Origin of the sequence: Shewanella sp. 5_MG-2023, assembly GCF_030547465.1 — a bacterium.
Lineage (GTDB): Bacteria > Pseudomonadota > Gammaproteobacteria > Enterobacterales > Shewanellaceae > Shewanella.
Genome location: NZ_JAUORC010000018.1, coordinates 1 through 57,671, shown reverse-complemented (window position 1 = coordinate 57,671; position 57,671 = coordinate 1). Strand labels below are relative to the sequence as shown.

Below are 57,671 nucleotides of genomic sequence, written 5' to 3'. Positions count from 1 at the left end.
ATACCTATCCCTAACAGATCTATATTTAATAAAGCAGTTTGATCCTCCAACATGGATAAGGTTATCAGATGGATACACATGCAGCTTTATATCAACGATGTAAAACACGAATTGCGCAATTGCAGCAGTTACAACCACGTCACAGCGTTAGCCTAAAAGATAAATTAATAAAAAATGGCATTAGCCGACGTGAGTTTATGACTTGGAGTGCATCTGTTACCGCACTACTCGCATTGCCCCTGCCTTTCACCAATCTAGTTGCCGAAGCCGCTGAGCTTGCTGATCGAGTACCACTGATTTGGCTGCATATGGCCGAATGTACCGGTTGTTCAGAATCCCTTATCAGAACCGACAGCCCTAATTTAGACAGCCTCATCTTTGATCATATTTCTTTGGAATATCATGAAACATTGATGGCTGCAGCCGGTTGGCAAGCGGAAGAAAACCTTGAGCATGCTATGGAGGCATATAAAGGTAATTACTTATTAGCGGTAGAGGGTGCTGTACCAACGGCTAATAATGGCACTTATTTAACGGTCGGCTGTAAAGGCCATACCGGAATGCAGATAGTAAAAGAAGCAGCTGCTGGGGCGGCTGCAATTATTTCTGTTGGAACTTGCGCCGCATTTGGCGGCGTACAAGCTGCAGCCCCAAACCCTACTGGTGCTAAAGGTGTGCAAGAGGTTATTGATAAACCGGTGATTAATTTAGGCGGTTGTCCTCCTAGTGAAAAGAACATTGTCGGTACCTTGATGTATTTCATCATGTTCGGAAAACTGCCCGCGTTAGATATGTTTAATCGCCCTAAATGGGCATACGGCGCTAGAGTGCATGATAACTGTGAACGTCGTGGTCGTTTTGACGCTGGCGAATTTGTAGAAACCTTTGGCGATCAAGGTGCTAAAGATGGCTACTGCCTATACAAAATGGGCTGTAAAGGCCCTTATACCTACAACAACTGCCCCACTGAACGCTTTAATCATCATACCAGTTGGCCAGTACTTGCAGGTCATGGCTGTATTGGCTGCGCTGAACCTAATTTTTGGGATGATATGGCGGATTTCGAAAAGCCATTAGGCAGACAGTTGCTCCACGGTATTGATGCCACTGCCGATACCATTGGTACCGTCATTCTTGGTGCGACCGTTGTGGGCATAGGTGCTCACGCAGTAACTAGTCTTTTTGCTAAGCCGCTAGAGGAATAAACCATGAGTAAACGAGTCGTTATCGATCCTATCACCCGTATCGAAGGCCATTTACGTGTTGAAGTTGAAGTTGATGAAAATAATGTTATTCAAAAGGCCTGGTCATCTTCTACCCTTTGGCGTGGTATTGAAGTCATTTTAAAAGGCCGTACTCCTATGGATGTCGGCCTAATTGTGCAACGTATTTGTGGGGTATGTACCTATTCTCATTATCGCTGCGGTACTGAAGCGGTTGAAAATGCCTTAGGGGTTAAAATCCCGCTCAACGCAAAGTACTTACGCTCGTTAATGCAAACCTCTTTGTATATGCATGATCACATTGTGCACTTCTATCATTTACATGGTTTAGATTGGGTTGATGTGGTGTCAGCCTTAAGTGCCGATCCGGCATTAGCCGCCCAAGAAGCCAATAAATACACCGAAAACCCTATCGCCACTGGCGAAGGTGAATTACGCGCCGTACAGCAAAGAGTCAAAGGCTTGGTTGATACCGGAAAGCTTGGGCCTTTTGCTAATGCCTATTGGGGCAATAAAACCTACAAGTTCACGCCAGAGCAAAACCTCATTGCCCTATCCCATTACCTTAAAGCGTTAGAAGTTCAGCGTGTAGCAGCTGAAATGCTAGCAATATTTGGCGGCAAGTCGCCGCATCCGCAATCCCTTGTAGTTGGCGGTGTTACCTCTGTTAGAGACATGCTAAGTCCTGCACGTTTACAAGAGTGGAAACAAAAACACGCTATCGTCCATGACTTTATTATCCGCGCTTATAAAGCCGACATCGTTATGGCAGCTGCCGCCTTTGGTGGCGAGCCAAGTGTGTTAGGCGGCGTCAATGTTAAAAACTTTTTAGCCACCGATGACTTTATCTTAGCTGATGGTCAATATCTGTTTGAGCAAGGCGTGATAATGAATGGAGATTTAGCCGGGGTGAGCGATTTAGATCCCGATGCCATAAAAGAAGATGTCACCCACTCATGGTATGACGCAAAAACCGCCCAGCACCCCTATGACGGCACAACGATTCCAAATTACACCGGATTTGTTGAGCGCGATACCGTGTATGGCAAATTACCGACTGTCGATGGTGATGGAAAATACTCTTGGGTTAAATCCCCACGATATCAGGGCGAACCCGTAGAAGTTGGGCCGTTAGCCTGTTTACTGGTGAACTATGCCCGTGGCAACAAGATTGTTGTTGATAGTGTTAATGGGTTGCTCGCCGCAACAGGCCTGCCTATAGAAGCATTATTCACCACCTTAGGCCGCACCGCGGCGCGCATGCTGCAAACCGTGATTGTGGCAGAAGAAGGCTTAAAAACCTTTGATGCCATGTTAACCAATATGCAATCGGATGAATCTACCTATGTGACACCAGAAATAGACTCAGATCGCGATTACATCGGCCATGCGATGATTGAAGCGCCGCGTGGAATGCTCAGTCACTGGATCAGAATTAAGGGCGGTAAGATAGAAAATTACCAAGCTATTGTTCCGACCACGTGGAATTCTGGCCCTGTAGATGCTGACGGTAAAGTTGGCCCTTATGAAGCATCACTGATTGGCCTTGAACTTGAAGATCCAACCAAACCACTGGAAGTCATTCGAATTATTCACTCCTTTGATCCATGTATGGCCTGCGCGGTACACGTAATGGATTATAAAGGTAATGATTTAGGTGAATTCCGCATCGATCCTAACGGGTTTTAGCAAGTTTGCGGATCTAAGAGGAAAGGATTATGACTCAAATTGCAACCCATCGCAGAGAACTCATCTTCTCACCTGCCATACGGATATTCCATTGGCTTAGAGCACTGTCTATTTTGATGTTAGTGGTAACTGGTTTTTACATTTCATGGCCATTTTTGGTGGCGCCCGCATCTTCTGATGTCTTGGTTCAAGGCGGGATCCGCTTTGTACATCTCGTGTTTGGCTTTGTACTTACCAGTATCACCATAGTACGTTTTTACTTGTTCTTTTTTGCTAAAAGCGCCATTGAACGACGTTCAATCAGAGATGTTTTAAGCCTGAAGAGCTGGATAGCACAAATTAAATCCTATATCTGGATGGGACACTTAGATAAAGCTGGCGTATACGGACCTTTGCAGTTTGTGACATACGTTGCCATATCATTTGCGGCTTTATTCATGTGTATCACTGGCTTGGTGCTTTATGCCAATGTTTATCATCAAGGGTTAGGTGGCGCTATATGGGAAGTTTCAGCTTGGTTTACGGCCTTAATGGGCGGGTTAGCACAAGTACGAATTTGGCATCACATAGTCACCTGGGCTTTCATTATATTTGTGGTTATTCATATCTATATGGCGGTTTGGTCAGGCATACGCTTTAAGCATAACTCTGTTGACTCTATCGTCTCCGGATATGACTACCATAAGGATCACTAGCCTTTGTCTACTAGCTTACTAATAGGTATAGGAAACGTTTTGTACGCTGATGAAGGCATCGGCGTACATTTTGTTAATTATATCGATGAAAAATACACTTTCCATCAGCCAAACCATCAACTCGATATTTTAGATGGTGGCACCCTTGCTCAAGGACTTATCCCTATTCTTTGTCAATATGACAACTTAATTGTGGTGGATACCGTAAACAGTCCAGGGGTAAAGCCCGGAGAGGTGTATTCATTTAATTTTGATCAAGCGCCACCCGAAATTGATTGGCAAGGCAGTGCCCATGAGGTTGAGATGCTGCAAACCCTGATCATGATGGACATGGTCGGTGATAGACCCAATACTCACGTGATTGGAGTTACGCCGACAGTCATCGAGCCGATGACATTAGGCTTAACTGAGTCAATACAAGCTGCGGTGCCGACGATGGAAAAAGCCTTACTGGCACACCTTGAAAAAGCAGGTTTTAGCTATACAAAAAAACACAGTGTTAATATTAACGACTTAATCCCTGATTCCTATAAACGTGGATGTCAGCCCTATGCATAAAGTCAGTTTTAATTTTACCTGCCAGCGCCCAGTGGCCTTTTATGCGCAGCTTTGTAATCAATATATAGCCGATACCCGCTTTGACTTTAGCGCGGGTTTTAACAACAATCGCTATTTTTTAGAAGTTGAGGCCACAGAGCCACAACTCGCCGCCCTTGCCGATGAAATTGCCGCCAAATTTTTATATTCAATCTGGTTATGCTCTGCTGATGTCGGTGTCATCAAAACCCGTAAAGGCAGCCAAAAGCCGCTAGCCCATGCTGAGCTCAACATCAGTTACTGTAGTGAATGCCAGCCGCAGATGGTTAATGCCGCAGATGCTAACTTTTTAAAGCTTGATCTAGTTTGTCCCCATTGTCACGGACATGAGCGTATAAGCACCTTAGAGCAATCTATGGCGCCGCAAGATCTTATTGCAATTGCAGCGCGGTTAAAAAATGACACCAAGATTAGTTTAAGCAGCAGTGGCAGCACTTATTTAAGTTCTGAATTAAGTTCTGTATCAAGTTCGGATCCAAGTTCAAATTTCAGTTTGAGCTTACAACCTTTTGCCAAAAACGCTGGCCAACAACATATTTTAATCTGTAACCCCCAGCATTTAAGTAAGTATTTTGCAGTGCAGCAGTACCATACCCTCGCCTTATCCAGTTTAGAAAAACCGCGACTCAAACTGAGGTCAGCTGATGCAGCAGTCTTTTCAGGTGTTACTACTGCTAAACATCAAGCTAAGTGTAAAGTCCAGCCAACACTTACTGATCCATACTATCAAGTGAGCTTTGCTGACAGTCGTTTACTTATGGCACTGGCTGATCAGCTAAACACTATTGGTATTGATTGGGTCTATATTGATACAAACGATTCAGTTAGCGCTGATACTCATAACGACTTACACAAGCCTTTAACTAAGTCCATAGCTAAGCCAAGCGTAACTCGCATCAATAATGCTTGGGTAGAAATCGCCAGCAATCACCAATTCTCCATTAATGGCGCCAGCCCATTACATGATGTTGCTCAATACAAACACTATGAAGCCAGCTGGAATAACAAACAGATCCATTGCCGTGTGTCAGCAGCTGATAACACCGCTGTGACTGAATTAACAGTGACTGGAATAGACGCGGCTTGCTGCGCCATGCACGCAGGTTTGCTGAATTTGTCTGAAGCTGTGATCAGTCAAATTTCCAATCGAATGCTGTCGACTCAAACGCTAGCAGCAACAGACAAACAATCCATCACCAGTGCCACACTCTATTTTAGCCATGACAACCCCAGTGTAGTTATTACCCAAAATAAACAACAAAAAATTGCCCAGTTTTTACGATTACCGACTTTTGAGCAACATGGCGCTGATATTATTGCGCAATTACAGCACGAAGAATCAAAAGTACTCGCTAAGTTTACCCTAGCATTTCCACAACAAATCCATCAATTAGCACTAACCACACTGGATAAAGCTAGTGATAATATTCAACATTTTATTGGCCTAGCTGTCATGTTGATTTTAGATGATGAGGCCTTAAATCAATTAACCAGTATTGACGCGAAAGCAGATGCGTTTCATGCACTGGCGCAGCAGTATCATGGTAATAATGCCCCTAGAATTGATTTTCCACTTTGTTCAGAAAACGGCTATAGGAGCATTAATTGGCGCCGTACCTTTGCCAGCTTAATGAGTTTTAAATTAGCTGGCGCCAATCCCGCCATTTTAGCTTTTGGCTTTTTTGATTCACTGGCTGATTATCTTAGTAACTGGCTTGATCATCTGGAGCAGCAACAAGGAATTGATGCCGTGGTGTTAGCAGGCAACGATTTAGTCTATAGCGTACTTGCTGAGCGCCTATGTATGCGGCTACAAAAGAATTACCCTCTAGTGGTAAACCATCAATTAGATCTCGATGGCGCCAACATTGCCATTGGTGGTTTGTATCTCGCCAAAAGACGTGGGTTAAGGTAAGCCTATGGGACTGCATCAAGCCTATCTTCAACAGGTAAAACTCAATATAAACGGCATAGTCCAAGGGGTTGGTTTTCGCCCTTACGTTTATCAATTAGCCACTCAGTCTAATTTGCTCGGCAGTGTGCTAAATAATGAGCAAGGTGTATGCATTCATCTACAAGGATTAAATACTGATATCAATCATGTGATCCATCAGTTAAGAGTTAATCCACCGCCATTAGCCAGAATCGATAAACTGAATGTGGTAGAAGAACGAATCGATACAAGACTAGCCGACTTTACAATCAGCCAAAGTCAGTCTAATCAACAAGCCATAGTGTCAATTTCAGCCGATAAAAGTAGCTGCACAGATTGCTTAGCTGACATCGCAGATCCAAATAATTGTCATTACCAATACCCTTTTACAAATTGCACCAATTGCGGGCCAAGATACAGCATTGTTAAGCAACTTCCCTATGATCGCCATCTTACCTCAATGGCTAATTTTGCTATGTGTGATGACTGCCGAAAAGCCTATGAAGATCCCTTAAATCGACGCTACCATGCTCAGCCAGTGAGCTGCCCTAAATGCGGCCCCAAGTTACGTTTTGACATGCTTACCCATGGGCAGATAAATGAGGTTATTACTGATCAACAGCAAGTGTTTTCAGCCATCATCAGCGCGTTAAATAATGGCAAAATTTTAGCAGTTAAAGGTCTAGGGGGCTTTCATATTATTTGTGATGCCACTAATGATGAGGCCATTAAAAAGCTAAGATCACGTAAAAAGCGCCCAGCAAAGCCCTTTGCCGTTATGGCAGCGAATATCGAGCAAGCCAAACAACTCGTTACTGGCACAAAAACAGAGTGGCAACTCTTAAGTAGTGCTGAAAAACCTATCACCTTAATGGCTAAACACGCCAATATTGATAATTTTATCAGCAAGTTAATTGCACCCGACATAGATAAATTAGGACTGTTTCTGCCCTACACTCCCATGCATCATCTGTTGCTTAATGCCTTTAACAAACCTATTGTTGCCACCAGCGCAAATCTTTCAGGCTTACCCATTATTACCGACGCCAACGAGATTATGTCGCAACTAGGCCATGTGATTGATGGCCTCGTTGACCACAACAGAGCCATTGTAAACCCTTGTGATGATAGCGTTGTTCAAGTAATTAACGAGCAAATTCAGGTTATTCGATTAGCAAGAGGCTATGCGCCATTAAGTATTGCCTTACCCAGCGCCATTAAATATCCAATTCTTGGGGTCGGGGCGCAGCAAAAAAATACTCAATGCTTTGCTTTTAAACAACATGCCTTTATTAGCCCGCATATTGGTGACTTGTATAACCTCGAAACTAACCAGTTATTTGAACACACCTTAAACACATTTAAGCGACTGTATCGTTTTAACCCTAAGAAAATAATAAGTGATAAGCACCCTGATTATTCATCTAGCCAATGGGCTAATAATCAACACAATGTCCCGATTTCACAGGTTCAACATCACCATGCGCATATCCTTAGTGTGCTGGCGATCAATAACTACCAAAAACCAGTATTAGGATTTAGTTTTGATGGCACAGGCTTAGGTGATGATGACAGCCTTTGGGGCAGTGAGTGCATGTTGCTTGATGGCATTAATTATCGCAGTGTCGCACACTTGAAGTCATTTAAGTTAATTGGTGGCGAGCAAGCGATTAAACATCCCGTAAGGATTTTATTAGCCTTGTTATTCGAGCACTTCAGCCTTGCTCAAATAAAAAAACTGCCCATCGAGGCAATTCAAACAATGCCTGCTCATACCTTAGATAATTTACATCGTATGTGGCTTAACAATAGTGCTTGCATTGAATCACGCTCAATAGGACGGCTGTTTGATGCCATTGCTGTTGCGCTTAATCTTATTGAAACGAATCAGTTTGAAGCCCAAGCAGGCATGTTAATTGAAACTTGTGCTAATAACTGGCTCAAGCAATCAATAGCATCTAATACAACAAATACTGCCAACACTGAGCAGCAATTGCTGGCATTGTCTCCAGAGCCAACAGCAGCTGCTTCAGCAGTTAAAGTTTGGGATAGCAGCGGATTAATCAAACAAGTTATCGGGCTTATCACGGCTAAACAGCCGCCATCGACCGAACAATTATGTTTTGCATTCACTGCGAGTTTAAGCCGAGCTGTCGCTGATGTTGCTAATCAGTACCCTGAATATGCTTTAGTGTTTAGCGGCGGTGTGTTTCAAAATAAATTACTACTAACACAATGTCAGCAAGCGTTAAAGCAGCGGCAAATACTACCCAGTAAACTTATCCCTATAAACGATGCCGGCATCTCTTTAGGGCAATTATGGTTTGCCTATTTACAACAACAAACAACACAAATAGCCAATTAATATTTAAATAACGATTAATTGCTGATGTTAATCAAAGAATAATTTTTAACCGCCATTGATACTGAGATATAGCAAGAGGCGTTTCGAATAAGGAATATTGATATGTGCCAAGATTGCGGATGTTCAATTACAGATCATCAACATAGCCTACACTCTAACCCGCAGCTTAATGATACTAAGACCTTATCTGTTATTCATAAAATATTAGATAAGAATGATCATGAAGCCCAGCATAACCGTGCGCATTTTGAAGCCAATAACGTCATGGCTTTTAACTTAATGAGTAGCCCAGGTAGCGGTAAAACCACTTTACTGGAATATTTACCCACTCATTTAATGGCTAAATTCGCGGTCATTGAAGGCGACTTAGAAACCTCTCGTGATGCTGACCGCTTAATCGCTAAAGGCATTAGTGCTTATCAAATTCAAACCGGCTCAGCCTGTCACTTAGATGCCTTTATGGTGCATCAAGCGCTGCACCATATTGACCTTAAACCTATTGATGTCTGCTTCGTAGAAAACGTTGGCAATCTTGTTTGCCCCGCTAGTTACGATGTCGGCACCCACAAAAATATCGTGCTGTTATCTGTGCCTGAAGGTGACGATAAAATTGAAAAGTACCCGGTGATGTTTCGCCGTGCAGATTTGGTACTCATAACCAAAATGGATTTAGCCGAGTATTTTGACTTTTCCTTAACCGAATGCGAGCAGCAACTTAAAAAACTCAATCCTGATGTGACCTTATTACCCATTTCAGTCAAAGACCCACAATCTCTTAACCAAGTGGCTGATTGGATAAACAGCGCAATTGGAGCGCAATAATATGTGCTTATCAGTGCCTTCTCAAATTACCGCTGTTCACGATGATACTAGTGTCACCGTCGATACCTTAGGGGTTAAACGCCGGGTCAGTAGTCACCTAATGACAGAGCCATTAAAGGTGGGCGAATTTGTGCTGATCCATATCGGATTTGTGATGAATAAAATCGATACAGAAGATGCCAAATTAAGTTTGGAACTCTATAAAGAGATTGTTGATAAACTTAATGATGAAGGAAATGATTTATGATCCTCACTGATCTATATCAACAGTTTCGCAATCCTGACACCATCAAAGCGTTAGCAGAAGAGATAAACTCACATGCTAGTCAGATAGATACTGATATTAACATAATGGAAGTATGCGGCGGTCATACCCACACCATAATGAAATATGGTTTAAAGCAATTGCTGCCAGCTAACATCAATTTTATTCATGGACCCGGCTGCCCTGTGTGTATTATGCCAAAAGAGCGCATCGACCATGCTGCTGCATTAGCACAGCTTGATGACGTTATATTATTGACCCTAGGCGATATGATCCGAGTGCCTGGTTCAAAAGGTAGCCTTGCTCAATTTCGTGCTAAAGGTTGTGATATTCGGCCTTTATACGACCCTATGGATGCGCTTAGTATCGCAAAAGACAATCCCGATAAAACCATTATCTTTTTTGCCATCGGCTTTGAAACATCAACCCCAATGACTGCCGTGTTAATTGACCAAGCTGAAAAACAGCAAATAAATAATCTGTTATTTCATATCAACCACGTATTAGTGCCACCAGCGATTGATGCCGTGATGACCAACCCACAAGCTAAAGTAAATGCCTTTATAGGACCTGCCCATGTGAGCGTGATTAGCGGCGCTAAAATTTACCAAGCGGCTGTAGATAACTACAACACACCAGTGGTAGTAGCGGGATTTGAACCTGTGGATGTGATGGAATCGATTCTTAGAATTGTAAAACAAAAACAGCAAAATATTGCCAAGCTTGATAATCAATACAGCCGCGCGGTCAGTTACGAGGGTAATCAAGCAGCGCAGGCATTAATCGACCAATACTTAACCCTAAGAGCATCATTTAGGTGGCGTGGTTTAGGGCCGATTGCAAAATCAGCATTGACCTTAAAACCCCAGTACGCCCATCGCGACGCCGAAATTATATTCAAACAACAGCTACCCACTGTAGAAATTGATGACCACAAAGCCTGTCAATGCGGTGATATTTTGCGCGGTCTCGCCAATCCACAAGATTGCAAAGTCTTTGGCAGAGGCTGCTCTCCAGACAATCCATTGGGCAGTTGTATGGTCAGCTCAGAAGGTGCCTGCAATGCATATTATCGTTATACAGGAGTAACGAATGCCAGCGAATAAATATCAACACGTGCAGTTAAGCCATGGCGGCGGTGGTAAAGAAATGAACAGTTTAATTACTGATATGTTCTTTAAAGCTTTTTCAAATCCAATTTTGGAGTCTCAAGAAGATGCTGCGGATTTAAATTTAACTGGCCATTGTGCATTTACTACCGACTCTTTTACCGTTGAGCCTTTATTTTTTGCTGGTGGTGATATCGGCAAACTGGCCGTTGCTGGCACAGTCAACGATCTAGCCATGATGGCAGCGCAGCCAGAATATTTAAGCTGCAGCTTTATAATTGAAGAAGGCTTTGCCATTAAAGATCTGAATACCATAGTGCAAAGCATGGCCGCTGAATTACATAAATCTGGTGCACGTATTGTCTGTGGTGATACTAAAGTAGTGCCTAAAGGTTGCGCTGACGGCATATTTATCAATACCTCAGGTGTGGGCCGAATTTTAAAACCCGGTATTTCAGTTAAAAACCTGCAACAAGGTGACGCTATTATCGTATCCCGCGACATTGGAAGGCACGGAGCAGCCATTTTAATGGCACGTGATAGCTTATGTTTAGAGTCTGAACTCACCAGTGATTGCGCCACACTCTGGCCCATAGTCGAGCAACTCATTGCAGCGAATATCGAAATCCATGCCATGAGAGATGCCACTCGCGGCGGCCTGTCTGCGGTATTAAATGAATGGGCCAATGCATCTGCTGTTGGCATTGAAGTCGATGAAAAATTAATTCCAATATCGCCACAAGTCCAAGGCCTGTGTGAACTTTATGGTTTTGAATCCTTTGATTTAGCAAATGAAGGCACCTTTATTATGGCCCTGCCACAGGAGAGAGCTGAGCAGGCTTTAACTATCATGAAACAATATTGCCACTGCGATCAAGCCTGCATTATCGGCAATGTGACTAATCAACACCTTGGCAAAGTAGTATTAACCACACCATGGGGCAGTAGCCGCTATTTAGATGTTCCCCAAGGTGAGCTATTACCAAGGATTTGCTAATGCACGAGTATTCAATTGTGATGTCATTATTGGAGCAAATTGAGCAATTAGCGGCCCAAAATCAAGCTAATGAAATCATCAGAGTACAGATTAAAGTTGGGGTGTTAAGTGGCGTCGAGCCACGTTTATTGGCCACGGCGTTTGAAACTTTCAAACTTGAAGGGATTTGCCACAACGCCATGCTGGATATGAATATACAGGCGCTAATCATTCACTGCCGCCAATGTGACACGCAATCAGAATTAACCGAACGTAATATTGTTTGCCCAAGATGTTTAAGTACCAATACTCAGGTAATAGATGGCGAGCAGATGATGTTAATGCAACTTGAAATGAATACCGATTAAAGCTCAATTTGTAATAACTTTCATTAACCAATTAAAAAGAATTATTGAGGAACTAACAATGAAAACGAAACTAACCGCAATGCTAATGGCTGCATCCCCTACTCTTGCGTTTGCCCACGAAGGTCATGGCGCAGTCAGTCTATTTCATCATCTGTATGAACTCGCACCTGCTATTGCATTAGTAGCCATTGTCGCCTTAGTTATTTACAACAAAACGCGATAACTTGCTTAGACAGCACTTATTTAAAACAGCACTTATTTTAACAAAAGTCGCTTAGTCAATATTAGTTAGCCAGATACAGCCGGCTTACTTTTAATGCTATCCCTTTGAGCCAGAGCTCCCCACTGCGCTCAATGGGTAGTTTTTTTGTATTTATCAGCCAGCCCCGCAAACATAACTAATTTGTCTGGCAATAATGCTAAGCTGCCTCACCTTCTATCTTGAAACAGTCGTGGTTAAAATAAATCCTCAGCAGTGCAAGCGTCTATCAAGCCAAAAATGATATTACCCTCTATTTTGTGTAGTTTATGTCATTCTTAAGGCTAATTTGTTCATAAAACCATCTAAAAAATCTAGTTCACGCTTATAAATCGGCTTTGTTTAGCTTAAGGTAATATTTCACCAAGACCACAAGTTAACTGATCCAAGGATGTACTATGTCAGCAGCTGCGATAATTGCCACTAACCGATTTGGACTTGGCGCGAGGCCAAACGAACTATCCCTAGCGACTAACGATCCAAAAGCCTACTTAGTTAAACAATTGGTGATCCCAGAGTTTGAAGCAACTGAATTCAACTCTGACGAAATAATCCGTCAAGTAAGCGAATTTTTAAGACAAGAGCAGCTAGCAAAAAAAAACCGTCAAACTGAAAATATGATGTCCATGCAAGGTCAATCTAATGCAAATAAAGCCAACAATAAAAAGAAATTTAACGGGCCAAAGCCACTGCCGCCACACAAACAAGCCTATTACCAGCTAACAGCCAGTGCATTTAATAGCGCAATCAATTCTCCAAACTCATTAAGCTGGCGTTTATTACATTTTTTTTCAAATCATTTTAGTGTCACAGTCAGTGGACGAGTGATGACAGCACTTGCCGCCACATTAGAGCGTGAAGCCATAGCGCCAAATTTATTAGGATCATTTGCAGACATGCTACTGGCAGTGACCAGTCATCCTGCCATGATACGTTATCTCAATAATGAAAAGTCGTTCGGTGCAAATTCCCCTCTTGGCAAGCGAGGCAAAGGGTTAAATGAAAATCTAGCTCGAGAAATCCTCGAACTACACACCCTTGGGGTTAATGGTGGTTACACTCAAGCTGATGTCATTGAGCTAGCAAACGGAATTAGCGGGTGGAGCATTGCCAACCCCAGAAAAGATAATGCCACAGGTTTTATCTATCGAGTCAATGGCCATGAGCCAGGACCTAGAACCCTACTTGGTAAACAATATCCTGCCGCACAAGACAATGCCTCTGGCGTTAAACAGGGTCAAGCTATGCTGGCTGATATTGCCAAACAGTCACAAACTGCAACCCACCTGTGCTATAAAATAGTTAAATATTTTATAAGTGATAATCCTTCTGAAACACTGCAAACCAAGCTTGTTGAAACATGGAACAGCACCAATGGCAACATCAAACAAGTTATGCTGACCTTAATTAATGCAGACGAGTCATGGCAGCCTGAACAGCTGAAGTTTAAAACCCCCGTTGAACATGTCATCTCTAGTTACCGCGCAGTTAATAAGCCTGTCACTAACATGCAAAAATTACTTAAGCAGTTAGGTGAAATGGGTCAACAGCCTTTTAAAGCGGGCTCCCCTGAGGGATTTGGCGATCTAGAACCAGACTGGAACAGTGCTAATGCATTAATGACCAAAATCAACTGGACCACACAATTTGCTACCTCCCAACGAGATTCTGATACCGCTCAGGCAATTAATACCGTATATGGCAACTCATTATCTGAATTATCATTTAATACCATTACCCGTGCAGAAAGTCGTGAACAAGCTTTAGCGTTATTATTACTTAGCCCTGAGTTCTTAAGGAGATAGCATGCAACGTCGTGAATTTATTAAAGGGATCAGTGCCAGTTTAGTGATGTTAAGCAGCGGCCTAGCGCCTAGCTCTGTGGCGAATGCAACATCCGCGTCCTCAGCTAAAACTAAAAAGAATATCGTCTGGGTCATACTTCGCGGCGCACTTGACCCATTGCATACCATAGTGCCACTAAAGGAGCCTAACTTTTCTCAATTAAGACCCACGCTAGCCGATAATGTCGCCAATTCAAAACTCGTGTTAAACCCACAATTTAGTTTAAATCCAGTATTAACCAATATGCATCAGTGGTATCTCGACAAGCAACTGTTACCTATTGTGGCAGTATCGTCTGGTTACCCTGAGCGGTCACATTTTGCTGGACAAGACTTTTTAGAAAGCGGTGGAGAACTTAAAGAGCTTGAGTCTGGCTGGTTAGGACGAGCCATAAGTGCTTCACTAGATCATAAAAACAATAGCGCTATTGCCATTTCAAACGCTATCCCTATCAGTTTACGCGGGAGTGATAGTGTCAATACTTGGTATCCCACTAAAGGAGAGCCCGCTGATGAAGATATTTATCAGCAGTTAGCCGTGCTTTATCAACAAGACAAAAAATTATCTCAAAACCTAATGGATGGGATCTCATTGAAAGAAATGGCCATGCGAGGTGGTGGCAATAAGAGTCGTAAATTTGTCGCCTTAGCTAAAGCCTGTGGTAATTTTTTAACCCAAAGTGATGAAATAGATTGCGCCATGTTAGAAATGGGCGGCTGGGATACCCATAGCAACCAACATAGTCGCCTTAACCGTCAATTGAGCCAATTAGATAAAGGCCTAGAAGCACTTAAAAGCGCTTTAGTTAATCAATGGCAAAATACTGTGATAATTGTTGCTACCGAGTTTGGCCGCACTGTAAAAGAAAATGGCACCTATGGTACGGATCATGGCACTGGTAGTGCTATGTTTATCGCAGGTGGCGCAGTAAAAGGCGGTAAAGTCTTAGGGCAATGGCCGGGACTTAAACCTGAGCAGTTATTTCAAAATCGAGACTTACAACCTACCAGTAATAGTTTTAGCTGGATATCGACTGTGATGCAGCAACATTGGCAATTAACAACTGAAGAGATAAATCACATACTGCCAAACAACACACCCTATGATGTACCTATCATTAGCTAAACCCGTAGCAATACAATCCCTAAAAAAATGCCTGACTTATTGCTAAGTCAGGCATTTATCATCTAAGGCTATTAACCCTTTGGTTTAAACTTTAGGCTTTTAACGCACTATCAATCATGACTTGTGCCTGACTGATAATTTCAGCTAAATGCGCCTCACTGACAAAGCTTTCAGCGTAAATTTTAAATAATGCTTCAGTGCCAGATGGACGCGCGGCAAACCAGCCATTTTCGGTGGTGACTTTAATGCCGCCAATTGCCGCATTGTTACCTGGCGCATGAGATAAAATAGCCGTAATGGTTTCACCTGCAAGGACTGTATCGGTAAAGCTATCTGACGATAAGGTCTCAAACTTGGCTTTTTTCTTCAGGCTTATAGGACTATCGATACGGGTATAGTAACTCTTACCAAACTGTTCGGTTAGCTCGACATAACGCTGGGCAGGCGTTTTACCTGTTACCGCTAAAATTTCAGCAGCTAACAAAGCCAGAATAAAACCATCTTTATCGGTACACCAAGTAGAACCATCTTTATTTAAAAAGGCAGCGCCGGCACTTTCTTCACCGCCAAACGCAATACTGCTGTTAGCAAGACCGTCAACAAACCATTTAAAGCCCACTGGTACTTCTAAACAATGTCGTTGATGTGATTGACAAATTCTGTCGATAATTGCACTTGATACTAAGGTTTTACCAATGGCAAAGTCTGCCGCCCAATCTTTGCGGTAAGTCAGCAAGTAATCTATAGCGACAGCAAGGTAATGATTTGGGTTCATTAATCCAAAACCTGGGCAAACAATACCGTGACGATCGTAATCTGGATCATTACCAACACAGACATCAAAGTTTTCGCTATGTGCCAGTAATCCCGCCATGGCATAAGGTGATGAACAATCCATGCGGATTTTTCCATCTTTATCTAACGGCATAAAACCAAAACTTGGGTCGACTTTGTCGTTAACTAAGGTAATGTCTAAACCATATTGCTCAGCAATGTGAGACCAATAGTAAATACCAGAGCCCCCCAATGGATCGACACCAATTTTAATTTTAGCTTTTGCTATCGCTTCGAGATCAATAACCTTGCTTAATGCATTAACATAAGGTGCGATAAAATCAACTTCATTAATCCAGCCTGACTCTACAGCAGTACCGTAATTGACTTTTTTAACGCCATTTAATTGATTAGCTAAATATTCATTGGCAGCGGTTTCAATTTGTTTAGTGATCTCGCCTTCGGCAGGTCCACCATGGGGCGGATTATATTTAATACCACCATCTTGAGGCGGATTATGCGATGGTGTAATAATAAGGCCGTCAGTGAGATCGCCGCCATTAACATTGGCACTCACAATAGTTTGTGAGACGACCGGTGTTGGGGTAAAACCCTCATCTTTTTGCACTCTTACAGCGACTTGATTCGCTGTGAGTACTTCAAGCACCGACATATAAGCTGCATACGATAGGGCGTGGGTGTCAAAACCTACAATCATAGGCCCGCTGATACCCGCTTGTTGGCGATAATCAACCACTGCCTGAGTAATAGCCCAAATATGATTTTGGTTAAAACTGGCCTTAAGTGAACTGCCGCGATGACCTGATGTACCAAAGGTCACTTTTTGCTGCACATCTTCAACATTAGGGACGATTCGGTAATAGTGGCTCATCAATTTGGGTAAATTAATCAAATCCTTTTGTATTGCTACAGTGCCTGCTCTGTCATGAATTGCCACGGTATACTCCCTATTTTAGAAATTTAAAATTGCCTTAGATTTTGTCTGAAATTGATTTTGCCAGCTCTTCATTACAGCCGAGTTGCAATAACACTTCTGATAAAATAGTGCGCTTTTTGGCGGTGTTGTTATTAGTGGTAACCCAATAACCGCTAGTACCAATTTCCTTCGGATTAGCAGACTGACTGGCTTTTAATAATTCCGCTTTTGAACGAGCAAAATATAAACGGCCCCGGCCTTGGATTTTTAATATTTGATCAAAAGTGGCTGGCGTCATTGCAGAAAGTGACTCTAACAAAAACATAAAGCGCCCTACTGCGCCTTTTTGCTGAGATAACATATGTTCATGTACAACAGTGTTGAAATCGACCTCAGTGTTTACTTCTTCAATTACGGCAGGTTCAACGACTTCTGGTGTGATAACCTCAGCCTTTACTTTAGCAACGCTTGTAGCATGGGCGGTTTCTAAGCTAGGTTGGCTTATCGCTAAAGGCTCTACAGGTTCAACTGATTCAATAGAAAGATCCAACAAACGGCGTAAAATATCAGATGCACTTTCACCAATGCGTTCTGTTTTACTTGCAATATAACGATAGAGTTCTTCGTCTATCTCAATATATTTACTCATTAATGCTTCCTTTGGTCTTAATCTATAGTCAAAAACGTCAAGCCACTTACGACATTAAATAATGACCAGTGGCATTACCGATCGATTTAGATCGATCTTTATATAATGACAGTCTACCCATCTCACGCCGATGGTAAAGAGTAAAAACAGCTAAACATCTCAAAATTAGTCAATTTCACATCATCAATGGCACTGATGGATGCTTTAATGAACATATAACAACTGACTAATTCATTTCAGTTCTTGATCATCATCCCCTTTTACAGGCAAAATCACGCCTTCGTTGACAATCAAAATGGACATTTCAATGCATTACGTTTCATCAGGTACTGGCCCTGCAGTGGTTTTAATTCATGGCTTATTTGGTAATTTGGACAACCTGAAAAACCTCGCAAATGCACTGGAAGCAAACCATCAGGTTATTCGTGTCGACTTACCTAACCATGGTTTAAGTGAACATTGGCAATATTTGGACTACCCACTCCTTGCCGAAGCTTGCGTAGAGTTGCTATACAGCTTGAATTTAACCGAAGCACATTTTGTTGGCCATTCGATGGGCGGTAAAGTCGCCATGGCTTTAGCGTTATTACATCCCGAAAAAGTCACTAGTTTAGTCGTAGCAGATATCGCCCCTGTGGCTTATGAACCACGTCATCAAACCGTATTTGCAGGGTTAACATCCTTAACTCTAGATCAATCCACCAACAGAAAATCAGCATTAGAGCATTTAATCAGCGCTGATATTGATTTAGGTACCGCGCAGTTTTTGCTTAAAAACCTGCAGCGAACCGACAATGGCTTTGAGTGGAAAATGAATCTTGACGGTTTAATCGAGAATTATCCGCAAATCATTGCTTGGGATATCACCGACAAACAATACGATAAGGCCTGTTTCTTTATCCGTGGTGGTGACTCTCAATACGTGCTTGCAGAGCACACCAATGCCATCATGACGCAGTTCCCTCGTGTCAGTGCCAAAACCATCAATGGTACAGGTCATTGGTTACATGCCCAAAAACCTGAAATATTTAATCGATTAGTTGCTGAGTTTATCGATAGCAATAGCCAATAATTAACTTGTAAATTTTCATTAATAGAAGCCAACAAATATGGCTCATAGTATATCTATGTGATATATTCCCGCCCTCTTTTAGCCTTAAAGCATTACTAAAGGAAAAAACATGTTGAATCAGTATATGGATCAAATTGAGACATTAGGTCTAAACTTGTTTTTTGCTTTAATATTTTTCTTTATTGGTATGGCTATTCACGATGTCCTTAAGCAAGGCCAAGTGCCCAAATTTGGACGTTACATCGTATGGTTAGTATTATTCCTTGGCTGTGCCGGGTTTGTAGCAAAAGGTATTATTCAGATCACCTGGGAAGGTTCAGGGATCGGTTAAACAGAACGATGGCAAAAGAAACAACAGATAGAACCACCATTGACCTGTTTGCTTCAGAGAAGCGTCGTGGACGTCCTAGAAGCAACCCCTTAAGTCGGGAACAACAGTTAAAGGTCAATAAGCGCAATCAAATACAACGTGATCGCGCTAACGGATTAAAACGAATAGAGTTAAAGGTGTCACAAGTTTTATATGACGCCTTGAACGAACAAGCATTGGCCAGTAACATCAGCCGTAGCCAGTTAATCGAATTAATCTTGCAACAACAAATCGACAACTGAACCGTTTTTTTAAATTCGCAAAGCGAACATGATATTTAAAGGATAGACAATGGCAACTGTAGGTCTTTTTTTCGGTAGTGACACTGGTAATACCGAGGCTGTAGCCAAAATGATCCAGAAGAAGTTGGGTAAAAAAATGGTCGATGTCAAAGACATCGCCAAAAGCACCAAAGAGCAAATCGCTGAGTTCGATTTGATCTTATTTGGTATTCCAACATGGTATTACGGTGAAGCACAATGTGATTGGGATGACTTTTTCCCAGAGCTAGAACAAGTTGACTTCACTGATAAGTTAGTCGCAATTTTTGGCTGTGGCGATCAAGAAGATTACGCTGAGTACTTCCTTGACGCTATGGGCATGGTTGGTGATATCGTATCTGAGCGTGGCGGGATCATTATTGGTCATTGGCCAACAGAAGGTTACGACTTTGAAGCATCAAAAGGTTTAGTTGACGACAAACACTTTATTGGTTTAGGTATTGATGAAGATCGTCAACCTGAACTGACTGAAGAGCGTGTTGACGCTTGGGTTAAGCAAATTTATGAAGAAATGTGCTTAGCTGAATTAGAAGACTAATATTGAGTCTCTAACTTTGTTTTTACTGTTAAGTAAAAACAGTTTAAAAAGCGGCCATAGCCGCTTTTTTTAGCGCTGACATTTAGCGCCAAATAGCTAGCTGCTGTGTTGAGAGAAAAAAGTGAACAAATCAAGCAATCAACATTGGGATATATTCTGCGCTGTTGTTGATAACTACGGCGACATCGGTGTCACCTGGCGTTTAGCCAAACAATTGCACGCAGAATACGGTATTGAAATCAATTTATGGGTCGATGACTTACACAGTTTTTCGCATATTTTGCCGCAATTAAACCCAGCTATAGCCCAGCAATACTTTTGCGGTGTTAATATTTTTCAATGGAACAACCCATTAGATATAGAGTACAAAGCTGGAAGCGTATTGATTGAAGCTTTTGCTTGTGAATTACCTTCACAAGTTAAAAGCAGTATTGAAGAACTCCACAACCATAATAAACACCACACTTCAACCTCATCACATACTCCACCGCTATGGATAAACCTTGAATACCTTTGCGCTGAAGATTGGGTCGACGGCTGTCACGGTTTACCTTCAATGCAACAAAGTGGCCTTAAAAAGTATTTTTATTTTCCTGGGTTTACTGCAAAAAGTGGCGGATTGATTTGCGAGCAAGACTTATTTAGTCAACGTAATGCTTGGCAAGCTGATAGCAGTAATAAACTGTCATTGTTTCGCCAATTAGGTTTATCAGGCATTAACGCTGAAGATGTCGTCGTATCAGTATTTAGTTATGAGTCACAAGCCCTAGCAAGTTTGGTCAAGCTTTGGCGTCAATCAAGCCAAACCATGCATGCGTTAATTCCCGTGGGCAAAAGCTTAACCAGCATCATTGATTTATTGCCAGTGACCATAGAAAACATTAAACCAGGTCAGCAATATCAGCTGGAAAATCTGGTTATTCACATTCTGCCTATGACAGATCAAAGCGGCTTTGACCGACTGCTTTGGAGCTGTGATATCAACATTGTTCGCGGAGAAGACTCTTTTTTGCGCGCTCAGTGGGCAGCTAGGCCGTTTATTTGGCATATTTACCCACAAGATGAAGATTATCACCTAGTAAAACTGCAGGCTTTTGTTAATATCTATACCCACAAACTTGATGATAGATTTGCAAATATCTTTTCGGAAGTAAATTTTGCATTCAATCAGCAACGTGCCGATATCTCAGATTATTGGCAACAACTTATTTCAGTGCAATTGCCTATGCAGCGTCATGCTACAGATTGGGCAGTTGATGCTAAAAATGATGCAGATCTTGCTACACGTCTGGTTCAATTTATTAAAACCAGCTAAGATACTGCGCAATTAAAATTAATACCTAAAATATAGGAATAAAGTAATGAAAACTGCTCATGAACTCCGTCCTGGTAACGTGATCATGTTAGATGGCAGCCCATGGGTTGTTCAGAAAACTGAAACAACTCGCTCTGGTCGTAACGCTGCAATCGTTAAAATCAAATTAAAGAACGTTCTACAAGACTCTACCACTGAAACCACCTTTAAAGGTGATGACAAAATGGAAGATATCATCCTAGAACGTTTAGCATGTACTTATTCTTACTACGCAGATCCTATGTATGTATTTATGGATGCTGAGTACAACCAATATGACGTTGAAGCTGACAACTTAGGTGATGCTTCTGCTTATATCGTTGACGGTATGGAAGAAGAATGTTCAGTCACTTTCTACGAAGGTAAAGCGATTTCTGTTGAATTACCGACTAGCATCGTTCGTGAAGTAACTTACACTGAACCTGCTGCTCGTGGTGATACTTCAGGTAAAGTAATGAAGCCAGCAACCATTACTGGTGGTGGTACTGTTACGGTAGCTGAATTCGTTAAAATCGGTGATAAAATCGAAATTGATACTCGTACTAACGAGTTCAAAAAACGCGTTTAATTATCGCTATCATTAGGGAGGCCCTTAACGGAACCACCCTAAAAGTCTAAAAGCCAGCAATTGCTGGCTTTTTTGTTTTTTGTATTTATTTTATGCACTTAGTTAGCTTATCTTTAATAAGAGAGTTGCACTCAAAAACACCAGCAATTCAGTGTTTCATCTTACTCATGCTCACCAATTTAGTCATTTAACCTAACCGAGTGTCGATAATATAAGCCGCACAGTACAATCCGCTAATAAACTCAATAAAATATTCAATTAATCCTTTTCTCACTGCCATTAATTCGTTATTGTTCGGATACTTATGTCGTATTAGTAACTTGAGGCAAGTATGCGCCCTATTATCAAATCCAATAAACTCGATAGTGTTTGCTATGATATTCGAGGACCTGTTCATAAAGAGGCACGCCGCCTAGAAGATGAAGGTCATAGAATATTAAAACTTAATATCGGCAACCCTGCCCCTTTTGGATTTGAAGCCCCTGAAGAAATTGTCCGTGACGTCATTTTAAACTTACCAAGCGCTCAAGGTTATTGTGAATCAAAAGGGCTATTTTCAGCCCGTAAAGCCATTGTGCAGCATTATCAAGCTCAAGGGATCTTTGGTATTGATATCGAAGATGTCTATATCGGTAACGGTGCATCTGAGCTTATCTGTATGGCATTACAAGGTCTACTTAATACCGATGATGAAGTACTGATCCCCTCACCTGATTATCCGCTATGGACCGCTGCTGCCAACCTTGCTGGCGGTAAAGCGGTGCATTATCGCTGCGATGAAGAGTCAGACTGGTTTCCGGATATTGACGATATTAAAAGTAAAATCACCCCGCGTACCCGCGGCATTGTGATCATCAACCCCAATAACCCTACAGGTGCGGTATACAGTCGTGAGTTATTGTTAGAGGTGGTTGAACTGTGCCGTCAACATGACATCATTTTATTCGCCGACGAAATCTACGATAAAATTCTTTATGATGAAGCTGTGCATGTACATGCAGCTTCGCTTTCAGATGATATTTTGACAGTGACGTTTAATGGCTTATCTAAAGCTTACCGCGCTGCAGGTTTTCGCGTTGGCTGGATGGTTCTCAGTGGCAATTTAAAAGCCGCCAAAAATTATATTGAAGGTTTAGACATGTTGGCTTCAATGCGCTTGTGTTCAAACGTACCTAATCAACATGCGATACAAACTGCTTTAGGTGGCTATCAAAGTATTAACGAGCTAATACTGCCAAATGGCCGTTTAACCGCCCAAAGAGACGTCTGTTATGACGTGCTTAATTCAATACCCGGTGTTAGCGTTAAAAAACCTAAGGGAGCTTTATATGCCTTCCCTAAGCTGGACTTAAAGAAATTTAATCTTAGAGACGATGAAAGACTGGTACTGGATTTATTAAAATCTGAAAAAATGCTTTTAGTCCAAGGTACCGCCTTTAACTGGCCAGAGCCAGATCATCTGCGAGTGGTATTTTTACCCCACAAAGAAGACTTAACTAAGGCGCTCACAGATTTTGGCAACTTTTTAGAGAACTACTCACAGTAATCAAATTACTGCCGTATTTATCAGTAATAGTCATAACAAACACAGCCACTATAGTTTTTATCGTAGCTGTTTTTATATGCTCATGACAAGGCGCTATCGATTACGCGAAACTCTATAGCAACCAGCTAAAGTGAACGGCTAAAGTGAAAAGCTATAGTAAAGGGCTAAACAAATAAAAAACTTGTTCAATCACCCTTTTGTACCAAGGGCGTTTATTCCACTGTGCTAAAGTAAGTTGCTCAGAATCATCAATATAGCTTTGCTGTAACTGCTGTAATTTATAAGCAAACTTAACATCGTCAACCGCTAAAGTGAGTTCAAAATTTAGCCACAAGCTACGCATATCCATATTTACCGTACCAATCAAACAATGTTCATCATCAATCAACACCGACTTAGTGTGCAGCAAACCACCGTTAAACTGATGAACTTTTATGCCAGCATTTAACAGTTCAGTGAAAAACGAACTACTGGCCCATTTGACCATAGTGGAATCGTTGCGCCTTGGGATAATAATATTAACATCAACTCCCCTTAACGCTGCGGTGACTAAGGCCACTAACAAGTATTCACTGGGTACAAAGTAAGGTGTGGTAATAACAATGCGTGTACGGGCTTGATATAAACTTTGTAATAATACTTGATGAATAACATCTTCCGGCATCCCTGGGCCCGATGGAATAACTTGAACTAATGACGATGTATGAGTCGACTCTGCCGCTGGCGGCTGCTCAGGTAAAAAGCGCTCATTGGTTTCAACTTCCCAGTCCCAGCTGCTTACGGTATTAATCACTGGTACAACAGGTCCGGTGATCCGCACCATCATATCAATCCACTCTCCCACCTCGCTGGACTGCTTAAAATATTTAGGATCAACTAAGTTCATTGAGCCGGTATAGCCCACGGTATTGTCTATGACAACAATTTTACGATGCAAACGCAGATCCATGCGCCTAAACAGCATACGCAGTGGACTAACAATCAATGCCGGCACCACTTTAATTCCTGCATCTGTCATTAACTTTGGCCATGATGATTTGAAAAACTGGCGACTGCCTGCTGCATCCAATAGTAATTTAATGGCGACATTACGCTGGCTAGCGGCAATCAATGCATTAGCCACTTCATCTGCAAGACCACCGGGATGCCAAATATAAAACTCCATATGAATACAATTTTTAGCCTTATTTATATCGCTAATTATTGAGTTTAAAATGTCATCGGTAGTATGTTTTAACACCATTTCATTGGCAGTAAGAGATGGGATCCTTAATTGGGTGTCACACAAATGACTAATAGGAATAGCATAATGACTTTGGCTTTCGGGTTTATGGGCATTATGCTCATATAATGCTTTAAACCACTCGGCATAGGGTTTATACATGGCTTTTGAACGATTTGAGCGGGTTTTACCCAAATGCAATTCACCAAATAATAAGTAGGCAAACACCCCAACAAAAGGCAAAAAGTAAATAATCAACAACCAAGAAAATGACACGCCGATACTTCGACGTTTGATAACGATTCGAATTGCCACCACACCTAAAATAAGCCAATAAAGCACCACACCAACAATGGCAATAATTTGGGTCAATTGATCCATAGTTTTTACAGTATTCCTAGGTGTATTGAAAAGTTGAGAGTAAAATTAATTGTACTCTTTAATCGCACAAGCTTATAGCAAAGCAGACTATTCAGCAGCCATACATCTATTGTGAGGTAACATTGAGCGTTAAAAAACTAAAATATGTGGTGGTATTCGGGCTCATACTCAGTATCGGTTTGTATCTATTTATAGTAACGAAATTCAATGGTAAAGCCGAGGTTATGATGAGCGAAGTCCCAGCCATGTTTGTGTCTCAATGTTTATCTCAACAAGTCAGTACCCCACTTGATCAGCAAGGGCGTTTACGTATTGCCGTTTGGAACATTTATAAACAACAAAAGAGAAACTGGCAAACTGAATTACAGCAAATCACTCAAGGCTCAGATTTGTTACTTCTGCAAGAAGCCAAACTAAATAGTCGTTTCTCAAAGTACTTAGCTGATACCCAGCACCATGTCGTGATGGCTAAAGGATTTAAATTGCTTAACGTACCTATGGGGGTAATGAATATTTCATCTCAACCAGCTAATGAAGCCTGTGCCTATCAAACTGCAGAACCGTTAATCCGATTCGCCAAATCGACTCTTGTGGCCACCTACCCATTATCTAATGGCCAGCAATTACTGGTGGTCAATTTACACGGCGTTAATTTTGACTGGCGACTAAATAGTTACGAATCACAACTGAAAAAAGTGCTAAAAAAAGTCGCCATACATCAGGGGCCGGTTATTTTAGCAGGAGACTTAAATACCTGGCGAGAAGGTAGAATGAGTATCGTAAGGCAACTCACTCATGGCCTGAGCCTAACAGAAGCTAAATACAATGCAGATTTTCGTAAACGGGTGTTTGGCTTACCACTTGATCATTTATTTTATCGCGGTTTAACCTTAATAAATGCAGACTCTAACGAAACCTCAGCCTCAGATCATAATCCGATCCAAACAGAGTTTATCCTGCAATAACACCCTGAGCAAAATTAAACCACTTTAAAACTAATCAATTTGGCTTCTTCAGCAAAAAAGCGATAAAAATCCTCTTGCTGATCTTGCTTGCCAACAAATGCTACCAAGGCTTTTTTGTCGGTGCCTTTTACCAGTTCTCGTATTTGAGTTAAGCGTTTTACAAAATTTGTCTTTACCGCTTCAGGCCATGCACTGGTTTGAATTTTGACAACATAGGGTCTGAGGTTTTTATTCTTATTATCCACTTTTTGCCACCAGCCAGCGGATAACTTAATCATAATATAGTCAGCTTCAACTTGTGGTTTATCCCATGCTAAGGTGCTGTAAAACACCTTGGTATCATTATTGTCAGTTTGAAAACGAAACTTTTGCTTGCCTACTGGGTTAATGATTTTTGTGAAAATCTGCCCATATTGGTTTCCCTCAACCCCTTCAAATGAAAGCGCCCTGTCACGATCGTAAGGAAAGTCAAAATACTGATCGACTATGCTTTGAAAAGAGCTGGTCAGATAATTCGCTTTACGCTTACTGCTTACAGTTTTCGCGGCCTTCGACCTTGTTAATTGATTAACATCATCAGCGGCAATCTCGGTAGTACTCACCGCTTTAACGGACTTTGCGGCGGTTAAAGTAAACCGATTTGGATAGGCTAACGGAAAGCCTTCATCACTGCTCAGCCGTGATGTTTTGCCTTGCTGCTTAATTTTACTGCTGGCTTTAGCGTAACAATGCTGCTCATGTTCAACGTTTTTTGAGGTTTTAAAATAAGGTCTACGTAAGTTAACCGCTTTTTTGTAAGAGCAAGGTATAAGCGCCACAGCGCATTCATCGCAAACAAAATTAAGTGATTTTACATTGTCGAGTATATAAAGCTCTTCGTTGGTGACTAATCTATCTAATTGCAAACAGCGAGCATCATCCATATTTAATCTCATTTAACTTAACATTTTCTTTCATAATCAAGCTTATCCGTTGTTATGCTAACGTAAATTTTAGTTAATTGTTAATATAAAATACAGTTGTATGGCGCAGTGTAGTTGATTACAGTAGACAGATAGCTTTTTAGCCGTAATCCGTATTCATTAGCGACACGGATCTGCTATTCGCCTTAATCCTATTACCGAGGCAGATTATGAAACCAAGCACTTTTATGGCATGGATCACCCGTATGCCATTGTTAGAACGTTGGGCTTTGATGCATTGTTTTCAAAAAGAAAACGTATCAGAGCATTGTCATCAAGTCGCTGTGATTGCGCACTTATTGGTGGTCATTAAAAATAAACGCTTTGGCGGTAAGCTAAATCCAGAAAAAGCGGCTACCATCGCCCTTTACCATGAAGTATCAGAAACCAAGCTCCAAGATATCAACTCCAACACCAAATATCACAGTCCTGAATTTACCAAAGCCTTTAAAAAGCTTGAAGATCTGGCTGAAAAAGAATGCTTAGCCTCGTTACCTGAAGATCTGCGTGAAGAAATGGAGCCACTATTAGTTCAAACCCAAGTCGACCCAGAATACAAAGCTATCGTCAAAGCCGCAGATATTTTACAAGCCTATGTGAAAACCATGAATGAGCTACGCTTTAACAATGACGAGTTTCAACATGTAAAAGTTAACTTGGATAAAAAGCTTAAGCAAATGGAACAAGATTTACCTGAAGTAAAATGTTTTATCGAAATTTTCCTCGATAGCTGCACTTCCACATTAGATAAATTGACTGAAAGCGAATTAACTAACTGATGCTCACACAGTAAAGGATGATCAATGTCAGACAATGAAATACACAGTAGTGATGTCACTGAAAATGAATTAGCTGCCATCAATGACAAACAAATGAACGCTGATATTGAGGGCAGCACTAAGATAAATCCATGGCATGAACGCCGCCTAGGTGAAGATAAATTACGCCGTAATGATCACCGCAGTCCGTTTCAGCGTGACAGAGCAAGAATACTGCACTCAGCCGCCTTTCGTCGCCTACAAGCTAAAACTCAGGTACACGGCATTGGCATGAACGATTTTTTTCGCACTCGTTTAACCCATTCATTAGAAGTATCACAAATAGGCACAGGCATCGCTGCCCAGCTTAAACGTAAATTCCCTGACATTGAGCAACTATTAGATTCAATGAGCTTAATAGAGTCACTATGCTTAGCCCATGATATTGGTCATCCGCCATTTGGTCACGGCGGTGAAGTGGCCTTGAACTATATGATGCGCCATCACGGCGGATTTGAAGGCAACGGTCAAACTTTTAGAATTTTAGCCAGACTTGAACCCTACACCGAATACTGGGGCATGAATCTAACCAGGCGAACCTTACTTGGAGTGTTAAAGTATCCCGCTTTATATAGCCAGTTACATGTCGATTTAGGTCACCCAGAAATAACCAGCCACAGACAATTAAGACCTTCACAGTGGCCATCGGTAAAAGGCCTTTTTAACGATGACAAAGATATCTTCGATTGGGTGCTTTCAGGTTTGAGTGTAAATGATAGAAACCGCTTTATCACCATTAAAAACAGCACTAATCAACACTATCCTCACCACAGAACCCAGTATAAATCTTTTGATTGCTCCATCATGGAACTGGCGGATGATATCGCTTATGCAGTCCATGATTTAGAAGATGCTATTGTCATGGGCATAGTCACGCCTTTGCAATGGCAGCAGGATGTCGCTGACAAATTAAGCCAAAGTAATGACCCATGGCTTACTCACGAATTTACCCATATCGCAGATAAATTATTTTCCCATCAACATCACTTACGTAAAGATGCCATAGGTACCTTAGTGAATGGTTTTGTCACTGCCATTAATATCGAGCAAGACGACAAATTTGATGAACCTTTATTAAAATACAATGCCAGCCTAGAGCCTGACTTTGCCATCGCATTGCATACTTTAAAACAATTTGTCTATAAGTACGTTATCCGTAAACCTGAAATGCAAATGCTCGAATACAAAGGCCAACAAATTGTCATGGAATTATTTGAAGCCTTTGAGTCTGATCCACAACGTTTGCTGCCATTAAACACTCAAGAACGTTGGTTACATGCCAAGGAGAATAACCTTAATCCAATGCGAATTATTGCAGATTATATTTCTGGAATGACCGATGAATTTGCCGGTAAGTTGCATCAGCAATTATTTGGCCCCAAGTCTTCTGGCATTTTTGAGATTAGCTTAGAAAGATAACCTTACTTACCTATCAAGATGAGACCCCTATGTTAGTGGCTTTGATGAGCGTTAAGCATCTAAAGTCACTAACACTGTAATAAAACTTCAATTTACTTCCAGCCAAAGCACACTCAGTTAGCTTAAATTTTTATGCTATTAATTCAAAGGTAAAACACTCTTAGTGAATTAACCGCCAGCTTTGCTGGCATGATAATAATCACTTAACTAAGCCTTTTTGTGTAATTAAATTACCATTAGTAGTGATTTGTGCTGTGGATCACGACATATATACCGCTAAAGGAGTAATTTTATCACGTAGACGCTAACAATTTGCCAAGGTCACAGCTATAACAGCTGCTAAGAGTTGTTAACTAAAACGCTTTAGTTAACAATTTTTGAGGACGTAATGATGACTGTCAACAACACCGAACAACTTGAGCTACTGGTAGAGCGAGTCGCTAAAGCGCAGAAAGAATATGCTAATTTCAGCCAAGAACAAGTCGACAATATATTCAGAGCAGCAGCGCTTGCCGCCACAGATTCTCGTATTAAACTTGCTAAAATGGCAGCAACAGAAACCAACATGGGTTTATTAGAAGACAAAGTCATTAAAAATCACTTTGCATCTGAATATATATACAACAAATATAAAGATGATAAAACCTGCGGTATCATCGCTGAAGACATCACTTTTGGCACCATCACCATTGCCGAACCTGTAGGGATAATTTGCGGCATAGTGCCCACAACTAACCCTACCTCAACTGCCATTTTCAAAGCGCTGATTAGCCTTAAAACCCGTAACGGTATTATATTCTCGCCACATCCAAGAGCCAAGCAATCCACCACGACTGCAGCACGTATTGTTTTAGATGCCGCCGTTGCCGCTGGTGCACCCAAAGACATTATCGGCTGGATTGACGAACCTTCAGTGGCGCTGTCTAACCAACTTATGACACACGATAGCATCAACCTTATCCTCGCAACTGGCGGCCCCGGTATGGTTAAAGCTGCATACTCATCGGGTAAACCTGCCATTGGGGTTGGTGCGGGTAATACCCCAATCGTGATTGATGAAACCGCTGATATAAAACGCGCAGTAAGCTCAATCCTTATGTCAAAAACCTTCGATTACGGCGTCGTGTGCGCCTCAGAGCAAGCCATCATCGTGGTAGACAGTATTTATGAGCAAGTTAAACAACGCTTTGAAACTCATGGCGGTTACCTGTTATCCGATTCAGAGACCGCTGCCATGCAAGAGGTTATTCTTAAAAATGGTGGGTTAAATGCTGACATCGTTGGTCAAAGTGCCCCAACCATTGCCAACATGGCAGGAATTACTGTCCCAAGCTGGACTAAGGTATTAATTGGTGAGGTGACGGATATCAATGAAGCTGAAGCCTTTGCCCATGAAAAGTTATCACCACTTTTAGGTATGTACCGCGCCACTGATTTTAATGATGCCATGGACAAAGCTGAAGCATTAGTGACATTAGGCGGCATTGGTCATACCTCAGGGTTATACACTGACCAAGATGGCCAAGTAGAAAGAGTTAAAGCCTTTGGTTTTAGGATGAAAACTGCGCGGATATTAATAAACACTCCAGCATCACAAGGAGGTATTGGCGATTTATATAACTTTAAATTAGCGCCATCACTGACTTTGGGCTGTGGTTCATGGGGCGGTAACTCAATATCTGAAAACGTTGGCCCAAGCCATTTAATTAATAAGAAAACTGTCGCTAAAAGGGCTGAAAATATGTTGTGGCACAAACTACCCTCTTCAATTTATTTCCGCCGAGGCAGTTTACCCATTGCATTAGAAGAGCTATCAACTAAAAAACGCGCCTTAATTGTCACTGACAAGTTTCTGTTTAATAACGGCTATTGCGATGAAACCATTAAAATCTTAAAAGCTCAGGGGCTTGAAACAGAAGTATTCTATGACGTTGAAGCGGATCCTACTTTAGCCATTGTGAAACAAGGCGCTAAAGTTGCTCAAAGTTTCCAACCTGATGTCATCATAGCATTAGGTGGTGGTTCGCCTATGGATGCGGCTAAAATAATTTGGGTATTGTATGAACATCCTGACGTTGATTTTGCTGACTTAGCTTTGCGTTTTATGGATATTCGCAAACGTATTTATAAGTTCCCCAAATTAGGGGTTAAAGCGCAAATGGTGGCAATACCGACCACCTCTGGCACAGGCTCAGAAGTGACCCCGTTTGCCGTGGTAACCGATGAAGTGAGCGGCATGAAATACCCTATTGCTGATTATCAACTCACTCCTAACATGGCAATTGTCGACCCCAATTTAGTAATGGATATGCCAAAGTCATTAACCGCTTTTGGTGGCATTGACGCTGTAACTCACGCATTAGAAGCTTATGTTAGCGTGATGGCAAATGAATTTAGTGACGGTCAGGCCTTACAAGCACTGGAATTATTATGTGAGCATTTACCGGCAGCTTATGAACTGGGCGCTAAAGCCCCCATAGCCAGAGAAAAAGTCCATAACGGCGCCACTATCGCAGGTATTGCCTTTGCTAATGCTTTTTTAGGCATTTGCCACTCAATGGCCCATAAGCTCGGTGCTGAGTTTCATTTAGCCCATGGGTTAGCAAACGCATTGTTAATCAGTAATGTTATTCGCTTTAACGCCACCGATATGCCGACCAAGCAAGCTTCTTTTAGTCAGTACGACCGCCCAAAAGCCTTATGTCGTTATGCAAAGATAGCTGAAACCCTAAAGCTTGAAGGTATTGACTCAAACACCACTGATAAAGACAAGGTAGCATTGCTAATAAGTAAAATAGAACAGTTAAAAACCGCAGTCGGTATTCCGACATCTATCAAGGAAGCTGGTGTTAATGAAGCCGATTTCTTAGCCAAATTGGATGAATTAGCCGAGCACGCTTTTGATGATCAATGTACTGGCGCCAATCCGCGCTTCCCGCTTATTAGTGAGTTAAAGCAGATATTATTAGATAGCTTTTATGGTAAGCCATATCAAGATAACTAATGGCTATGTTCTAGTTGCTACTTTTCGGCACTGGCTCTGGTACAAGTCTACACAAGCTAGAGTTATAAAAGAACTGGCTTGAACAGTAGCGATTAATTAACCGCTGATACAATATTGATTATCATCAAATGTATCAGCGGTATTTTTATTTAATAATTTACTGTTTACCTTTGCTTTATTAGTGTCAGTGAGCCATCCAGATGCACATCACGTTGTGGATATGCCACCACAAAATTGTTTTGCTCTAATAATTCATCCAGTGCAAAACGAATATTACTTCGCGTCACCCTTAACCCCCCTTCTACAGTGGAGTTAATCCAAAAGTTAACTTCAAATATTAGCGCGTTGTCACCAAAGTCTTCAAAACTCACCACAGGTTTAGGCTCAATTAATACCTCTTTTTGTGCGATAGTTGCTTCATATAACAAATCTGCGACAACTCTTGCCTTAGTCCCATAAGCTACGCCAACCCGCACATTTGACCTGACTAAATTATCAACTAGTGTCCAATTCACCACAGTGTTTTCTAATAACGTGCTATTGGGGATCAACAAGTGAACGCCATCAACCCGTCTTATACGAGTCGAACGATTATTAATGGCTTCGACTATGCCTTTAGCACCTTCAACTTCAAGAAAATCACCAATTTTAATGGGGCGTTCCCACATTAATATCCAACCACTAATGAAGTTGTTAATAATGTTTTGCGCGCCAAAACCAAAACCGATTGCAATGGCACCGGACAAAAATGCAAATGCGGTAATGGGCACATTAATTAAATCAAGCGAAGTAATTAATAATATTGCAATGGCGATGACATACAATATACGTTGCAACAGATGGATAATATTAGGGTCAGTCTTTTTAGACGTTAACCGCTTAGTGATCAGTTTTACTAGCAATTTAGTGATGAACAAACCGACAATTATGATCACCGGAATGATCAATAACCCACCTAAGGTAATTGGCTGTTGTGCAACAGTAAACACTGTCAAATTTAGCCATTGTTCAACTTGTACGAAATCCATTATTGCACCTCGTCGTTATTACTAAACCTGAATTCATATTTAGATTCAAGATCCTAAATATACCGCTGACGGATCCACTAAAAACCGTGTACCTAAAGCTTCACGACCAAATAGCATTAAATAACTCATGTCTGAGCGATCGGTAAGGGTAATTTCAATCGACCACTTTTGTTGCCCAAGAACTACTGGCGTTTTAATCACATAACGTTGCTCCGAGGTGCCATTAGATGACTTAATTTTACGGATATCACTAATAGGAGCATGGCAGCTTTTTACCGTATCAACATTATGTGAATCTGGGTGAATATCAAACGAGACACAATGCTCGCCATCTATCAGCACCTTTTTAATATTATCTACATGTAAAGACGAAGTTTTAGCCCCTGTATCCACACGTACTTGTAACTCGGTGATACCCAATTTAGGCAGCGCGATATACTCTAAGTTGCCAATAATCGTTTTATTTTTCATATCGAAACTCATTAATTTACAGAATCTGGTAATAGTTGTTCTTGAACATTTTCAATGTGTTCAGCAATTTTTTCATCATTTTCGCTAAAGTAAGCAATATGAAACATGGCTTCACCTTCTTGCACTAGCGGTATGTTTTGTTTACCGATTATTATGCCAGAGCGTGATGCGATCACCGAGTCAATCACTTCGCCATAGGGGCTACCAATTTCAGCCAAAACTTGCCCTTTAGTAATTTGTTCACCCAAATTAGCAATGTTATGCACAATCCCACTGGCATTGGCACGTACCCACTGACTGCCGTTGGCGATAAATGGGGCGCGCTTTTTCTTTGCTTTTGATGATGATTTTCTAATCATGCCTAAGTGCTGCAACACATTTAAAATGCCTTTCATGCCTGCACGTATTGAAAACTCATCAAATCTTAGCGCTTCACCTGCTTCATACAAGAGGATTTTGGTTTCATTCTTAACAGCTGACTCCCTTAAAGAACCATCCACTAGGTTTGAATTTAAAATAACCGGCACGCCAAACACTTCGGCAAGTAGTTTGGTTTCCTCATCGTCCATATCCGCTCTAATTTGCGGGAAATTAGAGCGGTGTATCGCGCCAGTATGTAAATCGATGCCGTAATCACAATGTCTAACGATTTCATTAAGAAATATATGTGCTACCCGCCCAGCTAATGAACCTTTCGCAGAGCCAGGAAAACAGCGATTTAAATCTCGTCTATCTGGCATGTAGCGGCTTTGATTCACAACCCCATACACATTGACCATAGGTACAGCTATGAGGGTCCCTGAAGTGATCTTAAATTTATTTTGTTTAATTAGCCTTCGTATAATTTCAATGCCATTTAATTCATCACCATGTACCGCCGCACTGATAAATATTGTTGGCCCCGGCTTTTTGGCACGGATGATATGTACCGGTAAAGAAACATCAGCATCGGTATATAATTTTGCTACCGGTAGCTCTATTTTGCGCTGCTCACCGGGTAAAATGGTAAAATCGCCAATAATTAACTTATCCATAATGACGTCCTAATCAGCCTTTACCACGGGTTTTGTTTTTATGGGGCTTGGCATTCTTTTCTAAAAATTGAAATACCATTGACGCGACATCTTTACCCGTTGCCGTTTCAATACCTTCAAGCCCTGGTGATGAATTAACTTCCATCACCATAGGGCCATTTTGTGAGCGCAGTAAATCAACGCCGCATAAGTTTAGCCCCATAATTTTGGCTGCATTAACTGCTGTTTCACGCTCTTCTTTAGATAATTTAACCACTACAGCAGAGCCACCGCGGTGCAAGTTGGAACGAAACTCACCTTCTGCCCCTTGGCGCTTCATTGCCGCAACAACCTTACCGCCAACCACTAAACAGCGAATATCGGCGCCACCAGCTTCTTTAACAAATTCTTGTACCAAAATGTTGGCTTTTAACCCCATAAAGGCTTCGATAATGGCTTCAGCAGCTTTAGCGGTATCAGCAAGAACCACCCCGATACCTTGAGTGCCTTCTAGTAGCTTAATCACAACAGGCGCGCCACCAACGTTTTTAATTAAATCTTTAATGTTGTCAGGCTTATTAGCAAAACCGGTACGTGGCAGCCCAATGCCTTTACGTGACAATAATTGCAATGAACGTAATTTATCGCGAGATCGGCTAATGGCGACAGATTCATTGATATTAAAAGTCCCCATCATTTCAAATTGTCTCGCCACAGCAGTACCGTAAAATGTTACCGATGCTCCAATACGCGGGATCACCGCATCATACATAGGTAACTCTTTACCATCGTAGCGCAAGGTTGGCTTACTGCTGGTAATATCCATGTAGCAATGTAATGTATCAATAATATCCACTGTGTGGCCCATAGCTTCACCGGCCTCTTTTAAGCGGCGAGTTGAATATAAATTTGGGTTTCTTGATAGAATGGCAATTCTCATAATATGTCCTGAACATGTTTCTTTTATTGCACAAAGGTGCTGTAATTCGCTGAGTGTAAGAGTATCTCTCTCATAAATATAACGTTATATTTTGATGTGTTTAATTAAAAAATTTAATCACAGCTTTTAAAGGATTTTGATGAAAGTAGAATTATTAAAAACATTTTTAGAAGTTAGCCATACGCTACATTTTAGAGTCGCTGCCGAAAATTTGTTTATCACTCAATCTGCTGTCAGTGCCAGAATCAAGCTTTTAGAAGAGGACTTGGGGGTGTTACTGTTTGATCGCAGTAAGAAACACCTCAAATTAACACCAGAAGGAAACCGATTAATTAAGCATGCCAATGAGCTGTTATTGATGTGGCAAAAAGCCAAGCAAGATGTGGGGATTGCTGAGGGTGATAACCACCAACTGGCCATAGGTTCTATCATGTCTATATGGGATATCGTCCTACAAGGCTGGCTCACCAAAATTCACCTCAATATCGAAGGGATGAGTTTATTAACCAGTACCCTATCGCCCGTTGAATTAAGAAAAAGCCTGTTAAGTCGCGTTATTGATGTGGCCTTTTTATTCGAGCCGCCTTATGTAGAAGATCTTGTCATCACTAAGGTTGCGACTGTGCCGTTATACCTAGTGAGCACAGAATCAAATCGTGCCAAACAAAAGTCGACATTAGCAAACTACATTATGGTGGACTATGGTGAGTCGATTAACAGCCAATACCGCCGCAATTTTCAAGACTCACCGCCAGCAAAACACTCGATGAACCAACCAAGGATTGCACTTAATTTTTTATTGGATGTCGGTGGCTCCGCCTACCTGCCAAGACAAATGGCGTTTGAATATATTGAAAGCAATAGACTTTTTATTGTCGAAGATGCGCCGGTTTTTTCTCGAGAAATTTATGCAGTGTATTTAGAAAAAGGCCATAAAGTCGATATTATTGAACAAACGCTACAGCTATTTCCCTACCTTAAAACTTGATTTTAAATCAGTGAAACAGCAAGGCAAAATTAACAGCTGGCGTAATTTTAGTCTGCTACTCACAAAGCCCAACAAGGATAACCATGGACAGAAGAGCGTTTTTAACAGCTTTGGTAAAAGGCAGTGCCGTGGTTGGCGCTGGTGTGACAATTGCAGGTACAGTGACTTGGTTTAGCATCACCCCAGCACCTCGGCCATTGACTATAGATAATATATTATCTCAAATAGCGCAATTGCTTGCTGCAGCCGTCATTGGCAACAACCCAGAGCAAGCAGCAAAGGCTACTTTAAGCACGACATCAGCAGGTTGGGATTTAAACCAAATTTTTACTCATTGCGCCCAAAGTGTTGAGTATTCAATGACAGGTTATCCCCAGCAAAAAGCAGAGATTTTTAAACACACTATTGGGGCTAGCGCATTTGCTTTATTCAGTGCTAAAGGCAAGATGACTCATAACCTTGCAGAAGTCATACCCGGTGCACCTTTAATTTCAAAGCAGGCTGATTATTTGCTAGCCCTCAAAAGATTGCAACAATCGCTCGTAGATTTTCAGCAATATAACGGTCATTTACAGCCCCACTTTGCTTATGGCAAGCTCAGTAAACAAGACTACGCCCTTGCCCATGTAATGCACTTTAATAATCATATGCAGCAAATACAGCTGCGCACGTTAAGCTGAAACTATATAAGGTCAATAACAGCCATTATATTGGCCTAGTGTCAGCAATTTGGTTTAACGAGACCTAGTGTTAGTTCACCAATAAGCGCATCTGGTTGATCGACTCCAATATATACACTATCAATACCTTTAATAGGCTCAACTAAGGTTAGTTTGACATTGGGAGCGCCAGAAAAGTTAAAGCGTTTTATCGTTTCAGCACGTCGAATGGCTAATTTGTTGGGTTCGACAGTTTTAATATTACTTAAATCAATGCTAAAGCTATTAAACACTCCGTAGCGAATATGTAATTTATTCTGAATTCCGATGCTTGCTCCTGAGCCTGAATTTAAATCTGCGAGGCCAAGCTCAGCTTGAGTGTTTGGGTTGTAATTATCAGTGACTAATGAGGCTGCACAATTCTCTATTGTGATCGGTCTGCGTGACATAGCACGGTATTCAGCAATAAAGAATACTAAACTCACCAAGGTTAATGCCGTTACCACATTAGCGCTGAACGCTGAAAACATAAAATGAACCAGTAAATGCATCAGCGGTATTTCAAACATTATCATCATTATAAATCCTAGCGCGTTAGACTGATTACCGTCTTTATGATGATAACTAAATTGTGAATCACCGTGATATGTTGACGGTTTGATTAAATGGCCACACAAAAAGAAGCTCCAAACTCTGGCTTCAAAAATCATGATATCGGCTACCAAGTTATTACCAAATAAAGCACTAATTGGCTGCTTAATTGCAATATCAGGATCAACTCCTGATTTAAGCGCCGTTTTTATGGCAAATATCACGCAGGTAATTGAAAATGCCTCAATTAATACAAATACCGTCAGTAACAGGTAACGGATCTGAGTTAAATAAGGCCATAATATTTGTTGCTCTGAGGGAATAATATAACTGCCAAGCAGTATTAAAATAGCAAAATAACCGAGTGCCTTAACAAGTGCTAACTTGGTAGATTTGATACACAAAAAGCAAATTATGGGTAAAATGATAGCAGCGTCAATGAGTAACAACCAATCGAATTTTGCTGCGCCATAATCATTAATCCACATATCGTTTTGATAAAATAAAAACCAGGCAAACGATAGAACTAGCAGACTAATAAAAGGGATTTTGGAAGCTAATGGCCATGTTCGCATTCGATCACTCCTTAATTAACACTGTTTTTCTTAGCAAATAAAAACCTATCAGTGGCCTTCTTCTGACCATCGACGATATGATCTTGGGTAAAGCTGGTGACAATTTCAAAATCATATTGGCAGAGCAAAGACGCTATAAATTCAGGTTGATAAAAATACATATGTAGCTTGTCACCTTCAGCAGACTCTTGCACACATGATTGACTGTAATCATCTTGCATAAAGCCAATATAGATCAACGCTTGTGGTGTGGATACCTTAGCTAAAGATTCAATAAAAGGCGCTATATCGCTTTTTGCTAAATACGGCAGACAAAATGAGCACAGCAGTACATTAAATTTATCGTTAGAAACAGATATCTGCCGGATATCGTTAACCTCAAATTTCCCCGTCGGGTTTTGCTGCTTGGCAATCGTTATCATCGCCGTAGATAAATCTATTCCACTGATATTTATCGGGACATTTCGTTGCTGAGCTAATGCTTGTTGCAAATACAAACTGGCGTTACCTGGTCCGCAGCCGATATCGTATACGGAAATACCCGTTTCTGTTTTAAATGCCGATTTAGAACTAGATTCAATGTTGAATTGAGTGTCTATTAACGCAGCAAAACGATTAAGACTATCAGCATATAAGGCACAATCCATGTATTTTTGCTGATATTTATCAGCCGCTTTATCAAATACGTTTACTGTTTGCTGGTACTTGTCCATTTAACGAAGTGTCCATTTTAAAGTGCCAATTTAAGAGTATCTATTTATACACTATTAATTTGATGATCGGTCCTATTTTAAAGACAAAAAAGCCACTCGAAAGTGGCTTTTAGCTGTTATTAGTTAAACTCTAGCGTTATAAAGCGCTGATAGCCTCTTTACATAACTGGGTAATACGACCCCAATCTTCTTGTTCCATTGCATCAGTAGGCGCGATCCAGCTACCACCAATACAATCAACATTGGCTAATGCTAAGTAGTTTTTATAGCTTGTCGGCGTAATACCGCCTGTTGGACAAAAACGAATATTCGCCAATGGACCCGAGAAGGCTTTCAATGCATTAACGCCGCCAGACGCTTCAGCTGGGAAGAATTTAAAATGAGTGTAACCCAACTCCATCCCCGCCATGACTTCTGAGATGCTCGCAACACCTGGAATTAACGGCACATTACCACGCTTAGCTGCTTTTAACAGGTCAACGGTAGCACCTGGCGTAATAATAAATTGTGAACCCGCATCTACAGCTTGCTGCAGTTGCAATTCATTTAAAATAGTACCTGCCCCCACTAACGCATCTGGGACTTCTTTAGCAATTAATGCAATGGCTTCTAAAGCACATTCTGTGCGTAAAGTGACTTCTAAAACACTGATGCCGCCCGCTACTAATGCTTTAGCTAACGGTACTGCATGCTCAATTTTATTGATAACCATTACAGGAACAATCGGGCTGCGTTTAAAAATATCTTGTGGCTGTAACGTCCAGTTATTCTCAAGCATTCGAGTATCTTCCTTTTAATTAATAAATTTCGTCAATGGCACTGGTACTACGAGCGCCTGTTTCTGGGCTGCTTAAACTATTTCGTAAAGCACCGAATAATTCACGGCCCATGCCATAACTTGAGTGATGTAGATCTACTTTCCCTGCTACACGTGCAGTTAAAGTGGCTTCATCCACCAGTAAACTTAGCTCGCCGGTATCAGCATTAACACGGATCATGTCGCCATCTTCAACCTTAGCGATAAGGCCACCATCTAATGCTTCTGGCGTTAAGTGAATCGCTGCAGGCACTTTGCCTGACGCGCCAGACATACGGCCATCTGTAACAAGCGCCACTTTGAAGCCCTTATCTTGTAAGGTACCTAAATATGGCGTGAGTTTATGTAACTCTGGCATACCGTTAGCTTTCGGGCCTTGGCCTTTTACCACCACAACACAATCTCGGTCTAAACCACCTGCTTGGAAAATTGCATCAAGCTTGTTTTGGTCGTCAATCACAACCGCTGGACCTTCAACAATTCTGTTAGCTGCTGGTACAGCAGAGACTTTGATCACTGAACGACCAAGGTTACCTTTAAGTAATTTTAGACCGCCGTTATTTTGAAAAGGTGTGTCGATGTGAGTTAACACTTCTTTGTCTAAACTTTCTGTTGGCCCATCAACCCAAGTTAACTTGCCATCAAGAATGCGCGGCTCTTGGGTATATTTACGTAAACCAAAGCCCGCTACAGTGTTGACATCCTCATGGATAAGCCCTGCATCTAGCAATTCTTTGACTAAAAATGCCATACCGCCTGCGGCGTGGAAATGGTTAATATCAGCATGACCGTTTGGATAAACCTTTGCCAATAATGGTACGCAATCAGATAAATCTGAAAAGTCATCCCAGTTTACAATGATGCCAGCGGCGCGCGCTGCAGCAACAATGTGCATAGTCAGGTTGGTAGAACCACCTGTTGCAAGGATGCCTACAATGCCATTAACCACTGATTTTTCATTTACAATCTCACCGATTGGGGTGTATTGGGTGCCCATTTCGGTTAAACGACACACTTGTTTAGCTGCCATTGCGGTTAGTTCATCACGTAGTGGATCATCAGGATTCACAAACGAAGAACCAGGTAACTGTAGCCCCATCATTTCAAGCATTAACTGATTAGAGTTAGCAGTACCGTAGAAAGTACAAGTACCCGCACTGTGATAAGAGCTTGATTCAGCTTCTAACAATGCCGCTCTATCAACTTTACCTTGTGCAAATTGTTGACGTACACGGGCTTTTTCTTTGTTTGGAATACCAGATTTCATTGGGCCTGCTGGCACAAACATCATTGGTAAATGACCAAAACTTAACGCGCCAATCAATAAACCCGGAACAATCTTGTCGCAAATACCTAATAATAAGGCGCCGTCAAACATATTGTGAGATAAACCCACCGCCGTTGACATTGCAATCACTTCACGACTCAGTAAGCTTAGCTCCATGCCAGGTTGGCCTTGGGTAACACCGTCACACATTGCCGGAACGCCCGCAGCAACTTGAGCAACACTACCGACTTCTTGGCAGGCTTTTTTAATGAAATTTGGGTAATCTTCATATGGCTGATGAGCAGATAACATGTCGTTAAATGCCGTCACAATACCGATATTCGCTTTGGTTAATTGACGTAAAGAGTCTTTATCATCTGGCTTACAAGCCGCAAAACCGTGGGCTAAGTTACCACAGCTTAATGCACTACGATGTACGCCTTTGGCGCGAGCATCGTTTAATGCTTCGAGATATTTTTTACGTGAATCTTGGCTACGAGCGATAATTCGATCGGTAACAGCTTGAACTACTGAGTGCATGGTTAACTCCTTTACGCGCTATAAAACACATCAACGGGCGTTTTACGCTGCGCTAATACGGCTCTAATTGGCATTGCATTCACATCGTCGCTTTCCAAAGCTTGGCGATATACGGATAGTTTTGACTCACCTACTAAATGCAGATAAATCTGGCGACTGTTTAAAATGGCACCTTTAGATAAGGTAATACGTGCATGTGGAGCAGTCGTTGGATTAACGGCTGCGCAAAGTAAATCAGTCGTAAAAGCGTTTTCTAATTCTTTACTGCAAGGGAACCACGAACAAGTGTGGCCATCTGTACCCATGCCTAATACCACAACATCAAATGGTTTAGGGAAGTTAGCCAGAGACTCAATCGTCATGTCACAGCCCTTTTCAGGGCTATCAAACATATTCTTTAAACCACGGAATTTGGCACTTGCTGCGCGATTTTGTAATAAATGTGCTCTTACTAAGCGCTCGTTAGAATCTGCAGCTTCTGCATCTACCCAACGTTCATCGGCAAGTGTGATATAAACATCACTCCAGTCGATCGCTTTATTGCTTAGTAATTGAAATAATTTAAGCGGTGTCGAGCCACCTGAAACAACAAGGCTTGCTTTACCACGGCTATCAACCGCATCCTGCAACTGACTGGCAATTTTGTCAGCTAATTTGGTTTCGAGATCCGCTGGGGTTGCAAATGCTTTAAATACAGATTCTTTAATCATAATATTTCCTTACTCGTCCCAAGAACGACCATCTTTAGTGATTAAAGCAACTGAAGCCACAGGGCCCCATGTACCTGCTGGATATGGCTTAGGCTTCTCGCCGCCATTTTCCCAAGAATTGATGATGCCATCGACCCAAGTCCAGGCTTGCTCAACTTCATCACGGCGCACGAACAATGCTTGATTACCTAACATGGCTTCAAGTAATAAACGTTCGTAAGCGTCGGCAATGCGTTCGTTTTTAAAGGTATCGGTGAAACTTAAATCAAGTTTGGTGGTTTGGATGCGTTGCTTTTCTTCCAGACCTGGGACTTTATTCATCATTTGAATTTCAACACCTTCATGGGGTTGCAAACGAATAGTCAACTTGTTTGGTGGTAAGTTACGCATGGTGTCACGATATAAATTATGCGGCGGGTTTTTGAAGTAAACCACAATCTCACTGCTCTTAAACGGCATACGTTTGCCACTACGTAAGTAGAACGGCACGCCAGCCCAGCGCCAATTATCAATATCAACGCGAAGCGCTACAAAGGTTTCAGTGTTAGATTTAACATTGGCGCCCTCTTCTTCTAAATAACCAGGAACAGGTGAGCCTTTTAAATAACCACTAGAATATTGACCACGAACCGTGTTTTCAAACACGTTGTTTGGGGTAATTGGACGCAATGACTTAAGTACTTTTACTTTTTCATCACGAATGCTATCAGCATCTAAATTTACTGGCGGGTCCATTGCCACAAGCGTCAGCACTTGCAGTAAATGGTTTTGGATCATGTCACGCATTTGACCTGCAGTATCAAAGTATCCCCAACGACCTTCAATACCGACTTCTTCAGCTACGGTGATTTGTACATGATCAATCGTGCGGTTATCCCACTTAGAAGCAAACAATGAATTCGCAAAGCGCAGGGCAATGAGATTTTGAACGGTTTCTTTACCTAAATAGTGGTCAATTCGGTAAACTTGATTTTCATTGAAGAATTCAGAAACTTTGTCATTAATGACTTTTGATGACGCAAGGCAAGTGCCAATTGGCTTTTCAAGCACGATACGGGTGTCGGAATGAATAAGGTTTTGCTCATTAAGACAACGACAGATTTCACCAAAGATTGACGGAGGCGTGGCGAAATAGCTGACCATTACACGCTTAGTTGGCTCTAAAAGACCATGGAAAGCTTTGTAGCCTTCAGAATCGGTAAAATTAGTACCGATATAATGACAACGAGCAATAAAGCGAGCGAGGGTCTCTTCACATAACTCGTCCTTTACAAAAGTGTTTAATGCTTTATTGACAAGTTCAATGAACTCTTCTTGAGTAAAGGCATCTTTAGCGACACCAATAACTTTGGTGTCTTTATCTAATAGATTCGCTTTATCAAGCTGATAGAGAGAAGGTAACAACTTACGGCGTGCTAAATCGCCTTTGGTGCCAAAAAGTACAAAGTCGCAAGCCTTGGCGCCTATTGATGAGTTACTCATTGCTTAAAATACTCCTTTATTATGCGTGTTCACAGGCAAACCATTTTTAGTTGCCAGTGAATAAAAGCACACTTTTGTTGTAATATAACAACAGAATTAAATTTGTGCATTATAATTTTACAATTATTGATATTGGTTACATCTAGCCTTTTTCACATAAAACCTGATAGTATTTTAGTTGTTAAATTACTTTACTATCATAGATTAGTTACAAAAAATAAAACAAAACGGCTTATAATCGTTTTTAGAGGTATGAAAATTACTTCATTTCCTCCTAAATTGTAATTTATGATATAAAATTACATCATCCATTTTAGCGGACAATTACTTATGAATACCCTTGAGAAGGTGCAAAAAAGCCTTACACAATTTAGTAAGTCAGAGCGAAAAGTTGCAGAGGTCATTCTCTCTTCTCCGCAAACGGCGATTCACTCTAGTATTGCAACGCTTGCCAAAATGGCTGACGTCAGCGAACCCACTGTGAACCGTTTTTGTCGCAGACTTGATACTAAGGGCTTCCCTGATTTTAAGTTACATTTGGCCCAAAGTCTTGCTAACGGTACACCTTATGTAAGCCGCCATGTTGAAGAAGATGATTCTCCTGAATCCTATACAACAAAAATCTTCGAATCTTCAATGGCATCCCTTGATACTGCCCGTCAAAGCCTTGATGTGGTTGCAGTCAATAAAGCCGTAGATATTTTAACGCAAGCTAAAACAATATCGTTTTTTGGCCTGGGAGCATCCTCATCAGTTGCTCACGATGCGCAAAATAAGTTCTTCCGTTTTAACGTACCGGTCATTTGTTTTGATGATGTATTAATGCAACGTATGAGCTGTATTGGCTGCGATGAAGGTGATGTTGTGGTGCTTATATCCCACACTGGCCGTACTAAATCATTAATCGAAATAGCCCGAATTGCCCGTGAAAATGGCGCTGCGGTGATTGGGATTACTGCTCGTAACTCGCCACTGTCTCACGAATGTACGTTGCCTGTTACCATGGAAGTGCCAGAAGATACTGACATGTATTTACCTATGGCTTCACGTTTAGCACAGCTGGTTACTATTGATGTGTTAGCCACAGGCTTTACCTTGAGAAGAGGCCCGCGTTTTCGCGATAATCTAAAACGTGTTAAAGAAGTATTGAAAGAATCTCGGATAAATAAAGATCTTACCATCTAATTATTACTAAATAATTACCTGTCCGAAAGGCCGAACAATATTACCTGTTCGGCCTTTTTTATTGAATTTATACGACTCAGTCACAGATATATATCTCAAAAACGATCTTTTTGTTCGTAACTTTCCTACATAATTCGAAAATCTCTGTTAATATAAGTCCATAATATTTAGTACCGAATTCTTTTTCTTTTAAATTAACGGAGTATCCTATGTTCCGCAGAACTAAAATCGTTACGACACTTGGACCTGCAACCGACCGCGATGATAACCTACGTAAAATCATTGCCGCTGGTGCAAATGTTGTACGTCTTAACTTCTCACACGGCTCACCAGAAGATCATCTTAAACGTGCTACTGACGCTCGCAATATTGCAAAAGAGTTAGGTGTTCACGTAGCTGTATTAGGTGATTTGCAAGGCCCCAAAATTCGTGTATCTACCTTTAAAGATAACAAAAAAATTCAGTTGAATTTAGGTGATACTTTCATTTTAGATGCAGATCTTGCTAAAGGTGAAGGTGACGAGAAACAAGTTGGTATCGATTATAAAGAATTGCCAAATGACGTTGTCATAGGTGACATTCTTATGCTTGATGACGGCCGTGTTCAGCTTAAAGTTGAATCTGTAGAAGGTCGTAAAGTTTTCACTAGTGTTACTGTTGCGGGTCCTTTATCTAATAATAAAGGCATCAACAAAAAAGGCGGCGGATTAACAGCCCCTGCACTAACTGAAAAAGACAAAGCAGATATTTTAACGGCTGCGCAAATTCAGGTTGATTACTTAGCCGTTTCTTTCCCACGTACTGGCGCTGATTTAGATTTAGCACGTAAGCTTGCTGAAGATGCGGGCAGTTTTGCACTTATTGTATCAAAAGTAGAACGTGCAGAAGCTGTTGGTACTGATGAAGCGATGGACGATGTCATTAAAGCATCTGACGCGGTAATGGTTGCACGTGGTGACTTAGGTGTTGAAATTGGCGATGCTGCATTAGTTGCAGTACAAAAGAAACTTATCCGTCGTTCACGTCAATTGAACAAAGTTGTGATTACTGCAACTCAAATGATGGAATCAATGATTTCAAGCCCTATGCCAACTCGTGCTGAAGTTATGGACGTAGCGAACGCCGTACTAGATGGCACTGACGCTGTGATGCTTTCAGCTGAAACTGCTGCCGGTGACTTCCCTGAAGAGACTGTGTTAGCAATGAGCAATGTTTGTGCTGGTGCAGAACAGCATCCATCAGTGATGTCTTCTAAGCATAGAATGAACGAAACATTCGATACTATTGAAGAAACCATTGCCCTTTCAACTATGTATGCTGCAAACCATTTAAAAGGTGTTAAAGCTATCATCAGCTTGACTGAATCAGGCGAAACCACCAAGTTAATGTCGCGCATCAGCTCTGCATTACCAATTTTCGCACTGTCTCGTCATCAAAAGACCTTAGCAAAATTAGCTTTATTCCGTGGCGTTATGCCAGTTCAGTTTGATTCTACAGCTTTCCCAGCTGATGCATTAGCATCAGAAGCGTTAAAAGCGGTTGCAGCTGCTGGTTACCTTAAATCAGGTGACATGGTATTAATGACTAAAGGCGATGCAATGGAAACTGTTGGTGGCACTAACACTTGTAAAGTACTTGTTGTTGCTTAATATGAGTTAATTGCTTCAAATAGCTAATAAAAAACCACCTGATTAGGTGGTTTTTTTATGTGCTAAATATGTGTGTTTTGATTTAGAAAATTGTGTGTCGTCATTATTTCAGGCTAACAGTACCCAAGGCATAAACATTACTTGTTTAACATTCAAACCTCAGGTAACGCTAGACCGTTACAGTCAAACGTCAGTTAACTTTCGATTATAGGCTTTCAAAATCATTGACATGAATAGCAGCTAAGCGCTTTTCATTGGCATCAAGTAGCTGCTCAAGCTCTGCTTGATTAATCACGTGATTGGCTAAAGCTTGGTTAAACAAGTCAACCATTGGCTGTTTCGCATCAAGAGTCCCCGCTTTTTGGGCTTTCTTAAGGCGAGAGTACAAACCTTTACAAGCATATTTAGCTGTAAATGCTTGCTCAACTTCAGCAATGCCGCTGCTATCTCCGTCAAAATCAGCACATAAGAAAGTTAACCTATCTCTTGCTGGCGAAGGTTGCATGAAACCATCTGCTAAGGTCGTTGCTTGTTTGTCAGTTGGCGCATTAAAGTGATTACCTAATGGAAATATGATCACTCTAAGCAATACGCTAACAAACTTATTTGGGAAGTTACGAATAGCCTCTTCCAATGCTTTAGCGGCAAGATGTAATCTTTCAGTCATGACATAATGCACTGCCGGTAAATCATCTTGTTGACGGCCATTATCTTCAAACAGCTTTAAGGTTGCTGATGCTAGGTATAATTGACTTAGCACATCGCCCATACGCGCTGAGATCATCTCTTTACGTTTTAAATCACCGCCCATGACCAACATAGCTAAATCAGTCATTATCGCTAAAGCTGCCGAGATACGGCTCATATCACGATAATATTGCTGAGTGGTACCACTAACTGGCGATGAATTGGTTTTACTGGCTGTTAATGCATTAAAGAAAGCCATGACGCCATTTCGAATAGCATAAGTCATATGGCCCATTAATAATGAATCGAAACGGTTAATGGCTGCTTTTTGATCTTCCATCGCCGCAGTTTCCATTTCAGCCAATACATAAGGATGACAGCGTGTTGCCCCTTGACCAAAAATCATCAGCGAACGGGTCAAAATATTCGCCCCTTCAACAGTGATAGAAATAGGACTGGCCATATAAGCATGACCGAGATAGTTTTTCGACCCTAACTGAATACCTTTACCAGACTGAATATCCATCGCATCTTCTACCACATCTCGACCTAATTCAGTCATGTGATATTTAGCAATCGCTGTAACCACCGATGGTTTCACTTTTAAATCAATACCGGTGGTGGTTAAACATCTGGCCGCTTCTAATTGATAAGTGTTAGCGATAATACGCGCTAGCGCTTCTTGTACACCTTCAAATTTACCAATTGGCATACCGAACTGCTGTCTTACATAACTATAAGCTGTTGTGGTTTTAGTGGCCATATGACCCGATGCAGTTGCCAATGCTGGCAATGAAATACCACGGCCGGCAGATAAACACTCAACCAGCATTCTCCAGCCTTTACCCGCAAACTGAGGGCCGCCAATAATCCAATCCAGTGGAATGAATACATCTTCACCACTTGTGGTGCCGTTCATAAAGGCCATCATCAATGGATTATGACGACGACCAATTTCAACACCGGGATGATCGGTTGGAATTAACGCACAGGTAATACCAAGATTAACCGTATCACCTAATAAGCCCTCAGGGTCACGCATTTGAAATGCAAGACCAAGCACTGTAGCTACAGGTGCCAAGGTAATGTAACGTTTATCCCAAGTAAGACTTAAACCTAATACTTCTTCACCATTAAATTCGCGGCGACACACAATACCAGTATCAGGTATTGCACCAGCGTCTGACCCCGCCTCTGGGCCAGTTAACGCAAAACACGGTAGCTCATCACCATTAGCTAACGCAGGTAACCAACGCTGTTTTTGCTCTTCAGTACCATAATGAGTTAATAACTCACCAGGGCCTAAAGAGTTAGGAACCATAACCGTAACGGCCGCACTAATGCTGCGAGAGGCAATTTTACTGACAATGGTTGAGTTGGCGTAGGCAGAAAACTCTCGACCACCAAATTTAGTGGGAATAATTAATGCAAAAAAACCTTCTTTTTTGAAGTAATCCCATAACTCAGGTGGTAAGTCTTTGCGGTTGTGAACAATGTCATAATCATCCATCATACTCAGCGCTGTTTGCACTTGGTTATTGATAAAGTCTTGCTCAGCTGCTGTTAATTGGGGTTTACCGTAATTGTGAAGCGTGTTCCAGTTTGGATTTCCGCCAAACAATTCACCTTCCCACCACACATCACCCGCTTCCATCGCCTCTTTTTCAGTACTAGATAATGGCGGAAGTACTTTCTTAAAAAACGAAAAAACCGGACGCGTGATAAATCGCATCCTTAAATTACGCACACCAAATAACACAGCAAGTGCTATTAAAACCAGTATAACGACAGTCATGTTAATCCCTTATTACTTAGCTAAAATTGGCACTGAAACACCAGCGGCCATATATGGAATCACCTTACGAATGATTGCTTCAGTATCATTATGTTCACCATAATCAGCTTCTGCAATTTCGTTAAGTGCATCAGCTGAAGCCATGGTGAATACTATGGTCCCTAAGGTAAAGTGTAGTCGCCAAAACATTTCTGCAGGCGGAATATGCGGCGCACTTTCTGATACCGCTTTAACGAAAACTTTTAAATAATCACCATAATGCGTGGTGATAAACCACCTTAAATGGCCCTGACTTTCGATATAACCACGACCTAACAATTGCAGAAATATCGTTGTTCCCCCCTGCCTAACTTGGTTTAATTCCAATAATGGATTAATTAGAGATGAAAATATCTCATTCAAATTAGCTAGTTGTGGATTTTTAAATAATCTATCTATTTCAGCAGCTGCGCTTGGCATGAACACATCTAAATAGCGTGCTAATACAGCTCTAATCAGCTCTTTCTTTGAACCAAAATGATAATTAACTGAAGCTAAATTAACTTCGGCTTTGCTAGTAATTAGACGTAAAGATGTTTCTGAAAAGCCCCTCTCAGCGAAAAGTTTTTCAGCAGCATCTAATATTCTTGTTTTTGTATCTGTTCTGCCTGCCATTCCATGACCCAAATCAATTAAAACACTCGTTTAAATTAAACATTGAGCGCACAGTTGTCAATCTAATTTCTTGTAGCTATTACATCTCAACACAGTAACAGCAACCCTTTGTGCACCAAGTTGCAACTAAAATGCAATATTTAAGTTAATTATGTAAACTGTCGTCGAAAATAAAAATAAGGAAACCTGTAAGATGAAGTTAACTATTAAACAACCGTCTACTATCGCTGTTGTTATTTCAATGGCGCTTGGCCTTTCAGCCTGCCAACAAATGGATGAAGAGATTAATTTAACCACCACAAATCCTCTGCCACCAGCTAGCCAATCAAATGAAAAAACAACCAAAATTGATAGCGCTTCAGCAATCGCATTTATTAATGATGCTGAAGCACAGTTGGCCAAACTCTCTGTAGAAGGCGCACGCACCGAATGGGTTTATAGCAATTTTATCACTGAAGATACTGCTGCGCTTTCTGCTGCAATTAGTGAAAAAATGACTTCGATGTCAGTTGGCTTTGCCACCGAAGCGGCTAAATATGCCAAGGTCGAATTAGATCCTGTTAACGCCCGCAAGTTACATATTTTACGAAGTAGCTTGGTATTACCTGCGCCATTAGATCCTGCTAAAAACGCTGAGCTTGCACAAATTAGCTCAGAACTGAATGGCTTATACGGTAAAGGGAAATACTGTTTTGCCGATGGTCGCTGCTTAACCCAGCCAGAATTATCAAATTTGATGGCTGAATCTCAAGATCCTGCGGTGCTATTAGAAGCATGGCAAGGATGGCGTGAAATAGCCAAACCTATGCGTCCATTATTTAAACGTGAAGTTGAGCTGGCTAATGAAGGCGCGCAAGATTTAGGCTTTAGCGATTTATCAGAACTTTGGCGTAGTCAATATGATATGGAGCCTGAGGCGTTTTCAGCCGAATTAGACCGACTTTGGGGTGATATTAAACCTTTATATGATTCACTACATTGTTATGTCCGTGGCGAACTAAATCAGCAATATGGAGACGAGGTAGCACCAGATAATGGTCCTATTCCTGCGCATCTATTGGGTAATATGTGGGCTCAGCAATGGGGAACCATTTACAATACTGTCGCCCCTGATGATGCAGATCCTGGCTACAATGTTACCGAGCTTTTAGCGGCCAATAACTATGATGAAATTAAAATGGTTAAGCAAGCTGAAGGGTTTTTCTCATCATTAGGCTTTGAAGCGCTACCAGAAACATTTTGGACTCGCTCATTATTTGTGCAGCCTAAAGATCGCGATGTCGTTTGTCATGCTTCAGCTTGGGATCTAGATAACGAAGACGATATTCGCATTAAAATGTGTATTCAAAAAACCGCCGAAGACTTTACCGTTATTCATCATGAATTAGGTCACAACTATTATCAGCGCGCTTATAAAAACCAACCTCACCTATTTAAAGGTTCTGCAAACGACGGTTTCCATGAAGCCATTGGTGACACGATTGCGCTATCAATTACGCCGAGTTACCTCAAACAAATCGGTCTATTAGATGAAGTGCCTGATGAATCAAAAGACATCGGACTGTTACTGCGTCAAGCCCTTGATAAAATTGCCTTCATGCCATTTGGTTTGATGATCGATCAATGGCGCTGGAAAGTATTTAATGGCGAAATTAGCCCAGCTCAATATAACCAAGCTTGGTGGGATTTACGTGAAAAATACCAAGGCGTTAAAGCGCCTATAGCACGTACTGAAGCAGACTTTGATCCGGGCGCTAAATATCACGTCCCTGGCAATGTTCCTTACACACGCTACTTTTTAGCCCACGTACTTCAATTCCAGTTCCATAAAGCATTATGTGAGATCGCCGGTAATGAAGGCCCAGTGCACCGTTGTAGTATTTATGGTAATAAAGACGCCGGAGATAAGCTTAATCAAATGCTTGAGTCAGGTTTAAGTCAGCCGTGGCCTGAAGCGTTAAATATCGTCACTGGCACTAAAAACATGGATGCTAAAGCGGTACTCGATTATTTTGCGCCATTACAAGTGTGGTTAGATAAGCAAAATAGCCAACAAAACCGTCAATGCGGTTGGTAACTCATCGTTAGCTGTTTTAAATGAACTGCCAATAACAAATAGGCCCACTGACTGTTTTAGTGAGTAGGCCTTGTTATAAGGGTAATAACGCTATGTGATGCCGATAATATAGACTACCTAAAACCGCTTCCTTTACGATTAGTTTCACTTGCCTCAATTCGTTGCTGAGCGGATTTAACCAGCATAACAAATACTGCACCGGTGCCACCCTGAGTACGAGTAGCAGAATGATAGGCTTGCACTTCGTCTAACTGCATCAACCATTGGCACACTGCTGATTTCATTAACCCTGGGTATGGCTTACTTTTAAAGCCTTTACCGTGAATAACCAAAATATTACGCTCACCACGATGATGTGCTTTGATAATCGCCTCGATAAGGTATTCCCGCGCTTGAGCTAAGCGATAAACATGTAAATCAACCACTGTTTGATATTTATATTTACCAAGCCGCAGATGACTAAACACTTCATCTTGAACCCCATCAAGCTTGTAACTCACCATGTCTTCCGGTTTTACCGCGCTAATCATCATCGGATCTACAGTAAGTTTACTAATGTACTCATTCTGCGCTGCAGCAGCTCGTCTGGCTAATTGCGCTTCTGTTGCGATGTCGGAATCGAAGCTAAAAATACTATCACTGGCCTTAATGGGTTTTACCCCTGCCATTTCTGCTAAAAACAGTGCGCTGTCATCGTTATTCATTATTGGTTCCTACACACTTTGTAAAGATTATCCACTTTAGTATCACTACCGAATAATTTATAGTGTTGCCATTGTCGTAATGACTATTGTTAGAATCACTAAGAGCAAAATAATTGCATGCCTCATTATAAAATATTTTTTATTGCCTGCTTCTCATTAATCAGTTTTTTCAATCAAGCTGTGACCTTGACAGATAACGAAATCATAAACCAAAACTATAAAACTTTTGCGTCAGGTTTTGAAAATTTAGATATCAGTATCATCGAGACCATGTATACCGATGATGCGGTGTACCTTTCTGAAACACCAAATCAAGGTATCATTACCGGTAAACCACAAATAATTGAACTTTATCAGCATTTTTTTGAAAAAATTGCTAAAAGAGAAGCCCGTATTGAAGTCGATTTTCGAGTCATCAATAGAAAGCTAACTAACGATAGTGCTACTGACGTTGGCTTTTATTTGGTTCGATTCCACCCTAAAAAAGAAACAGGCGATCAAATTAGTGTATTTTCAGGTAAATTTGTTTTTGTGTCTCAAAAAGACACTAACAATCAATGGCAGTTTATTGTTGATTCAAACACCAAAATGAACCCTGAGCTTTACTATTCGGCAAAACCCATTTCTAACTTATATTATGGTCGCCAATTCAATACTGAAGCTAAATCAATATCAGTTGAAAATGAAGCTGAAGTGGGTTCTGTACCCGTTGAAGCAGAACATCGAATTCCATAGCAATTGTTAAAGCTACTAGTTTAAAACTCTTATTAACCAGTTTAATAATCAGTGCTTTAAGCCATTAAAGATAAGCCTTCAACACTTTATAACCCATTTTTACTCATTGCATTTAAAAGACAGCTACTATGACGACTAAAATACATTGTCCCTGCGGCAGTGATTCAACTTATGAAGATTGTTGTAAGCCATACCACAGTAATGTTCAAGTTGCAGCCACAGCTGAGATCCTGATGCGCTCGCGTTATTGCGCCTTTGTATTACAACACTATCCCTATTTAATCGAGACTCATCATGCTAACTATCGCGGCGGCCTATCTATTAATGATTTGTCTCAAGGGGCTGAGCTTACTCGATGGCTTGGATTAGAGGTGATTAATTTTGAGCCACAAGATGAGCTCGCCACGGCAACGGTGACCTTTAAAGCTTGGTTTTATCATGACGGTGAAATCGATGCGATCTATGAAAAATCACAATTTGTTCGAGAAGACGCTAAGTGGTTTTACACCACTGGTGAGCAATTTAACGCGGATTTACCAAAGCGAAATGACCCATGTATCTGCCATAGTGGTAAAAAATTTAAAGCCTGCTGCATGAAGTTAACAGGCTAACACGCCATCAAATAACAACAAGTCGTGCTAATGCACGACTTCATTTTTTTCAAAAATAAACTGTGAAAATTCGTTTTCTCTTATGGCTGGGCTGTATAAATAACCCTGTGCGTGATGGCAACAGCTATCTTCAAGGAACAGCTCTTGCTCCTTGGTTTCAACCCCTTCTGCTGTTAGGGATATATTTAACGCCTTGGCCATAGCAATAATGGCGCTGACAATTTCACGGCTCTGATGACTGGTGGTTAAATCGGCAATAAATGAGCGATCGATTTTTAACTTAGTAATTGGAAACTGCTTTAAATAACGCATAGAGCTGTAACCTGTACCAAAATCATCGATGGCTAAGCCAACGCCTAAATCGGCTAATTCTTGGCAAAGTCGGGTTGCATGGCGAATATCTCCCATTAACTCAGTTTCAGTAATTTCTAAAATTAAGCTTTGTGGTTTAATCCGGTAGCGGGTAACTAAGCTCCAAACTTGCTCAAATAAATTGCCACTGAAAAATTGCCTTGCAGCAACATTAACATGCATGACGATATCAACATTCTTATGCTGCCATAAGTTAAGTTGCTTACAGGCCGCTTCCAATACCCATTCGCCAATGACAGTGATCATGCCGGTTTGTTCAGCGATATCAATAAATGCCCCCGGGTAAAGCACACCTTTTTTGGGGTGATGCCAGCGGATTAATGCTTCTGCGCCAATAAATTTATGATTTTTTAAATCCATCAGTGGCTGATAATACAGTTCAAATTGCCTGTTACGTACCGCGGTTTGTAAATCTCGCTCTATTTCGGCGTTATTTTTAAAGGTTGCTAATAAGTCATCATTAAAGACTTGGTAATTCAGTGATGGCTTCTTTTTCGCGTACTGCAGAGCAATATCAGCACAGGATAGTGGTGAAAACTGATCTGCAACCGCAGCTATATCAACAATGGCTAGCGCCGCTTTAGGGTCAACTTTTTCACGACCAATTACCGAGGTGACCAGTAATTGTTGATATAACTTATTAATATTGTTCTCGAGTAATTCAGCAGCATAAAATTGCGGTAAAATCATTGCAAATTCGTCACTGCCGACTCGCGCCACATCAATAGCATCATGGCTGTTAGCAAAATGCTTTAATCGTCGAGCGACTTCGGATAACAAGGCATCGCCTTGCTCATGACCATTGGTATCGTTAAACCGCTTAAAGCCCATTAAGTCGATAAGGATCAACGTGCCTTGTGAGAGCCTTTCTAATTGCTGAGTAAAATGAAGGCGATTACTCAGGCCGGTGAGGCTGCAATTCCAAGCAAGATGCTCGAGCTGCTCTTTGCTTTTACGCTGAGCAGTAACATCAAGGCATGACACTAAGGCGTAATCGTTTCCTTGCTCAGTGACAAAGCGGTTGGCTTGATACTGCACCCAGTAGTTCGAGCCATCAAGACGAGTTAGCTCACTTTCACCTTCTACCACATTGCCATTGATTAACGCTTGGGTCATTTCATCAGCAAGCTCTCGTTTGCCACGAAAAAAATCTAAGCTGACTAATTGATTATCTTGAACAATATCGCGACTTAGGCCAGTCATTTTTTCATGAGCTGGATTTATATATTCAATAATTTGGGTTTTAAGATTAATAAGCATCAATACATGCTTAGCTTGCTCTGTAGCACTATGAAATAGTGTTATTCGCTCATCTTTATCGTAGGCATAGCGGGTGGCAAGGGTTAAAGCCAATTGATCGGCAAATTGACAAGCAAATTGTATTTGATCGCTTGTTAGCTTTAGAGGATGTTCAAACTCAATGCACAATAGCCCTTCTATATGACCATTGATACGGATGGCAACATCTAAATTTGCGTGAACATTGGCTTGCTTATAATAAGCACTTAAGCCCTGCAGACGGGTGTCAGTTTGAGAACTGTCACTGACAATATGACGGTAACGGCGTATATCATCAAAGTAGGCATTTGCAACAAGATTATCGTTGCGGTGTTGGTAAATTAATTGTTTTAAGCTGTCATCAGCAGACAGACAAGCAATGATTTCTTGCTTTAGTGACTTGTTACGTAATGAAATAACTGAAACGCTACTAGCATTAAAAAACTTTAGTAGTAATTTACAGACTAACTCTGAGGTCTGTTTAAAGTCGCCTTGTTCTTTGGCGACAGAGTTTACAATTAACTCTAATAAATGTTGTTGTTCAGTTTGCTTCATTATTATTCCCAAAGGACAACTTAACAGTCGGGTAAACCTCTTTCTGTGGAGGTTTTTTCTACTCAAAATAACGGAACTTAGCCGTTAATAACACTTTAAAAAAGTTAAGAAGTGTTGCTAAAAAGAGATATTTACAAAAATGATATTATCAAAATCATGATGTTGAATTTTACTCAACTTCGGTAAATGAAGGTTACACTTCCTATTTTAAAACAGCAAGTTGTAACCTTCAACACCTCATAGAAAAGACTAATTAAAGGCCGTTTTCTAATTGGAAAATCATTTTTTCTACCGTAACGTCAAATTCAAAAGTAACCACCGCATCTTGCTCGGTTACTTGCTGCTGTACTTTGACATTGCTAAAACGTTCTTTGGCTTTGCTAACTAAGTCATCTGCAATTTGCTGAAAGTTTTCACCATCAACTTGCAAGATAAGTTGTGTATCTTCTTCTTCGATAACAGCACCAATATCGACAAAGCTGCCGCAATCATTACAGTTGTCACTGACTTGTACTTCTTGCTTAGTAATCGTTTTTATCACTTTTATCACCTATCAATACACATTAAAACGTCAGCATAGCCCAAAAACTGAAATAAAATTTTTATATGCCTCACAATATTACCAATCAGTAATACACCTAATTGGGGCTGTCTAACCAGCGGGCGCTTAACGCTTAGTAGCAACTAACTCAAGTAACGGCTTAATCACTGCCACGGCATTTACTAAGCACCTGCATTAACTAGGCAACGGCATAAAGTTGTGATGCTAGGGTTTCGCTCATCTTTCTTTGTATGGTTAATTGCTCAAGAAATTCATTTTGCGCTAGAGCTGATGTATCTGGGACTAATTGTTGGTGCTTAAGTTTAGTCAGTAGATCACAATTCGCTAAGGTGATTTGCAAATCTTTATCATATTTTCCCCGCGTCACTACAGCTTCAGGTTTTAACGCCTGCTGTAAATGAAATTGGCTTAAACCGCTTTCATAAAAATCACCGGCATGATTAATCGCCTGTTGCTGAGATATATCGCACACTAATGCTTGGGGTTTAGGAATATGTAACTGTTTATATAATTTTTCATCAATGGATAAATTTTTATCGACTTGAAATTGCGCCATATCGCAAGCGTCATTAGACAACATAGAAAGTAGTAGCGCGAATTCGCCTCTTCTATGGTGTTCAACTGCATCATTAAGGCGATTGCCTAATTGCAGTTCGTTGACTAATGGCGACTCAATTTGCATATATTTACATCAAATTTATCAAGGTTGATATTTTATCGACCACTTAAACAAATACTTGAGCATTATTTTCGATTTTTCCTTTACTTATATTTAATTCGTGACTACTATTGCCGCCGCAATTGAGGAGGGGTTCCCGAGTGGCCAAAGGGATCAGACTGTAAATCTGACGGCTCAGCCTTCGAAGGTTCGAATCCTTCTCC

52 protein-coding genes are annotated in these 57,671 nt (G+C 41.1%); 32 read left to right on the top strand and 20 right to left on the bottom strand.

Annotated features, from left to right (window positions below; all coding sequences use genetic code 11):
- Positions 1 to 68 precede the first annotated feature (68 nt).
- The 14 genes from hyaA (at position 69) to Q4557_RS12125 (ending at position 15,271) form a co-directional block, all read left to right on the top strand.
- Positions 69 to 1,205, top strand: a complete 1,137-nt coding sequence (hyaA, locus tag Q4557_RS12190; protein WP_102435474.1) for a nickel-dependent hydrogenase small subunit — start codon at positions 69 to 71, stop codon at positions 1,203 to 1,205.
- A gap of 3 nt (positions 1,206 to 1,208) precedes the next feature.
- On the top strand, positions 1,209 to 2,912 hold the full coding sequence (gene hyaB, locus Q4557_RS12185) for a nickel-dependent hydrogenase large subunit (protein WP_102435476.1): 1,704 nt from the start codon (positions 1,209 to 1,211) through the stop codon (positions 2,910 to 2,912).
- A 29-nt stretch (positions 2,913 to 2,941) separates the two neighbouring features.
- Positions 2,942 to 3,607, top strand: coding sequence for a Ni/Fe-hydrogenase, b-type cytochrome subunit (cybH, locus tag Q4557_RS12180; protein WP_076540932.1), 666 nt, complete (start codon positions 2,942 to 2,944; stop codon positions 3,605 to 3,607).
- 3 nt (positions 3,608 to 3,610) lie between these two features.
- Complete coding sequence (locus Q4557_RS12175; protein WP_102519537.1) at positions 3,611 to 4,165, top strand: HyaD/HybD family hydrogenase maturation endopeptidase; 555 nt, start codon at positions 3,611 to 3,613, stop codon at positions 4,163 to 4,165.
- On the top strand, positions 4,158 to 6,119 hold the full coding sequence (locus Q4557_RS12170) for a hypothetical protein (RefSeq protein WP_303412997.1): 1,962 nt from the start codon (positions 4,158 to 4,160) through the stop codon (positions 6,117 to 6,119). Before Q4557_RS12175 ends, Q4557_RS12170 begins: the two co-directional genes overlap by 8 nt.
- A 4-nt stretch (positions 6,120 to 6,123) precedes the next feature.
- Positions 6,124 to 8,502, top strand: coding sequence for a carbamoyltransferase HypF (gene hypF / locus Q4557_RS12165; RefSeq protein ID WP_303412995.1), 2,379 nt, complete (start codon positions 6,124 to 6,126; stop codon positions 8,500 to 8,502).
- A 102-nt stretch (positions 8,503 to 8,604) separates the two neighbouring features.
- The gene (gene hypB, locus Q4557_RS12160; RefSeq protein WP_102476756.1) at positions 8,605 to 9,324 is read left to right on the top strand and encodes a hydrogenase nickel incorporation protein HypB; all 720 of its coding nucleotides are present in this window, start codon (positions 8,605 to 8,607) and stop codon (positions 9,322 to 9,324) included.
- Between the two features lies 1 nt (position 9,325).
- Positions 9,326 to 9,571 (top strand): HypC/HybG/HupF family hydrogenase formation chaperone, encoded by a 246-nt coding sequence (locus Q4557_RS12155; RefSeq protein ID WP_102435486.1) that lies wholly within the window; start codon positions 9,326 to 9,328, stop codon positions 9,569 to 9,571.
- On the top strand, positions 9,568 to 10,695 hold the full coding sequence (gene hypD, locus Q4557_RS12150; RefSeq protein ID WP_303412992.1) for a hydrogenase formation protein HypD: 1,128 nt from the start codon (positions 9,568 to 9,570) through the stop codon (positions 10,693 to 10,695). Before Q4557_RS12155 ends, hypD begins: the two co-directional genes overlap by 4 nt.
- Positions 10,682 to 11,695 (top strand): hydrogenase expression/formation protein HypE, encoded by a 1,014-nt coding sequence (hypE, locus tag Q4557_RS12145; RefSeq protein ID WP_303412990.1) that lies wholly within the window; start codon positions 10,682 to 10,684, stop codon positions 11,693 to 11,695. Before hypD ends, hypE begins: the two co-directional genes overlap by 14 nt.
- Positions 11,695 to 12,042: a hydrogenase maturation nickel metallochaperone HypA gene (locus tag Q4557_RS12140; protein WP_102435491.1), complete on the top strand. Its 348-nt coding sequence runs from the start codon at positions 11,695 to 11,697 to the stop codon at positions 12,040 to 12,042. The genes hypE and Q4557_RS12140 overlap by 1 nt, the downstream gene beginning before the upstream one ends.
- 58 nt (positions 12,043 to 12,100) lie before the next feature.
- Positions 12,101 to 12,265 carry a hypothetical protein gene (locus Q4557_RS12135; protein ID WP_198589276.1) on the top strand — a complete coding sequence of 55 codons (165 nt, stop codon included), beginning with the start codon at positions 12,101 to 12,103 and terminating at the stop codon, positions 12,263 to 12,265.
- A 434-nt stretch (positions 12,266 to 12,699) separates the two neighbouring features.
- Positions 12,700 to 14,106, top strand: a complete 1,407-nt coding sequence (locus tag Q4557_RS12130) for a DUF1800 family protein (RefSeq protein WP_303412985.1) — start codon at positions 12,700 to 12,702, stop codon at positions 14,104 to 14,106.
- A 1-nt stretch (position 14,107) separates the two neighbouring features.
- Positions 14,108 to 15,271 (top strand): DUF1501 domain-containing protein, encoded by a 1,164-nt coding sequence (locus tag Q4557_RS12125; RefSeq protein ID WP_303412983.1) that lies wholly within the window; start codon positions 14,108 to 14,110, stop codon positions 15,269 to 15,271.
- 91 nt (positions 15,272 to 15,362) lie between these two features.
- Here the strand turns inward: Q4557_RS12125 and pgm are convergent, their stop codons facing one another.
- Positions 15,363 to 17,003 (bottom strand): phosphoglucomutase (alpha-D-glucose-1,6-bisphosphate-dependent), encoded by a 1,641-nt coding sequence (gene pgm, locus Q4557_RS12120; RefSeq protein WP_303412981.1) that lies wholly within the window; start codon positions 17,001 to 17,003, stop codon positions 15,363 to 15,365.
- Between the two features lie 34 nt (positions 17,004 to 17,037).
- Complete coding sequence (gene seqA, locus Q4557_RS12115; RefSeq protein ID WP_303412979.1) at positions 17,038 to 17,631, bottom strand: replication initiation negative regulator SeqA; 594 nt, start codon at positions 17,629 to 17,631, stop codon at positions 17,038 to 17,040.
- A 307-nt stretch (positions 17,632 to 17,938) separates the two neighbouring features.
- On the opposite strand from seqA, the gene Q4557_RS12110 reads away from it, so the two are divergent.
- From Q4557_RS12110 to Q4557_RS12080, 7 genes are all read left to right on the top strand, one after another.
- The gene (locus tag Q4557_RS12110; protein WP_303412977.1) at positions 17,939 to 18,703 is read left to right on the top strand and encodes an alpha/beta fold hydrolase; all 765 of its coding nucleotides are present in this window, start codon (positions 17,939 to 17,941) and stop codon (positions 18,701 to 18,703) included.
- Positions 18,704 to 18,812: 109 nt separating this feature from the next.
- The gene (locus Q4557_RS12105) at positions 18,813 to 19,034 is read left to right on the top strand and encodes a DUF2788 domain-containing protein (RefSeq protein ID WP_076540959.1); all 222 of its coding nucleotides are present in this window, start codon (positions 18,813 to 18,815) and stop codon (positions 19,032 to 19,034) included.
- A gap of 8 nt (positions 19,035 to 19,042) precedes the next feature.
- Positions 19,043 to 19,315: a LexA regulated protein gene (ybfE, locus tag Q4557_RS12100; RefSeq protein WP_076540961.1), complete on the top strand. Its 273-nt coding sequence runs from the start codon at positions 19,043 to 19,045 to the stop codon at positions 19,313 to 19,315.
- Positions 19,316 to 19,364: 49 nt separating this feature from the next.
- Positions 19,365 to 19,892 carry a flavodoxin FldA gene (gene fldA / locus Q4557_RS12095; protein WP_076540963.1) on the top strand — a complete coding sequence of 176 codons (528 nt, stop codon included), beginning with the start codon at positions 19,365 to 19,367 and terminating at the stop codon, positions 19,890 to 19,892.
- A 121-nt stretch (positions 19,893 to 20,013) separates the two neighbouring features.
- Positions 20,014 to 21,207: an elongation factor P maturation arginine rhamnosyltransferase EarP gene (gene earP, locus Q4557_RS12090; protein WP_102435502.1), complete on the top strand. Its 1,194-nt coding sequence runs from the start codon at positions 20,014 to 20,016 to the stop codon at positions 21,205 to 21,207.
- Positions 21,208 to 21,253: 46 nt separating this feature from the next.
- Positions 21,254 to 21,814, top strand: a complete 561-nt coding sequence (gene efp, locus Q4557_RS12085; RefSeq protein ID WP_076540967.1) for an elongation factor P — start codon at positions 21,254 to 21,256, stop codon at positions 21,812 to 21,814.
- Between the two features lie 331 nt (positions 21,815 to 22,145).
- Positions 22,146 to 23,360: a pyridoxal phosphate-dependent aminotransferase gene (locus tag Q4557_RS12080; RefSeq protein ID WP_102476748.1), complete on the top strand. Its 1,215-nt coding sequence runs from the start codon at positions 22,146 to 22,148 to the stop codon at positions 23,358 to 23,360.
- Between the two features lie 151 nt (positions 23,361 to 23,511).
- Here the strand turns inward: Q4557_RS12080 and cls are convergent, their stop codons facing one another.
- Positions 23,512 to 24,963, bottom strand: a complete 1,452-nt coding sequence (gene cls / locus Q4557_RS12075; RefSeq protein WP_102476747.1) for a cardiolipin synthase — start codon at positions 24,961 to 24,963, stop codon at positions 23,512 to 23,514.
- 146 nt (positions 24,964 to 25,109) lie between these two features.
- On the opposite strand from cls, the gene Q4557_RS12070 reads away from it, so the two are divergent.
- Positions 25,110 to 25,928, top strand: coding sequence for an endonuclease/exonuclease/phosphatase family protein (locus Q4557_RS12070; protein ID WP_303413060.1), 819 nt, complete (start codon positions 25,110 to 25,112; stop codon positions 25,926 to 25,928).
- Between the two features lie 14 nt (positions 25,929 to 25,942).
- Here the strand turns inward: Q4557_RS12070 and Q4557_RS12065 are convergent, their stop codons facing one another.
- Positions 25,943 to 26,851, bottom strand: a complete 909-nt coding sequence (locus tag Q4557_RS12065; protein WP_102435510.1) for a hypothetical protein — start codon at positions 26,849 to 26,851, stop codon at positions 25,943 to 25,945.
- Between the two features lie 209 nt (positions 26,852 to 27,060).
- On the opposite strand from Q4557_RS12065, the gene yfbR reads away from it, so the two are divergent.
- The 3 genes from yfbR (at position 27,061) to adhE (ending at position 32,131) form a co-directional block, all read left to right on the top strand.
- Positions 27,061 to 27,669, top strand: coding sequence for a 5'-deoxynucleotidase (gene yfbR, locus Q4557_RS12060; protein WP_303412970.1), 609 nt, complete (start codon positions 27,061 to 27,063; stop codon positions 27,667 to 27,669).
- A 93-nt stretch (positions 27,670 to 27,762) separates the two neighbouring features.
- The gene (locus Q4557_RS12055) at positions 27,763 to 29,127 is read left to right on the top strand and encodes an anti-phage deoxyguanosine triphosphatase (protein WP_303413058.1); all 1,365 of its coding nucleotides are present in this window, start codon (positions 27,763 to 27,765) and stop codon (positions 29,125 to 29,127) included.
- Between the two features lie 391 nt (positions 29,128 to 29,518).
- Positions 29,519 to 32,131, top strand: coding sequence for a bifunctional acetaldehyde-CoA/alcohol dehydrogenase (gene adhE, locus Q4557_RS12050; RefSeq protein ID WP_102435513.1), 2,613 nt, complete (start codon positions 29,519 to 29,521; stop codon positions 32,129 to 32,131).
- A gap of 164 nt (positions 32,132 to 32,295) precedes the next feature.
- On the opposite strand, the gene Q4557_RS12045 is transcribed toward adhE, so the two are convergent.
- The 4 genes from Q4557_RS12045 to rimK are packed head-to-tail and all read right to left on the bottom strand — an operon-like array spanning position 32,296 to position 35,583.
- Positions 32,296 to 33,159 carry a mechanosensitive ion channel family protein gene (locus Q4557_RS12045; RefSeq protein ID WP_303412968.1) on the bottom strand — a complete coding sequence of 288 codons (864 nt, stop codon included), beginning with the start codon at positions 33,157 to 33,159 and terminating at the stop codon, positions 32,296 to 32,298.
- A gap of 45 nt (positions 33,160 to 33,204) precedes the next feature.
- Positions 33,205 to 33,630, bottom strand: coding sequence for a RimK/LysX family protein (locus Q4557_RS12040; protein WP_102435517.1), 426 nt, complete (start codon positions 33,628 to 33,630; stop codon positions 33,205 to 33,207).
- 11 nt (positions 33,631 to 33,641) lie between these two features.
- Positions 33,642 to 34,664 carry a succinylglutamate desuccinylase/aspartoacylase family protein gene (locus Q4557_RS12035; RefSeq protein ID WP_303412965.1) on the bottom strand — a complete coding sequence of 341 codons (1,023 nt, stop codon included), beginning with the start codon at positions 34,662 to 34,664 and terminating at the stop codon, positions 33,642 to 33,644.
- Between the two features lie 13 nt (positions 34,665 to 34,677).
- Complete coding sequence (rimK, locus tag Q4557_RS12030; protein WP_102519522.1) at positions 34,678 to 35,583, bottom strand: 30S ribosomal protein S6--L-glutamate ligase; 906 nt, start codon at positions 35,581 to 35,583, stop codon at positions 34,678 to 34,680.
- Positions 35,584 to 35,722: 139 nt separating this feature from the next.
- Here rimK and Q4557_RS12025 point away from each other — a divergent pair, with 139 nt between their 5' ends.
- Positions 35,723 to 36,571 (top strand): LysR family transcriptional regulator, encoded by an 849-nt coding sequence (locus Q4557_RS12025; protein ID WP_102531121.1) that lies wholly within the window; start codon positions 35,723 to 35,725, stop codon positions 36,569 to 36,571.
- Between the two features lie 83 nt (positions 36,572 to 36,654).
- The gene (locus Q4557_RS12020) at positions 36,655 to 37,251 is read left to right on the top strand and encodes a DUF1569 domain-containing protein (protein ID WP_102476741.1); all 597 of its coding nucleotides are present in this window, start codon (positions 36,655 to 36,657) and stop codon (positions 37,249 to 37,251) included.
- Between the two features lie 41 nt (positions 37,252 to 37,292).
- Here Q4557_RS12020 and Q4557_RS12015 read toward each other — a convergent pair whose 3' ends face one another.
- The 6 genes from Q4557_RS12015 to zwf all read right to left on the bottom strand — a co-directional run bounded on the left by Q4557_RS12015 (position 37,293) and on the right by zwf (position 43,925).
- The gene (locus Q4557_RS12015) at positions 37,293 to 38,396 is read right to left on the bottom strand and encodes a hypothetical protein (protein WP_303412958.1); all 1,104 of its coding nucleotides are present in this window, start codon (positions 38,394 to 38,396) and stop codon (positions 37,293 to 37,295) included.
- A gap of 11 nt (positions 38,397 to 38,407) precedes the next feature.
- Positions 38,408 to 39,109 carry a class I SAM-dependent methyltransferase gene (locus Q4557_RS12010; protein ID WP_303412955.1) on the bottom strand — a complete coding sequence of 234 codons (702 nt, stop codon included), beginning with the start codon at positions 39,107 to 39,109 and terminating at the stop codon, positions 38,408 to 38,410.
- A gap of 136 nt (positions 39,110 to 39,245) precedes the next feature.
- Positions 39,246 to 39,887: a bifunctional 4-hydroxy-2-oxoglutarate aldolase/2-dehydro-3-deoxy-phosphogluconate aldolase gene (locus Q4557_RS12005; protein WP_303412952.1), complete on the bottom strand. Its 642-nt coding sequence runs from the start codon at positions 39,885 to 39,887 to the stop codon at positions 39,246 to 39,248.
- Between the two features lie 19 nt (positions 39,888 to 39,906).
- Positions 39,907 to 41,733 (bottom strand): phosphogluconate dehydratase, encoded by a 1,827-nt coding sequence (gene edd, locus Q4557_RS12000; protein WP_102531117.1) that lies wholly within the window; start codon positions 41,731 to 41,733, stop codon positions 39,907 to 39,909.
- An 11-nt stretch (positions 41,734 to 41,744) separates the two neighbouring features.
- On the bottom strand, positions 41,745 to 42,443 hold the full coding sequence (gene pgl / locus Q4557_RS11995; protein WP_102531116.1) for a 6-phosphogluconolactonase: 699 nt from the start codon (positions 42,441 to 42,443) through the stop codon (positions 41,745 to 41,747).
- Positions 42,444 to 42,452: 9 nt separating this feature from the next.
- A complete protein-coding gene (gene zwf, locus Q4557_RS11990; protein ID WP_102435536.1) occupies positions 42,453 to 43,925 on the bottom strand; it encodes a glucose-6-phosphate dehydrogenase in 1,473 nt (490 codons plus the stop codon).
- Positions 43,926 to 44,255: 330 nt separating this feature from the next.
- Between zwf and Q4557_RS11985 the strand changes: the two genes are divergently transcribed.
- The gene (locus tag Q4557_RS11985; protein WP_102435538.1) at positions 44,256 to 45,110 is read left to right on the top strand and encodes a MurR/RpiR family transcriptional regulator; all 855 of its coding nucleotides are present in this window, start codon (positions 44,256 to 44,258) and stop codon (positions 45,108 to 45,110) included.
- 209 nt (positions 45,111 to 45,319) lie between these two features.
- A complete protein-coding gene (gene pyk, locus Q4557_RS11980) occupies positions 45,320 to 46,759 on the top strand; it encodes a pyruvate kinase (RefSeq protein WP_102435540.1) in 1,440 nt (479 codons plus the stop codon).
- A 205-nt stretch (positions 46,760 to 46,964) separates the two neighbouring features.
- On the opposite strand, the gene Q4557_RS11975 is transcribed toward pyk, so the two are convergent.
- Both Q4557_RS11975 and Q4557_RS11970 read right to left on the bottom strand, forming a co-directional pair.
- Entirely contained in the window at positions 46,965 to 49,241 is a 2,277-nt protein-coding gene (locus Q4557_RS11975; RefSeq protein WP_303412944.1) for an acyl-CoA dehydrogenase, read from the bottom strand.
- A gap of 12 nt (positions 49,242 to 49,253) precedes the next feature.
- Entirely contained in the window at positions 49,254 to 49,895 is a 642-nt protein-coding gene (locus tag Q4557_RS11970; protein ID WP_076541009.1) for a TetR/AcrR family transcriptional regulator, read from the bottom strand.
- 193 nt (positions 49,896 to 50,088) lie between these two features.
- Here Q4557_RS11970 and Q4557_RS11965 point away from each other — a divergent pair, with 193 nt between their 5' ends.
- Positions 50,089 to 51,972 carry a M2 family metallopeptidase gene (locus tag Q4557_RS11965; RefSeq protein WP_303412942.1) on the top strand — a complete coding sequence of 628 codons (1,884 nt, stop codon included), beginning with the start codon at positions 50,089 to 50,091 and terminating at the stop codon, positions 51,970 to 51,972.
- Positions 51,973 to 52,085: 113 nt separating this feature from the next.
- Here the strand turns inward: Q4557_RS11965 and smrA are convergent, their stop codons facing one another.
- On the bottom strand, positions 52,086 to 52,676 hold the full coding sequence (smrA, locus tag Q4557_RS11960) for a DNA endonuclease SmrA (protein ID WP_102435546.1): 591 nt from the start codon (positions 52,674 to 52,676) through the stop codon (positions 52,086 to 52,088).
- Positions 52,677 to 52,862: 186 nt separating this feature from the next.
- Here smrA and Q4557_RS11955 point away from each other — a divergent pair, with 186 nt between their 5' ends.
- Both Q4557_RS11955 and Q4557_RS11950 read left to right on the top strand, forming a co-directional pair.
- A complete protein-coding gene (locus Q4557_RS11955) occupies positions 52,863 to 53,411 on the top strand; it encodes a DUF4440 domain-containing protein (protein WP_303412940.1) in 549 nt (182 codons plus the stop codon).
- A 128-nt stretch (positions 53,412 to 53,539) separates the two neighbouring features.
- Positions 53,540 to 54,022, top strand: coding sequence for a YchJ family protein (locus tag Q4557_RS11950; protein ID WP_102435550.1), 483 nt, complete (start codon positions 53,540 to 53,542; stop codon positions 54,020 to 54,022).
- 27 nt (positions 54,023 to 54,049) lie between these two features.
- On the opposite strand, the gene Q4557_RS11945 is transcribed toward Q4557_RS11950, so the two are convergent.
- The 3 genes from Q4557_RS11945 to Q4557_RS11935 all read right to left on the bottom strand — a co-directional run bounded on the left by Q4557_RS11945 (position 54,050) and on the right by Q4557_RS11935 (position 57,471).
- Entirely contained in the window at positions 54,050 to 56,227 is a 2,178-nt protein-coding gene (locus Q4557_RS11945; RefSeq protein WP_303412937.1) for a bifunctional diguanylate cyclase/phosphodiesterase, read from the bottom strand.
- Positions 56,228 to 56,480: 253 nt separating this feature from the next.
- Positions 56,481 to 56,768: a DUF406 family protein gene (locus tag Q4557_RS11940; protein WP_102476730.1), complete on the bottom strand. Its 288-nt coding sequence runs from the start codon at positions 56,766 to 56,768 to the stop codon at positions 56,481 to 56,483.
- A gap of 199 nt (positions 56,769 to 56,967) precedes the next feature.
- Positions 56,968 to 57,471 (bottom strand): VC2046/SO_2500 family protein, encoded by a 504-nt coding sequence (locus Q4557_RS11935; protein ID WP_303412934.1) that lies wholly within the window; start codon positions 57,469 to 57,471, stop codon positions 56,968 to 56,970.
- Between the last annotated feature and the right edge of the window lie 200 nt (positions 57,472 to 57,671).

Coding starts and splice junctions, on each gene's coding strand:
- cls (WP_102476747.1), bottom strand. CDS start 24,963: ATGGATCAATTGACCCAAATTATTGCCATTGTTGGTGTGGTGCTTTAT.
- Q4557_RS11945 (WP_303412937.1), bottom strand. CDS start 56,227: ATGAAGCAAACTGAACAACAACATTTATTAGAGTTAATTGTAAACTCT.
- smrA (WP_102435546.1), bottom strand. CDS start 52,676: ATGAATAACGATGACAGCGCACTGTTTTTAGCAGAAATGGCAGGGGTA.
- Q4557_RS12035 (WP_303412965.1), bottom strand. CDS start 34,664: ATGGATAAGTTAATTATTGGCGATTTTACCATTTTACCCGGTGAGCAG.
- Q4557_RS12055 (WP_303413058.1), top strand. CDS start 27,763: ATGAACGCTGATATTGAGGGCAGCACTAAGATAAATCCATGGCATGAA.
- Q4557_RS12110 (WP_303412977.1), top strand. CDS start 17,939: ATGCATTACGTTTCATCAGGTACTGGCCCTGCAGTGGTTTTAATTCAT.
- Q4557_RS12170 (WP_303412997.1), top strand. CDS start 4,158: ATGCATAAAGTCAGTTTTAATTTTACCTGCCAGCGCCCAGTGGCCTTT.
- Q4557_RS12130 (WP_303412985.1), top strand. CDS start 12,700: ATGTCAGCAGCTGCGATAATTGCCACTAACCGATTTGGACTTGGCGCG.
- hypD (WP_303412992.1), top strand. CDS start 9,568: ATGATCCTCACTGATCTATATCAACAGTTTCGCAATCCTGACACCATC.
- fldA (WP_076540963.1), top strand. CDS start 19,365: ATGGCAACTGTAGGTCTTTTTTTCGGTAGTGACACTGGTAATACCGAG.
- cybH (WP_076540932.1), top strand. CDS start 2,942: ATGACTCAAATTGCAACCCATCGCAGAGAACTCATCTTCTCACCTGCC.
- Q4557_RS12155 (WP_102435486.1), top strand. CDS start 9,326: ATGTGCTTATCAGTGCCTTCTCAAATTACCGCTGTTCACGATGATACT.
- Q4557_RS12105 (WP_076540959.1), top strand. CDS start 18,813: ATGTTGAATCAGTATATGGATCAAATTGAGACATTAGGTCTAAACTTG.
- zwf (WP_102435536.1), bottom strand. CDS start 43,925: ATGAGTAACTCATCAATAGGCGCCAAGGCTTGCGACTTTGTACTTTTT.
- Q4557_RS12065 (WP_102435510.1), bottom strand. CDS start 26,851: ATGGATGATGCTCGCTGTTTGCAATTAGATAGATTAGTCACCAACGAA.
- Q4557_RS11975 (WP_303412944.1), bottom strand. CDS start 49,241: ATGACTGTCGTTATACTGGTTTTAATAGCACTTGCTGTGTTATTTGGT.
- Q4557_RS11935 (WP_303412934.1), bottom strand. CDS start 57,471: ATGCAAATTGAGTCGCCATTAGTCAACGAACTGCAATTAGGCAATCGC.
- rimK (WP_102519522.1), bottom strand. CDS start 35,583: ATGAGAATTGCCATTCTATCAAGAAACCCAAATTTATATTCAACTCGC.
- hypE (WP_303412990.1), top strand. CDS start 10,682: ATGCCAGCGAATAAATATCAACACGTGCAGTTAAGCCATGGCGGCGGT.
- pyk (WP_102435540.1), top strand. CDS start 45,320: ATGTTCCGCAGAACTAAAATCGTTACGACACTTGGACCTGCAACCGAC.
- Q4557_RS12020 (WP_102476741.1), top strand. CDS start 36,655: ATGGACAGAAGAGCGTTTTTAACAGCTTTGGTAAAAGGCAGTGCCGTG.
- pgl (WP_102531116.1), bottom strand. CDS start 42,443: ATGATTAAAGAATCTGTATTTAAAGCATTTGCAACCCCAGCGGATCTC.
- efp (WP_076540967.1), top strand. CDS start 21,254: ATGAAAACTGCTCATGAACTCCGTCCTGGTAACGTGATCATGTTAGAT.
- ybfE (WP_076540961.1), top strand. CDS start 19,043: ATGGCAAAAGAAACAACAGATAGAACCACCATTGACCTGTTTGCTTCA.
- Q4557_RS12025 (WP_102531121.1), top strand. CDS start 35,723: ATGAAAGTAGAATTATTAAAAACATTTTTAGAAGTTAGCCATACGCTA.
- hyaB (WP_102435476.1), top strand. CDS start 1,209: ATGAGTAAACGAGTCGTTATCGATCCTATCACCCGTATCGAAGGCCAT.
- Q4557_RS11970 (WP_076541009.1), bottom strand. CDS start 49,895: ATGGCAGGCAGAACAGATACAAAAACAAGAATATTAGATGCTGCTGAA.
- yfbR (WP_303412970.1), top strand. CDS start 27,061: ATGAAACCAAGCACTTTTATGGCATGGATCACCCGTATGCCATTGTTA.
- Q4557_RS11985 (WP_102435538.1), top strand. CDS start 44,256: ATGAATACCCTTGAGAAGGTGCAAAAAAGCCTTACACAATTTAGTAAG.
- Q4557_RS12045 (WP_303412968.1), bottom strand. CDS start 33,159: ATGGATTTCGTACAAGTTGAACAATGGCTAAATTTGACAGTGTTTACT.
- Q4557_RS12015 (WP_303412958.1), bottom strand. CDS start 38,396: ATGCGAACATGGCCATTAGCTTCCAAAATCCCTTTTATTAGTCTGCTA.
- Q4557_RS12005 (WP_303412952.1), bottom strand. CDS start 39,887: ATGCTTGAGAATAACTGGACGTTACAGCCACAAGATATTTTTAAACGC.
- hypB (WP_102476756.1), top strand. CDS start 8,605: ATGTGCCAAGATTGCGGATGTTCAATTACAGATCATCAACATAGCCTA.
- Q4557_RS12010 (WP_303412955.1), bottom strand. CDS start 39,109: ATGGACAAGTACCAGCAAACAGTAAACGTATTTGATAAAGCGGCTGAT.
- Q4557_RS12040 (WP_102435517.1), bottom strand. CDS start 33,630: ATGAAAAATAAAACGATTATTGGCAACTTAGAGTATATCGCGCTGCCT.
- Q4557_RS12125 (WP_303412983.1), top strand. CDS start 14,108: ATGCAACGTCGTGAATTTATTAAAGGGATCAGTGCCAGTTTAGTGATG.
- hypF (WP_303412995.1), top strand. CDS start 6,124: ATGGGACTGCATCAAGCCTATCTTCAACAGGTAAAACTCAATATAAAC.
- Q4557_RS11950 (WP_102435550.1), top strand. CDS start 53,540: ATGACGACTAAAATACATTGTCCCTGCGGCAGTGATTCAACTTATGAA.
- Q4557_RS12135 (WP_198589276.1), top strand. CDS start 12,101: ATGAAAACGAAACTAACCGCAATGCTAATGGCTGCATCCCCTACTCTT.
- hyaA (WP_102435474.1), top strand. CDS start 69: ATGGATACACATGCAGCTTTATATCAACGATGTAAAACACGAATTGCG.
- adhE (WP_102435513.1), top strand. CDS start 29,519: ATGACTGTCAACAACACCGAACAACTTGAGCTACTGGTAGAGCGAGTC.
- edd (WP_102531117.1), bottom strand. CDS start 41,733: ATGCACTCAGTAGTTCAAGCTGTTACCGATCGAATTATCGCTCGTAGC.
- Q4557_RS12080 (WP_102476748.1), top strand. CDS start 22,146: ATGCGCCCTATTATCAAATCCAATAAACTCGATAGTGTTTGCTATGAT.
- Q4557_RS11965 (WP_303412942.1), top strand. CDS start 50,089: ATGAAGTTAACTATTAAACAACCGTCTACTATCGCTGTTGTTATTTCA.
- Q4557_RS12140 (WP_102435491.1), top strand. CDS start 11,695: ATGCACGAGTATTCAATTGTGATGTCATTATTGGAGCAAATTGAGCAA.
- seqA (WP_303412979.1), bottom strand. CDS start 17,631: ATGAGTAAATATATTGAGATAGACGAAGAACTCTATCGTTATATTGCA.